Below are 57,065 nucleotides of genomic sequence, written 5' to 3' on the forward strand. Positions count from 1 at the left end.
TTCCGCAAGGGCAGACTGAAGCGGTCAGCCAGGCGCTGATCGCCCGTCTCGAAAAAGTGGTGGTTGGCGACCCGGCGCAGGAAGGGGTCAAAATGGGGGCGCTGGTCAACGCCGAACAGCGTGCCGATGTGCAGGAAAAAGTCGATCTGTTGGTGTCTGCGGGCTGCCAGATCCGTCTCGGCGGCAAAGCCGATCTACACGCTGCGGGCGCGTTCTTCCCGCCGACGTTGCTCTTCTGTCCGCAGCCTGACGAGACCCCTGCCGTTCACGCGACGGAAGCCTTTGGTCCGGTCGCCACGCTGATGCCGTATCGTGACGCGGACCACGCCATGACTCTGGCGCGCGCCGGTGAAGGCAGCCTTGCCGGAACGCTGGTAACGGCGAATGCAAATATCGCCCGCCAGTTTATTTCCGGCGCGGCGCGGGCGCACGGGCGAATCCAGATCCTTAACAACGAGTCAGCGAAAGAGTCTACCGGCCACGGCTCTCCGCTGCCGCAGCTGGTTCACGGCGGGCCGGGGCGAGCGGGCGGCGGTGAAGAGCTGGGCGGGCTGCGTGCGGTGAAGCACTATCTGCAACGCACCGCGATTCAGGGCAGTCCGTCGATGCTCGCCGCCGTCAGCCAGCAGTGGGTGCGCGGTGCACAGGTACAGGAAGATCGCGTACACCCGTTCCGCAAATACTTCGAAGAGCTGCAGCCGGGCGACAGCCTGCTGACCCCGCGCCGCACCATGACCGAAACGGACATCGTCAATTTTGCCTGTTTGAGCGGCGATCATTTCTACGCCCACATGGACAAAATTGGCGCGGCGGAGTCTATCTTCGGCGAGCGCGTGGTACACGGTTACTTTGTGATTTCTGCGGCGGCGGGTCTGTTCGTTGATGCGGGCGTCGGGCCGGTCATCGCCAACTACGGTATGGAAAATCTGCGCTTTATCGAGCCGGTCAAACCGGGCGATACCATTCAGGTGCGTCTGACCTGTAAGCGCAAAACCCTGAAGAAACAGCGCACCGCAGACGAAAAACCGACCGGCGTGGTGGAATGGGCCGTGGAGATCTTTAACCAGCACCAGCAGCCTGTCGCGCTTTACTCCATTCTGACCCTCGTGGCTCGCCAGCAGGGCGATTTCACCGACTGATGTGTCTTTTTACCGGGAAGGCCCCTTCCCGGTTTTTAATTTGGCAAGAGTGACAAATAACCTGGCAGGTGCAGGCAAACACTTTGCGCCCGCGCCTGTCAGGATAACGCTGCACAACACCAATAACACAATAATGATGAGGTCAACGATGGGAAGCCCTTCTTCTTTTTCTGCCCGTAAGACGGCACTGGCCGTGGCTGTCGCGTTGTTATGCGCCTGGCAATCTCCCGTGTTCGCCCATGGCGGCGAAGCGCATATGGTTCCGATGGATAAAACCCTGGCCGATTTTGGCGCCGATGTGCAATGGGACGATTACGCCCAGATGTTTACCATTGCCAAAGACGGTGCCTTTGTGAAGGTCAAACCGGGCGCGAATACCGCCATCGTCAACGGCAAGCCGCTTAAACTGCAGGTGCCGGTGGTGATGAAAGACAACAAGGCGTTCATCTCCGACACCTTCATCAACGATGTTTTCCAGTCGGGACTTGATCAGACCTTCCAGGTGGAAAAACGCCCGCATCCGCTCAACGCACTGACCGCAGACGAAATTAAACAGGCCGTCGAGATCGTGAAAACTGCGGCGGAGTTCAAACCCAATACCCGCTTCACCCAGATTGCGCTGGCCGAACCCGACAAAGCCAAAGTGTGGGATTTTGTCCTGAACGGCACGGCTGTCGATGCTCCGCGTCAGGCGAATGTCACCATGCTGGATGGCAAACACGTCATTGAGAGCGTGGTTGATCTGAAGGACAAAAAAGTCCTGAGCTGGACGCCGGTCAACGACGCCCACGGCATGGTGCTGCTGGATGATTTCACCGCCGTACAGCAGATCATCATGAGCAGCCCGGAATATGCGCAAGCGCTGAAAAAACACGGCGTGGACGACCCACAGAAAGTGATCGGTACCCCGCTGACCGTCGGCTATTTTGACGGTAAAGACGGTCTGAAACAGGAAGAGCGCCTGCTGAAAGTGGTCAGCTATCTCGACACTGGCGACGGTAACTACTGGGCGCACCCGATTGAAAACCTGGTGGCGGTGGTCGACCTCGAGCAGAAAAAAATCCTTAAAATTGAAGAAGGCCCGGTGGTGCCGGTGCCAATGAATCCGCGTCCGTATGATGGTCGTGACCGTATCGCCACCGTCAAAAAACCGCTGGAGATTGTCGAGCCAGAGGGCAAGAACTACACCATTACGGGCGATATGATCCACTGGCAGAACTGGGACTTCCACCTGAGTCTCGACTCCCGCGTCGGGCCTGTCATCTCGACTGTGACCTATAACGACAACGGCAAAAAACGCCAGGTGATGTATCAGGGCTCGCTCGGCGGGATGATTGTCCCTTATGGCGACCCGGACGTGGGCTGGTACTTCAAAGCCTATCTCGATTCCGGTGATTACGGCATGGGCACCCTGACCTCGCCGCTGGTGCGTGGCAAAGATGCGCCGTCGAACGCGGTGATGCTAAACGAAACCATTCCGGATTACACCGGCACGCCGATGGAGATCCCCCGCGCGATTGCCGTGTTTGAACGCTACGCCGGGCCGGAGTATAAGCATCAGGAGATGGGCAAACCGAACGTCAGCACCGAGCGCCGTGAACTGGTGGTGCGCTGGATCAGTACCGTCGGTAACTACGACTATATCTTTGACTGGATCTTCCACGAAAACGGCACCATTGGCATCGATGCAGGCGCAACGGGTATCGAAGCGGTAAAAGGTGTGCAGGCTAAAACCATGCATGACCCGAGCGCCAAAGACGATACCAAATATGGCACCCTGATCGACCACAACATCGTCGGAACTACCCACCAGCACATCTACAACTTCCGTCTGGATATGGACGTGGATGGCACCAACAACCGTCTGGTGGCGATGGACCCGGAGGTGAAACCGAACACCGCCGGTGGCCCGCGCACCAGCACCATGCAGGTGAATCAGTACAATATTGATACGGAGCAGCAGGCGGCGCAGAAGTTCGACCCTGGCACCATTCGACTCCTGAGCAACACCAGCAAAGAGAACCGCATGGGCAACCCGGTCTCGTACCAGATTATCCCTTACGCGGGCGGCACTCACCCGGTCGCGAGCGGCGCGAAATTCGCGCCAGACGAGTGGATCTACCATCGCCTGAGCTTTATGGATAAGCAGCTGTGGGTCACGCGCTATCATGCGAATGAGCGCTATCCGGAAGGCAAATTCCCGAACCGTTCGATTCACGACAGCGGTCTGGGGCAGTACAGCAAAGATAACGAATCCATCGATAATCAGGACGATGTGGTGTGGATGACCACCGGCACCACGCACGTGGCGCGCGCCGAGGAGTGGCCGATCATGCCGACCGAGTGGGTTCATACCCTGCTCAAACCGTGGAACTTCTTCGACGAGACACCCACGCTCGGCAAGAAGAAAGACGAGAAGTAGCAAATCTGGCCGGGCAAATGCCCGGCTTTTTTTTAATGAGATACCATTGCCCCCGCAAATTCGATCCCGTGCACTGCAGGTGATACGGGTAGCTTCGACGTTATATCGGCTGCAAAATGGTGGGCGAAATCGACAGGTACGGTGAGGGTTTTGTGAGTGGCGGCATCGCCTGGACGACAATAAAGATGTATGTGAACTGCAGCCCTCTCACCCAGAGGCTGAGGGCTTTACGTTTGTAGGTCGGGCAGCGTTGCCGCCACCCGACAAGGGCAATTAATACCGCACACACACCGACTTCGTTTCACACCAGCCATCCAGCCAGTCAGGACCAAAATCGCGGCCTGTGCCGGACTGTTTCATGCCGCCAAACGGCAGGTTGGCGTCGATCAGCGTATGACTGTTCACCCACACGGTTCCCGCCTGTAAACGGTCCGTGTACTCCAGCGCTTTGCTGATATTTTGCGTCCAGACGCTGGCCGTCAGGCCATACTCCGTGTCGTTTGCCAGCTGGAGTGCCTCTTCCCCATCGGCCACTCGCACCAGATTTACCACCGGGCCAAACACCTCTTCGCGGGTCAGGCGCAGGCTGGCATCGGGGTTTACCACCAGCGTTGGCGCAACGTAATAGCCCTGTTTATCCGGGCCGCTGTTGCCGGTAATCAGCTCGGCATGGCTGAGCTGCGCCTCGTTGAGGAAGGTTTGCACTTTGTCGCAATGGGCGCGGGAGACCAGCGGGTTGATGTGTGCCGTGGGCGACATGCCTGGCCCGACGCTCAGGGATTTCACCGCCTGCTCAAAGTGGCTCACCAGCGTATCAAACAGCGGTGCTTCAATGTAAATGCGCGAGCTGGCAGCACACACCTGCCCCTGGTTGAGGAAGCTGCCGGTCATGAGTCCTTCCACCACCCACGCCGGGTCGGCATCTTTCAGCACGATAGCCGGGTTTTTGCCGCCCAGCTCCAGGGTCACACCCGTTAAGGAATCGGCGGCGGTGCGTGCGATCTGCTTGCCGGTGGCCGTTGAGCCGGTAAAACTCACTTTGGCGATATGGGGATGCGAGGTTAAAGCCGCACCGCACACGGCACCGCTGCCGGTAACGACATTAAATACGCCATCGGGAACGCCCGCCTCGCTTGCCAGTTCAGCCACGCGCAGCAGTGTCAGTGGCGTGGTTTCCGACGGTTTGATCACGATGGAGCAGCCCGCAGCCAGCGCAGGCATCACCTTCCACATGCCAATCATCAGCGGGAAGTTCCAGGGCACAATTCCGGCCACCACGCCGACCGGCTCTTTACGGGTCCACGCCTGATAGCGCGCCCCTTGCGGCAGCGGAATGGAGAGATCGAGCGTTTTACCCGCAATTTTGGTGGTCAGCCCGGCGGTGTAGCGCATCCAGTTCAGGGTGCAGCCCACTTCAAACGCGCGGGAGATGTTAATCGATTTGCCCTGCTCCAGGGTTTCGAGCTGCGCCAGCTCTTCCGTATGCTGCTCCACCAGATCGGCAAAACGCAGCAAAATGCGCTCGCGCTCGGCAGGCAGTTTCCCGGCCCAGCTGCGGGAGACAAAGGCGCGCCAGCCGGACATCACCGCGCGATCCACATCGTCCACACTTGCATCTGCCGTCGAGGCAATCACTTCACCCGTCGCCGGATTGAATATGTTCAGGCGCTTTTCACTTTCAGAGGCAGACGGGCGGCCCTCGATCCACAGGCCATGATGACGGTCTAAAAACTGTTGCACGCTTTGCAGGACGGCGGTCTGTGACTCAGACATACGTTGCTCCTTCATTATTATTCGCAGGGTGTCATCGCAGTCTAAGATGGGTTTGCAAAACGCGCTTTTATCTCTGTGACATTCGTTTTGCCACCTGTGACAGCCCCCGCAAATCATGATAATTCCGGCTTATAACACTGTTATCAGCGAGTGTTCTTTCCTATAGTCAGCCCTGACCTCTGACAAAATGCAACACAAATGCAACAATGCAAAAACATTGACAGTGCAGCGAGATGAAAGATGGCGTGTGCAAGTGAGCAGGAAAAATATCAGCAGTGGCTGGCGCAAATTAACCAGGTGTGTGGCAGCTTTGCCGCGCGCCCGTTGCCAGGTCAGTTCATCGGTGAACTGGAAACCAGCTATGCCAGAAGCCTGAAGCTCAGCACCGTCACCGCCGCAGGCGTTAACCTGTTTCGCACCCGTCAGGAGATCAAAACCAGCAACGACGCCTGGTTTTACACCGTGTTTCAACTCGAAGGTCAGGCTACGCTGGAGCAGGATGATAAGCAGATTGTGATCGACGCGGGCGACATTACGCTGATTGACGCCTCACGCCCCTGCTCGATCTACTGGCACGACAAATCGCGCCAGATTTCACTGTTACTGCCGCGCCAGATTCTGGAACAGCAGTGCCGTTTCCAGGAGGTGAGCTGCGCCCATAAGCTGTCGCGCACGCTGCCCACCGTGCAGCTGAGCTATCGGCTGTTGCAGGAGAGTATGGATAATGCGCAGCTGAGCGATATGGAGAGCGAAGCGGCGCTGGAAGCGATGGTGTGTCTGCTGCGCCCGGCGTTTCAGCAGCGTGAATCTGCGCCGCCGCGTAAAGAGCGCCAGTTCCAGAATGTGCTGTCGCTGATCGATTCCCATATTCAGTCGGAAGCACTGCGACCGGAGTGGATTGCTACCGAGAGCGGGATGTCAGTGCGCAGCCTGTATCGCATGTTTGCCGATAAAGGGCTGGTGGTGGCGCAGTACATCAAAAACCGGCGGCTGGACCTGTGCGCGCAGGTGCTACGCGCCACAGGCGATGATGAAAAACTGGCGGGCATTGGCTATAGCTGGGGCTTTGCCGACCATAGCCATTTTTCTACGGCCTTCAAGCAGCGCTTTGGCGTGTCGCCTGGCGAGTATCGCAAGCGCTACCGCTGATCACTTCTTCAGCCACTTTCCGTTGATACCCTTCACGTATTCGCCCGGCTGCGCGCGGGCCACCAGCTTTTGCCCGGCCATTTTCGCCACTTCATCCACCGGAATATTGTTGCTGTCCGCCAGTTTTTGGTAGCTTTCGGTACGCGCCGCGTTGATCTCGTTCACCAGCGCCAGCGTTTGTTTATCCTGACGCAGCGGCGCGATGTAGCCGCTGAGCGTCTCGCCCACCAGCCCCTGCGCGCGCGCTTCGTTTAAGGTGATCGCCTGCGCCTGAACGCTCATGCCCAGCGCCAGCAGACCGATTGCAAGAAGTCGTTTCATGGCATCCTCAGAACAGATCGCTGCGCGATTTCAGCAGGGTTTCGACGTCTTTATCCACTTTGATGTGGATTTCATGTTCGATTTTGACGTTCATATTGATGGTGATCGGCTCTTTCGGTGCCGCCACTTCGATTCGGGGCGTACAGCCTGATAGCATTGCGACCATGACCACGCCGAGCGCGCCTGTCAGCTTTTTCATTGTTGTTCCTCACATTCCTTGCCTGCCTGACAGCGGGCATCCGGTAACGCCGCGTGTTGCTCAAGCCATGCCTGTAAATTATCCCCATAGCGCAGGCTGCGCCACAGGGTAAAAAGATTCTCTTCGTGAGTGTAATTGAGGTTCACGGTGTTGCTTTTACCGTCGACGCGGCTGGTGCCGCTGATCGCCGCCTGCATGGTCAACACACCCAGATTATCTACATTGATTTTCGTCCACGAGCGAGAAATTTCCATATAGCGAAGCCAGTTAATCGCCACGCCCGCCGCCATGTTGTCTTTGACGATGGCGTCTGCCGTGTCTTTATCCAGACGCAGCGTCATCGGGCCGGGGTTAGTCAGCCAGCCGTCTTTGATGATCCATTTCTCGTTTTCCAGCCAAAAAGGCAGCGCCCCGCTCACCGGGCCGGACAGGGTAAACTGTTTCGGATTGACGGCACTGATAAGTTCGCTTGAGGAGATATTCTGCACCCGTAGCAGCGCCGGATCGTGCTGCGGCATCCGCAGCTGCTGCAGGGTGATTTTTCCGCCCAGCACGTCGGTGCTGACGTTGGTCAGCAGCAGCGGGTGAGATTCACTCCACGGGTAATCGCCCTGCAAATCGGCGGTAATATTGCGTGCGGTGACCTGGTTTATCACTTCGGCGATGCGCAGCGTGACCGGGCCGCGCGTGCCCAGAGACCAGGTGCCTTCGCTGAAGCGGAACGGCAGTACAAAATCGACACCGTTGATCTGGTTGTCGGGCATCCAGACGCTGCCGCTTTTCACCACGCCATGACCACCCGCTTCGAATCCTTGCCCGGCGGCCGCCGAAAACGCCACCTGAGCGTACAGCTCGCCGTCGCGCAGATTCATTTTCCAGTCGGGCGGCACCAGCGGCTGGAAGACCGTCAGGGACTGTTTTGGCCACCAGGCCTGACCGCGCAGACGCTCCCCGTCCCAGCGACCGTTCAGCTGGACCGGGCCAATCGCCCCGGCGTGCAGATCGCCTTTAAACTGGAAGAACGTCGGATCGGTGCCATCGACGCTGAACTTGAGGGTCGACGGCGGTAACACGCTGCCGCCGGAGAACGATGTCTGCTCCGCATCCAGGGAGAGCGCGCCGCTAAAATGCGGATTGTTTTCGCCACGCAGCCAGCGCACCGGCTGATCCAGCACCAGACGCGGCTTACTCACCAGCATGGTGCCGTACTGCAGTTTATCGAAACCGGTAGAGAGCGCCGTCAGTTCGATGGCACTGTCGCGCCACTCGCCCTTCCCGGCCACATCCCAGCGGGCATTCATCGGCGTGAAGTGCCCATCGCCCCAGTAGCGCCACTGCCACAGGCCGCTGTCCGGCAGGAAGTCATTGGCCTGTCCGTCGAGATGCAGCACGAAATCGCCCATGTCGTTTTCATGGGCTTTCAGAATCGCCTGCAGACGGCCATCCACCCCTTTTTGCGAGAGTTTAACGCCCGCCAGCGGCCAGCGAATTTCGTCGATATTGAGCGAGTCGATAAGCCGACCGCGCGAACGCAGCAGCGCGCCCGGCTCAAAGACGAGCTGCGGATCGGCGAGGCTGCCCGTCAGTTGGGCTGGCAGAATCGCGTACAGAATCAGGTCGCCCTGCTTGGCTTCGCCCGTCACCTGCAGCGGCATGGCGCTGTTTTCCATGCTCAGTTTGCCCGGTCCGAGGCTCAGCACGGCGTTACCTTTCCCGGCATCGCCCTGAGTCAGCACGTTCAGACGACCGCTAAAGGTGGCGTTTTCCAGCCCCTGCTGCCAGTTGTCAACTTTCACGCCCACGCGCCCGCTCAGGGGCAGCCCCTCGAGATCCCAGTGCCAGCGTCCGTCGCTGACTATTAGCTGTTCAGCAGTGAGCTGCCACGGCAAATCCAGCAGTGGATCGGGGTTATCGCGGGCGGTCAGCACCAGCTGACCACGGTTCTCTTCCCAGTCGAGATCAGCGTCTACCGGTGATGACAGTGGCGGCACCGTCAGAGTGGCCTCCGCATGGCCTTTCACCGGCACGCCGTCCGGCACCAGCGGCAGGGTAAATTCCCCCGCCAGCCTGATCGGCTGCGGGTAATCCGGCAGATGGACTTCAAACTCGCTGATGGTCAGGTTTTGCCCGCGAAGTTTGCCGCGCACCTTGACCTGTTCGCCCTGGTAGGTCACGTCCTGAACGGAGGGGGTTAAAGAGATGTCGAGTTTGCCCTGCCACTGCTGCCACGGAGAGAGCGTTAAGCGATCTATCGTCAGCCAGGTGTTCGGCAGCATCGACTGCCATTCGGCAAGGGTTTTGGGCGCGGTGTTAGCCTGTTCCGCCTGCGGCAGTTTGCTCAGGCAGGCGGTATTGAGATCGAGTGCGCCGATATCCAGTTTCCAGCGGCTGGGGTGCGACAGCGTGGCGTTTTCCACGCGAGCGATTTCGCAGTCCTCTACCAGATAGCGAAGATCGGGGATAATAATTTGATTGCGGGTCAGACGCGGGCTTTTCTCGAAAGCAATGCGCGTCCCGACAGGGAGCCAGATCCCGGCAAGGGTTGGCACCCACTGGGCGAGCGTCATCAGCAGCGTCAGCGGCAGAAGAATGAACAACAGCAATAGCGCAATTGCGGCTTTGTATTTACCCCTCATGGGCAGTTAATATCCTGATTTAGCGAAAAAATAAGCCGACAGTGCCCGTCATTGTGGCATGTTTAGCCAGTCAGTTGAAGTCAACGCCATTTTTAAGGATAGTTGCTCTAGAATTATTCATAGAACTTATTGAATTCAATAATATTTTATAAATTGTAAGATTATTTTAATCATGCTAACGTGATGGTAAAATCACTGGAGAAAGTCTTATGAAACTCGCGGTATATAGCACAAAACAGTACGATAAAAAGTATCTGCAACATGTTAACGAGACTTACGGATTCGAACTCGAATTTTTTGACTTTCTGCTGACTGAAAAAACCGCCAAAACGGCGAACGGATGCGAAGCGGTGTGTATTTTCGTCAACGACGATGGCAGCCGTCCGGTGCTGGAAGAACTGAAAAAGCACGGCGTGAAGTTTATCGCGCTGCGCTGCGCGGGCTTTAACAACGTCGATCTGGATGCGGCGAAAGAGCTGGGGTTAAAAGTGGTGCGCGTGCCGGCCTACTCCCCGGAAGCTGTGGCTGAACATGCCATCGGTATGATGATGTCTCTGAACCGACGTATTCATCGTGCTTATCAGCGCACCCGTGATGCCAACTTCTCTCTCGAAGGTCTGACGGGCTTTACCATGTACGGTAAAACCGCAGGCGTCATCGGCACCGGTAAAATCGGCGTAGCGACGCTGCGTATTCTGAAAGGTTTCGGGATGCGTCTGCTGGCGTTCGATCCGTATCCAAGTGCTGCCGCGCTGGAGCTGGGCGTGGAGTATGTCGATCTGCCGACACTGCTCTCTCAGTCGGACGTGATCTCCCTGCACTGTCCGCTGACCCCTGAGAACTATCACCTGCTCAATCAGAGCGCGTTTGACCAGATGAAAGACGGGGTGATGATTATCAACACCAGCCGTGGCGGTCTGATCGACTCTCAGGCGGCGATTGAAGCCCTCAAAACGCAGAAAATTGGCGCGCTGGGGATGGACGTTTATGAGAACGAACGCGATCTGTTCTTCGAAGACAAGTCTAACGATGTCATCCAGGACGACGTGTTCCGCCGTCTCTCCGCCTGCCACAACGTGCTGTTTACCGGCCACCAGGCGTTCCTGACCGCCGAAGCGCTGATCAGCATTTCAGAAACCACGCTGGGTAACCTGAAACAGCTGGAAAACGGCGAAGACTGTCCGAACGAAGTGGCCTGATGTTCCAGGCCGGGTGGCGTTGACGCGTACCCGGCCTCTATAAATCCCGCAGCATAAACACCGCCAAATAGATGTGCGAATCAGGTTCTTCTTAGTCTCTCAGTCAGTAATAGATTTACTCATATTGATACCCGTCACCCCAAATCCGCTGGCTTCATAAATATGCTGAGCGCGAGCATTGTCCCCTGCCACACGCAATTTGATCTCTTTAATACCCTCAATCCGTAAATACGCTTCGAAAGCAGCCAGAGACTGTTTACCCAATCCCATCCCCTGGCAGGGAGTGAGAATATGGAAATCATAGATAAAAGCCGTACGCATGGCCCGGTCGGGTTTGTACCAGAGATAACCGACATGGGCCGACTGCGCGATAATACACAACAGCACCTGGCCTGCGGTATTTACACCCTCGGGAAGCAATGCCGATAATTCCTGTTTCGCTCTTGCCAGAGAATCCGGTTGCGATACGCGATAGTTTGATTCGATTTCATTGGCATAATCCTGAACAAAATATTCAAGATAAGCGGGATATTCATCTTCCGTCATTGCGCGGAACGTAATCACTTTTAACCTCTCAGGCCTAACCTTTTGATAGATAGCATAATAGTGATAAGCCTATCGCCTTCACTCGTCAATGGAATTCACTGTTAACTACTGGTTTGGGTGAGCTGGTTACGTAACTGCGTATTGATGACCTGCACCGGGTACGGTGGGGATAATGTGTAAGGTTCTGGAGATGCTTTGAGCAAAAAACAGACGATGCTATCTTTGTCATTCTCTGAGCGTTGATAAGGTATCGACTGATATGGATTTGAAACTGTCTGGCGGATGTTTGTGCGGGTTTATCAGATTCACAGCGATTAACCCAGTTTCCACTCATTCCTGCTCCTGTGATATTTGCCAGAAGCATTCAGGTTGTCAGACCGCAGTATGGCTTGAATTCCACTCGGCGAATGTTGAATGGACGGGTGAAGGAGGCACACCTTCTTTATATCGCTCATCTAAAACCTCATCCAGAGCATTCTGCGCCAGGTGTGGCAGTTCAGTAGGTGCGATTGATGACGCGCCGGTGACGGCTTTACTCAGCGGTGTTTTTGACCACAATGAAGCCGTCATTTTTTCGCCCTACTCCCACTCTTTTCAGGATATGAAACCTGACTGGTGGAGAAAAATCATGCCCGATACCGCTGAATAAAAAAGGACGTTTTGGGCAGTTTCTCAATATTTATCTTTGTTATTCTAAGCATTCGTTCTGCCTGAAGATGCGGACCGCTGAAGCAGCGCGAGGTCCGCTGTGAGCGAGAAGCGGACCTTAAGTGCAAAAGAACAGCAAGGGCCGCCTTTGTTATTAATACTGCCTTATCTACAATTGCTGAGTTACCCAGCTACCATTTTCAGCGAAAAATACCGTCGCATCGGCTCCATTTACTAGGGATATTTGAGGAGGCATGTGACCAATATCAACATCATAAAGTACGGGCACGGCAACATTCTCAAAAGCGGATTTAAGGGCATCCAGATAATTATGTTTAGTCGGGTCGCTTACGTCGGGTGCAGCACTTCTGCCTATAAGAACACCATTTAAGTTATCAAACCAACCCTGTAATCGTAAGCTAAATAATGCGCGTGTTAATTCACAGGGAGCCATTTCCACATTTTCAAAATAGAGGATTATTCCTTGAGGGCTATTGTTCGCCTTGAACAAGGGTACATTCCCGAATGGCGTACCTGCTAACCTGGATATTATTTCGAGGCAGCCGCCGATCAGTTTCCCGCTAAATGTGAGAGAAGATGTAAAACTATCAAGGCGTTTCCACTGTGTTTTTTGGGTCAGATTGAAACCTTCGTCTGACGCTGTTCCCCATTGATTTTCATCAGTTTGAAATGCTTTTGAAGAGTACTGTTTGATTACAGTTCCCCGATTCGATTCCAGAATTTCCCATACAGCCTGAGTGGTGGCATCTAACTTTTGAGCGCCAAGATCCATCAGGTTTGGCCCATGCAAAGTAGCCCAGCCCGAAATCGTAGTCAGTGGGAATTGAAGTGTACTAAGATCTGAAAAGCCCACAAACCATTTTGGTTTAGACCGGGATAAAAGATCAAAATCAATCAAATCAAGCAATTCCATCGCCAGATCACCGCCCCAAGGTGGCATAACAGCTTTTATATCTGGGTCAGTAAGATAAGACATTAATTCTTCAACGCGAGAAAATTTAGTGGCGCTTTTATTTTTGTGCTGCGAGCGTAAGCAGCTCCCTTCGCGGACTTGGTAACCTCTTTTCTTTAGGTTTTTTATGGCGAGTTCCAATCTGGGATGCAGATGTTCAGGTACGCCAGAAGATGGAGCTGTTATACCAATAACATCTCCTGGAGCCAGCCTGGGTGGAAAGAGGACACTCATGGATAAATCCTTTTCAGAACATGTAGAATTCCATAATCCATAAATAAAGCCAGGATGTAAAATCAACAGGTGAACACTCCGCTTGTTTTTTCTATGAACCTTAGAAAGGTCCGCTCCTGGCACGAAGCGGACCAGGTAACTGAAGTGAAGGTCCGCTGTGAGCGAAAATCAGACGCTGGGCTAATTGTGTTTGACGCTGGTAGCTGCAAAATCGAGTTCGCTGAGGGTGTACCTATTCAAACCTGAACACTTGTGCGATTTGCCTGGCCTGTATATTCTCATTTTAGGCCCGTGCTGCCTGCCGCTCGCTTCCTGTATGGAAATGGTGAAAGCATGTTTGTCCTTAACCTCAATGATTTAACCACTCTTGACGGTCGGGATTTGGTAATGCGGGCACCATTGTTTCCTGACGACAGGAGAAATTATGTTATCAGTAGAGCAAGCCAAGCAAATGTCTGCGAAGTTAAAAAACTCTCTAGAAATGCGTGATCATAAAATTTCTTATTCCGCCGCACTCGAAACTGTTTCACACCAATTAGGCTACAGGGACTGGAACACTGCATCGGCTGCGTTAACCCCACAGGTTCCTCAGCCTCAAATACATTTCATCAAGACTATACCCATTTTACGAATGTTCGATGAGCGCAAAGCGCGAGAGTTCTATCTCGATTTTCTTTCATTCTGTGTTGAATTTGAACATCGGTTCGAGCCCGGCTTACCTTTGTATCTGGGCATTGAACGCGAGGGTTTGCAGTTGCACCTTTCTGAACACCACGGTGACGCCAGTCCGGGAGCAACGATATTTATACCTGTGCAGAATATTGAGTTGTTCAGAGACCAGCTTCACGGAAAAAAATATGGCTATGGTCGCCCGGAAATCGTGAAGCAAGACTGGGGAGATGTTCTGGAAGTTTACGATCCTTTTGGAAATCGGCTCCGGTTCTGTCAAAGCTGATTTATTTTTCCCGATACGGAGGGTATTGCCACAGGCAATACCCTTTTTTCATACGCACACAATGTCCGCTCCTGGCACACAGCAGACGAAGGCGGTGGCACTGAAGGTCCGCTACGAGCGAAGAGCGGACGATGAAGTGAGCCATTTATGTCCATCACATCTGCGGCGACGTAGAATCGGATGTGTCGCCACAAAACCAAAGCACCTACCGAGCAGGTGCTTTGGTCTGAATAAAATGAATCAAACTCTACCGAGCAGAATATTCAACATGCGTCTCAAAGGTTCGGCCGCGCCCCACAATAGCTGATCGCCTACCGTTAAAACCGAATAGATAGGGTCATTGTTTAGCGACATTTTCTTATAACGGCCAATTCCTACTTTAAGCGAACCGCTGATAGAGGCAGGAGTCAATTTATTGACACTCTCCACCTTATTATTGGGCACATAATTAACCCAGGGATGGGAATGCGCCACTAACTCCGCAAATTCTGTTTCGCTGACTTCACGCTTGAGCTTCAGCGTGATTGCAGCACTGTGGCAGCGGATCACACCGACCCGTATGCACAAACCATTTACCGGGATCGTACCGGGAGCAAGGCCCAGGATTTTGTTCGTTTCTGCCTCACCTTTCCATTCTTCACGGCTGTTGCCATCGCCTAAATCACTATCAATCCATGGAATGATGCTACCCATTAAAGGCGCACCGAAGTTCTGAATCGGCATGTCAGCGCTTTTAATCAATTCACTGACTTTATTGACTAACGGAAGTACTGAACCTGAAGATGCCAGTTCATCGGCGGACAAATGGCTGCTGATATACGCGCTTTGCGTGATCAATTCCCGTACATACTGAGCACCGGCACCCGATGCGGACTGATAGGTCATCACGCTCATCCATTCAATGAGATCTGCTTTTATCAGCCCGGCTAGCCCCATCAGACTCAGAGTGATCGAACAGTTGCCACCAATAAACAGCTTAATTCCCTCATTGACGGCACGATCGATATGGGGGCGATTCACGGGATCGAGAATAATGCAGGCTCTTTCATCCATCCGCAGCGCTGAGGCCGCATCAATCCAGTAGCCCTCCCAGCCATGGGCAATCAATGCAGGATAAACCACTTTAGTATAGTCCCCACCCTGGCAGGTTATGATGATGTCCATTTCGGCCAGGGCACTAATGGAATTAGCATCTTTGAGTATATAGCTCACGTCACCAATGACCGGACCGGTGGTACCCGCACTGGACGTGCTGTAAAAATGCGCAGAAATATCGTCAAAGTCGTTCTCTTCGACCATGCGCTGGAGCAAAACAGACCCTACCATTCCTCGCCAACCTACAATGCCAACTTGCTTCATTTGCCTGACCTTAATAACGTTATAAAAATGTTAATTATTTTCGAAGCACGTTATATATCATCCCTAAATAAAGGTCATTACGAAGTGCATTAGATACTGTCATTATTAAAATGTTTCATATGGCATCAGCGATTTTTATCCCTTACACAGATAAAAATCAATCATATCTATTTAATATACATAAGAAATAATGCCAAGACTGATACTGAAAGGCCTAAGCAATCAAGAATGGTATACGCACAGTTAAAGTTTGATGGGTGTCTCTCAGATGTCTGCTCCTGGCACACAGCAGCCGTTTTGACCGAACCTCGTCATAAGAAGGGAGTTATGCAAATTTTGCCGACGATAGTGATGTGATTTGCAAACGGTCGCTATGTTTTGCGAGATGACAAAACCTAGCAGGAATGGCTGGAACCGCATTGTGCGCTGTCACACTGTGGCGTTAAAACTGCGTGACACCCGCCGTCCATTGAAAAACCGTCGCCTAGGAGGATTTGACGGTGTGATATCAGATTTAAATCTGCGCCATACCGCCGTCAACAAACAGCTCTACAGCATTGATAAAACTGGCGGCATCAGATGCCAGAAACGCAACGGCTTTGCCGACTTCCGCTGGCTCACCAATCCGGCCCAACGGAACCTGCGCCGCCAGCGCATCAAAGAGGCCCTGACGCTGCTCTTCAGCAACCAGCCCCTCTAATCCAGGCGTTTTGACCGGTCCCGGACTCACGACATTCACCCGAATACCCCGCCCCTGCAAGTCCAGCGCCCATGAGCGAGCAAAGTTTCTCACTGCGGCTTTACTGGCGCTATACACGCTAAAGTTAGCCGTCCCTTTTACCGAAACGGTGGAAGCGGTGAGGATAATGGATGAACCGGCACCAAGCAGTGGCAGTGCTTTCTGGACGGTGAATAGTACTCCACGAACATTGGTCCCGAAAATCCGGTCATAATGTTCTTCCGTTATTTCACCCAGCGCCAGCATATCTCCGCCACCGGCGTTAGCAAACAGAATGTCCAGACGCCCCGACTCTTCTGCAATTTGTGCGTAAACATTATCCAGATCGCTAAGACGGGAGATATCGGCCCGAATCCCCTTAGCCGACGGGCCGATCAACGCTATGGCCGCATCCAGTTCCTGCTGACGACGTCCGGTGATGTAGACTTTTGCCCCCTGCGCCGCCAGTTCCTGAGCACTGGCAAGACCGATTCCTGTGCTGCCGCCCGTGACCAGGGCAATTTTGTCTGAAAGTGGTTTACTCATTATTCATATCCTCGGTTGTGGGTTCGAATGGGCCGTCATTCAGCCTGTGAACTCACTCTAGCTGCAGAGAAATTATTGATAAATTAGCAAAAGTAGAAAACACTCTTTCTACAGGTGAATAATCAACTCCCTCACGGAGAAACAGAACGTGGATCAGTTAATGGCTATGCGTGCGTTTACGCGGGTGGTGGAAACGGGCAGTTTTACGCGGGCAGCGGATTCACTGAATCTGCCGAATGCCACATTAAGTAAGCTGGTTAAATCACTGGAGGCCCATCTCGGCGTGCGTCTTTTACATCGAACGACCCGGCGCGTCGTCGCAACACCAGAGGGTCAGGACTATTATGAAAAAGCCTCGCGGGTACTCATTGAAATTGAGGAGATAGACACGTCGTTTAGCGCCTTGCAAAGCAGACCTAAAGGGTATCTGCGTATTGATGTCGGCGGCTCTACCGCACGTGAAGTCCTGATCCCGGCGTTACCGGATTTTTTGCAGCGCTATCCGGAAATCAAAATCGATTTAGGCGTTTCCGACAGGCCGGTGGATCTTATTAGCGGAAATGTCGATTGTGTAATTCGCGGTGGCGCGCTCAATGACTCCTCGTTGATCGCCCGCCACATTGGTGATGCCCCGATGGTGACCTGCGCTACGCCGGGATACCTGAAAGCCGCTGGTGTACCTGCTTATCCGGAAGAATTAAGAAATGGACATAAGCTGGTGAGCTATTTGTCTCCGCTGACGGGCAGAGCCTTTCCTTTTCGCTTTATCGTAGAAGGTGAAGAGCGGGAGATGAAGACGCAGCATCACATCGGGGTTAACGAAAGTAATGCGCATTTGGCTGCGGCCTTGGCGGGAATGGGAATCATCCAGACCTTTTGCTATGCGGCGAAAGATGAACTGAACAACGGCACACTGGTTGAGATCCTACAAAAATGGCGCCCCGCGAGTTATCCTTTTTATGTCGTCTATCCCCAGAACAGGCACATGACGCACCGGTTACGCGTGTTTATTGACTGGCTAACCGAGGTATTCCCAGCGGCACTACGCAGTTACCGGTAATCACACCTCTAACGATCCTGAAGGGCGCAAAAGATTCACCGATTCATCTTCTCTTGACCCCTTCTCTAATGTCTGCCCTTAGGGTGATCCGCGCTGAGCGAGGAGCGGAAGCTAAATTTTTGTCGGAATATGCCAGCCGCGAACGTCATCAATCAGGAAACATATCCTTTGAAATCTTCAATTCCCGGTGCTAAAACATGAAGAGCCGTTTTTAAGATTTGTTGTGTTTACTGATTCTCAACTCATAAGAGAATGCCGGAAAATGATTAAGCCAGCTCAGCCAGCGACAACCGTTACCACCACCGAAACCTTCGGCGGCGTGTGCGCATCTGTGACTGGCTCCTGACAAAACAGATTCTGACTCCCCGCCAAACCGGACGGGGAAGAAAATCTCTCCGTTCATGATTTACTGAATGGAGATACACCATGATTTCATCTGAAAATGCACTTTTAGTTATCGATATGCAGCAGGGGCTTTTCCGTGGCCCCTCGTCACCCCATCTCGCAGACTCGGTTTTGTCAAACATTTGCCTGCTTTTACAAAAAGCCAGGCAAGCGCAAGTGCCAGTCTTTTTTGCCCGTCACACCGGTCCTGACGATTCCCCCTTCTCTGAGCAAAGTCCCTTCACACAGCTGATACCCGAAATGAGTGTGAATGCTGAGCAAGATGTCGTTTTTATTAAAAAGTACCCCAGCTGTTTCCGGGATACGAGCCTGCAGCTTCAGCTCGGCAAGCGGGGAATAAAACAACTTGTCATCGCTGGGATGAAAACAGAATTCTGTGTGGACACTACCTGCCGTGCAGCGCCGGAGTTGGGATTCAGGACTGTGCTGATTTCAGATGCGCACACGACAATGGATAACAGCTACCTGTCAGCTAATGAAATCATCAACCATCACAACGCCACCCTTGCTGGCCCGTTTGTGACGCTCGCGACAGCAGCGGACTGGAACTTTTAATCTGAGAAATGAGATAAGACTGAGAGCCGCCCGCCAGGCGGCTGAAGTGCAAAAAGTCCGCTCCTGGCACAAAGCGAACTCCTATTTGGCTCAGACGAGAGTGCCAACGCAGAGTAGTTCTTGTGTCATTCACCCTGCCGCGCCCGGTAAATTTACGGCTCACTATAAAATCCGTCATCTACATTGCTAACGGATTTATAACGTTAAAAATCCGGAAGGGGCAAAATTATCTACTATCCTTAGTTCGTGGAATGCATTCCCAGTCTGATTTTTAAGTTTTCGTTTTTTAAGGTTTTACAGCTTTCCCTTTTATCTATGGCATTACCAGGCTCCTCAAGAGCCTTAATGTTGAAGGTGATAATGTTTCCTGTTTTTTCAATCAGTTCCTGGTTCCGAACGCAAAGATTAATCAAAGGACAACAGCTATGACTCACATTCACGAACACGCCTCCGTTAACACAACGTATCCTGATACGCGCCTGCCCGTGCCCGCCGCGAGCAGTAGCGCCGTCTCATGGGGCGCCATCTTTGCCGGTGCCGCAGCCGCAGCATCTCTCTCTTTGATATTACTTATATTGGGCGCAGGCCTGGGGCTTACGTCCGTGTCGCCATGGGAAAGCCGTGGGCTTGACGCGGGTACGGTGGGGATCGCGGCCATCGCCTGGCTGACGTTCACGCAAATTGTTGCGTCGGGTATGGGCGGCTATTTAGCCGGACGACTGCGCTCGAAGTGGGTCGATACCCACACCGATGAAGTTTACTTTCGCGACACTGCACACGGATTTTTAGCCTGGGCTGTGGCAGCGCTGGTCTCCGCAGCACTGTTAACGAGCACGATGAGTGCCATCGTTGGCGGGGGCGCTAAAGTGGTGGGTACCGTTGCCGGAGGTGCTGCGGTGGCCACGGCGACTGGCGCAGCGAGTATGGCGAACGGATCCTCGGCTGTAGAGGGTTCGTCAATGAACTATTTTGTTAACTCTCTGTTCAGGGCGAATAATCCTGGCACACCAGCAAACGGTGCAGCCGATCCCGCCTCTCCTGCCGCAGCGCCTGCTCCTGCAGCGCCCTCTCAGCAACACGTTTCTCCAGCACAGCTAGGTGAAGTGACCGGCATATTTGCCAATAGCATAACCACCGGCGCTTTACCTCAGGAAGATCGTCAGTATGTCGCCCAGCTGATTGCGCAAAACACGGGTATCACTCAGCAAGAGGCTGAGCAGCGGGTACAGAGCACCTATGACAAAGCCCAGGCTAAATTAAAAGAAGCGAAGGAGAAAGCGCAGCAAGCTGCTGATACCGCGCGCAAAACCACGAGCTATCTCATGCTGTGGACATTTATTTCTCTGCTGGCCGGTGCCTTTGTCGCCAGCCTGTGTGCGACCTTCGGTGGCCGTCAACGTGATTTATAATCTTTAATTAAGCGAGAGGTCTACAATGCGCTCATTATTACTGTTCTTCTTAGGCGTTCCTATTCCCATCATTATTCTGATTGCGCTGTTTTTCCATTAATGCGCTGGAGTAACAGACTGGCTGTTTAATCAGTCATATCAGAATTATTGCCTGTAAAACATAAATGCCCGTAAGGGCATTTATGTTTTCGACTTTCCCTGATACTTAGATTTTAAGTGCCGCAACGATGGCGGCCTCCATTTTCTCCGGAGTGGAGATGGGCGCAAAACGCTTGAGCGGCTTGCCGTCGCGCCCGATCAGGAACTTCGTGAAGTTCCACTTGATTCGCCCACCCAGCACGCCGGGCAAGGCTTCTTTTAGGTAACGAAAAACCGGGTGCGCCGCGTCGCCGTTGACTTCCACTTTCTCGAACATCGGGAAACTCACCCCGTAGTTGATGCGGCAGGTCTGGGTAATTTCTTCAGCGCCGCCAGGCTCCTGCTTACCAAACTGGTTGCAGGGAAAACCAAGCACCACCAGCCCCTGATCCGCGTACTTTTTGTAGAGCATTTCCAGGCCGGCGTACTGTGGCGTGAAGCCACAATGGCTGGCAGTGTTTACCACCAGAACCAGCTTACCCGCATAGTTGGCCATTGAGATGAACTGGCCTTGCAGGCTGGTGGCATTAAGTTGATGAAAAGTCGTCATGCGAAAACCTTATTCACTCAATCCACGATTCAGGAGCATCGCTTCAATCTTCGGATCGTGCCCACGCCACTGGCGATAAAGTTCAGCTAAATCAGTGCTGTTTCCGCGCGACAAAATCGCTTCACGGAATTTCTGCCCGTTTTCACGCGTTAATCCGCCCTCCTCGACAAACCACTGATAGCCGTCGTCTGCCAGCATTTGTGTCCAAAGATAGGCGTAATATCCTGCCGCATAACCGCCGCCAAAAATATGGGCAAAATAGCTGCTGCGATAGCGCGGCGGCACGGCGGGCAGATCCAGCCCCTCTTTTTTCAGCGCGGCGGTTTCAAACGCCTCAACATCGCAGACCGTTTCCTGCGCCCCGATGCCGTGCCAGTTCATGTCCAGCAGCGCCGCGCTCAGCAGCTCGGTCATGTCGTAGCCTTTGTTGAACTGCGTCGCGCTGAGCATTTTCTCGCGCAAGGCGTCCGGCATCGGCTCGCCGGTCTGATAGTGACGGGCATAGTTCGCAAACACCTGCGGATGGCTGGCCCAGTGTTCGTTAATTTGTGAAGGGAATTCCACAAAATCGCGCGGCGTGTTGGTGCCGGATAGTGTGGCAAAGCGCTGATCGGCAAACAGACCGTGCAGCGTGTGACCGAACTCGTGGAACAACGTGATCACATCATCCCAGGAGAGCAGCGCCACCTGGCCAGCGGCCGGTTTCTGGTAATTACAGACGTTGTAAATCACCGGGCGTGCGGAGAATTCATGGGATTGCTCAACGAAATTGCCCATCCACGCCCCGCCGCCTTTGGAATCACGTGCGAAGAAATCGCCGTAAAACAGTGCCATCCCTTCGCCGGTATGGTCGAAGATCTCCCACACGCGGACGTCCGGGTGATAGACAGGAATATCGAAACGTTCGACAAAACGGATGCCAAACAGCTGGCTGGCCGCCCAGAACACGCCATCGCGCAGGGCATTATCAAGAGCGAAATAGGGTTTAATCTGCGATTCATCGAGGGCGTATTTTTCAAGGCGCACGCGCTCCGCGTAATAGGCCCAGTCCCAGGCCTGCACGCTAAAATCCCCCTGCTCGCCATCGATCACTTTCTGGATGTCTGCCTGCTCACGCTCGGCGCGCGCTCTCGCGGCTGGGACGATCCCGCGCATAAACTTCAGCGCTGCGTCAGGCGTTTTCGCCATCTGATTGGCAATGCTCCAGCTGGCATAACTCTCGAACCCCAGCAGTTGCGCGCGGCGTGCGCGCAGTTGTGCCAGGCGCAGCACAATCTCACGGGTGTCGTTTTCATCGCCTTTTTGCGTGCGCGTCCAGCCCGCACTGAACAGTTTTTCCCGCGTCTTACGGTCGTGTAGCGCCGCAAGCGCCGGTTGTTGGGTGGTGTTGAGCAACGGAATCAGCCAGCAGTGAGCCAGCCCTTTCTCCGCAGCGGCACGCGCGGCCGTCGCGATCTCCTCGCCACTCAGCCCCTCAAGCAGGTGAACATCATCCACCACCAGCCCACCGGCTTTATCCGCCGCCAGAAGATGCTGATTAAATTGGCTGGTGAGGGACGCGGCCTCGGTATTCAGCGCTTTTAACTCGGCTTTTTGCTCGTCGGTTAGCTGCGCACCGGCCAAAATAAAGTGCTGATACGTCTCTTCCACCAGGCGACGGGACTCGGCATCCAGCGACGCGGCCCCTTCCCGCACCGCCGCGACGCGTGAAAATAGCGTGTTATTCAGCCAGATATCATTAGCCAGTCCGGCCAGTTCGGTGGAAAAGGCTTCGTCCAGTTCCTGTAAAAAATCATTGGTATGCGCCGAGGTCATCGCGAAAAAGACGCTGCTGACGCGGGAAAGCATCGCGCCGCTTTTTTCCAGCGCCAGAATGGTGTTGGTGAAATCGGGTGCGGCGGTGTTAGCAATGATGGCATCAATATCTGCGCGCTTCTGGCGCATCGCCTCATCAAATGCCGGGCGGTAGTGGCTGTCTTCGATTACGTCGAATCGAGGTGCCTGGTAAGGCAATACGCTGACTTCAAAAAATGGATTGGAAACCGACATCGTTGACTCCTGGGCACATAATTATCCTCCCAGAGTAGGACAGGCAGCAGTGAGCTGCAATCCCCATTAACAGCAGACTGATTGCTGCAAGATATTCTGTTTCCGGGATCATTAAGAAACCCAGTAAGACCCGGTTTTGAATTCCAGGCGATATAAATGTATCGCTGATATTTACTGATGACGTGACCTTTGTTGACGGAAAAGTCGATCATTTAGCGATACAAAAGTTGCCTTAACGGTGTGCCAGATGCCGTGCTATGGTTGTACAACACAAAAAGCGTTGAGGAACAGTGAGATGATCGTATTAGTTACCGGGGCAACGGCGGGTTTTGGTGAAAGCATCACGCGTCGCTTCGTCGCCAACGGGCATAAAGTGATTGCAACAGGCCGTCGTCAGGAGCGTTTACAGGAGCTGAAAGACGAGCTTGGCGATAGCATTCTGACGGCGCAGCTGGACGTGCGTAATCGCGCCGCCATTGAAGAGATGCTTGCGAACCTGCCTGCCGAATGGCGTGCCATTGATATTCTGGTGAACAACGCCGGTCTGGCGCTGGGTCTGGAGCCTGCGCACAAAGCCAGCGTAGAAGACTGGGAAAACATGATCGACACCAACAATAAAGGTCTGGTGTACATGACCCGCGCGGTGCTGCCTGGCATGGTCGAGCGCAACCGTGGGCATGTGATCAATATCGGCTCTACCGCCGGGAGCTGGCCTTACGCGGGCGGAAACGTGTACGGCGCAACCAAAGCCTTTGTACGTCAGTTCAGCCTGAACCTGCGCACCGACCTGCACGGTACGGCTATCCGCGTGACGGATATCGAGCCAGGTCTGGTGGGCGGCACGGAATTTTCCAACGTGCGTTTCAAAGGTGATGATGCGAAAGCCGGCAAAACCTATGAGAACACCGAAGCCCTGACGCCGGAAGATGTGACCGAAACCGTCTGGTGGGTCGCGACGTTGCCAAAACACGTCAACATCAATACCGTCGAAATGATGCCTGTTAGCCAGAGTTTTGCAGGTTTAAGCGTGCATCGCGGCTGATACTTCCCTGCCCGGCCTGCGGGTCGGGTATGGGATGCGCGGCAAAAGAATGGTAGTATTGAAGCGTTAACTCTCTGAGAAACCACATCCAATGGCCGCCGAATCGCAACTTAATCCTACCCAACCTGTTAATCAGCAAATCTACCGCATTTTGCGACGTGATATCGTCCATTGCCTGATTCCGCCTGGCACTCCGCTCTCTGAAAAAGAGGTATCGGTACGCTTTGACGTGTCCCGCCAGCCGGTTCGCGAAGCTTTTATTAAGCTTGCGGAAAACGGGTTGATTCAGATTCGCCCGCAGCGCGGCAGCTACGTCAATAAGATCTCCCTCTCGCAGGTGCGCAACGGCTGTTTCGTCCGTCAGGCGATAGAGTGCGCGGTTGTGCGTCGGGCGGCGTCGCTGGTCGACGAGCATCAGTGCTATCTTCTGGAACAAAACCTCCACCAGCAGCGCATTGCAATTGAACGCACACAGATCAATGATTTTTTCCAGCTTGACGATGAGTTTCACCAGAAGCTGGCGCAAATTGCCGACTGTCAGCTGGCGTGGGATACCATTGAAAATATTAAAGCGACGATGGACCGCGTGCGCTATATGAGTCTCGATCACGTCTCCCCGCCGGAAATGCTGCTGCGTCAGCATCACGATATTTTTGCCGCGCTGGAAAAACGCGACGGTGACGCCATCGTCAAAGCGATGACCGTGCATTTGCAGGAAATTGGCGAGTCGGTTCAGCTTATTCGCCAGGAAAACAGCGACTGGTTTACGGAAGATTAATGATAACCGCATCCCGCGTAAATTCCGGGATGCGGTTCAGGATTTAGCGTACCACTAATACCGGTATTTTGGCGTAGCGAATAACAGATTCCGCGTTCGAGCCAAGCAGATGGCTGGATAAACCGGGCGTCTTAGAGCCGATAACAATCACCTCATAATCATCTTTATTGCTCATACTGATGATCTCATCGCGAACATTGCCAAAACGTACTTCGGTGTGAATATTCTCCGGCGCGATATCAAACAAACGTTTTAATTCATTCATCTTTTTCTCTGACTCGCTGACCATATAAGCCTCAAATTTTTTGATGTCAGAGTTAAAGCCGCGCAGCAACGAGCGGCTGCTGATGGGCAGGATGTTCAGCAGCGTGATGGTGGCGTTATCCGCCTTCGCCAGGAACTCGGCGTGGCGTACCGCTTTATCGCTCAGATTCATTTCAAATACGTCCACAGGCATCAATATTTTCTTGTACATAAGCCCTTCCTTATTCAAATAAAAATAATTACTTATCTGTCTTCAGAGTGACATGCCTATTTGAAACGAAGGATAAACCATTCACTGAGGGAACTATCAATAAACGAAAACAATTGTCCGTTTTGTCAATTTACGTCTGAGCGGGGCTATGCGGATAAAATGCAGACAAAAAAGTGTGACCTTGATCAAAAACAAAAAAATGTTGCCGCAAGAGGCGTATTTATATTCTCCCGTCAGCGGCTGGAACTGTATATCGCCGTGATGTGTTGAGAAGAGGAGAAATAACCATGATGACTTACGACCGCAACCGCAACGCTATTACCACTGGTAGCCGTGTAATGATTAACGGCACTGGCCATATTGGGGTAATCCGCGCAATTCACGCCGAGGGGCTGGATGCGACCCAGGTACGCCGCAATAAAACGGTAGAAGTGGAAGGTTGTGAAGGCAAGTTCGAACCGATTGAACTGATTCGTCTGGGAATGCACTAACAGGTGCAATGACATGCCGCCGCACGCGGCGGCATGAGTCGAGATTATTTCTGAGAGACAGTCTGCGCCACGGTTGCTTTAGCGCCCTGCTCCAGCAACATTTTATATGCGTGCATTACCGCATCCACAAAACGTGCTTCCAGCGGCAGTTCATTGCCGAAAATCGCCTCAATTCCCAGCAGCGCCTTCACGCGGCTTTCGCCTTCGACACTGCCCTTCACCGCAGCCTGAATCGTTGTCAGCAAGGGATCGCAGACTTCAATCGTGTCTCCACTTTCATCCACACCACCGACATAACGCATCCAGCCTGCCACGCCCAGCGCCAGCAGCGGGAAGCTCTGCTGATGCGCCAGATGCCAGCGCACGGAATCGAGCATACGCTGCGGTAACTTCTGACTGCCGTCCATCGCGATTTGCCAGGTGCGGTGACGTAGCGCCGGGTTACTGTAGCGCGCAATCAGCAGGTCAGCGTAGCGCGCCAGGTCGACCCCTTTGACCTTCAGAGTTGGTGCCTGTTCGTTGAGCATCAGCGCATGGGCTGCACGGCGATAGTTCTCGTCTTCCATACAGTCGTTGATGTGCTGGTAGCCCGCCAGATAGCCGAGATAGGCAAGGAAAGAGTGGCTGCCGTTGAGCATACGCAGTTTCATCTCTTCGAACGGAATCACATCAGCCACCAGCTCTGCGCCTGCTTTTTCCCACTCAGGGCGCCCGGCGACAAAGTTGTCTTCAATTACCCATTGGCGGAAAGGTTCACAGGCCACGCCAGCCGGATCGCGAACGCCGGTAATCTGCTCGATTTTATCCAGCGTCTCTGCCGTCACGGCCGGAACAATGCGATCGACCATCGTCGACGGGAACGTCACGTTCGCTTCAATCCAGTCTGCCAGCTCAGCGTTAACGGCACGCGCATACGCACAGGTGACGTTACGCATCACATGGCCGTTTTCCGGCATATTGTCGCAGGACATCACGCTGAACGCCGGTAAGCCCGCAGCTTTGCGGCGTGCCAGCGCTTCGACCACCACGCCCGGCGCGGATTTTGGCTGCTGCGGGTTTTGCAGATCGGCGGCAATCAGCGGGTGATCGAGCATCAGTTGCCCGGTCGCAGGCGCGTGGCAGTAGCCTTTTTCGGTGATAGTGAGTGAAACAATCGCCACCTGCGGCTCGCACATGGCGGCCAGCACGGTTTCCAGACTATCTACCTGCGCGTGAAGGGCGTTTTTCACCACGCCGACGACGCGAGCGGTCCAGGCATCGGCGGACATTTCCGCCACGGTGTAGAGATTATCCTGGGCTTTGAGATCGGCAATCTGCTGTTCGCCGCCAATCAGATTGACTTCGGTGTAGCCCCAGTCGCTATGGTGCTCAGCCGCCAGGATATCGGTGTAAACGGCCTGATGGGCGCGGTGAAACGCACCGAAACCCAGGTGCACGATACGTGGTACCAGTATGTTACGGTCATAAGCAGGAAGTGTCGCTTTGGCATTCAACAATTTATTATTCATGAGGAGGCTCATTTAGGTGAGAGGTCGTCGAATCTGAGGAGGTAGACCATCTCACGCAATTGGTATGACATCTTTGATTTTCATCAACTACCATACAAGAAGAGAAGAAAAGGCGGGATCACGCTCCCGCCCCATCAGGTTACTGATTCACCGTATGCCCGAGAGGCACTGCCGAACCCGATTTTTCGGCGGCATCTTCCGCGAGGCTCAGATCGCGGTCGCGCACTTCCGGCATCAGGAAAGCAGACACCAGCCCAATCAGGGAGTAGACCACCATCATCGCCACAATCGGCCACCATGAGCCGGTCATGTTGCAGAAAATCCCCGCCAGCACCGGGCCAAAACCGACCGCCACCAGACCACCGGCCTCTTTTGAAATCGCCATCCGCGTGAAACGGTTACACGAGCCAAACATCTCCGCCATGGTGATGTTTTCCAGCGCAAACAACCCCAGCACTGCAAAGTTATGGATGATGATGATCGACAGCATGATCACCCCTGGGTTGTAGCTTTTATCGACGATAATCGACAGCATCGGGTACGCCAGAATAATGGCGGAAATATTGAGCAGAATGTACGGCAGACGACGCCCGACCTTATCGGAGAGCCAGCCCAGCAGCGGGATCGTGATAAACCCGAGAATGGAGCTGATCATCAGCGCGTCGGTCGGAATGCTTTTATTGAACAGCAGCGTCTGCACCAGATAGCCCGCGAGGAACGTCTGAATCAGACCGGAGTTTCCCGCCTGACCAAAGCGCAGGCCGGTTGCCAGCCAAAAGGATTTGCTTTTAAACATCGCCCCCAGAGAGGTCTCTTCTGCCGTCACCACTGGGCTGCTCTCATCGTTGACCTTCTCAAACACCGGGCTTTCTTTGAGGTTCATTCGCAGCCAGATGGCGAAGATCATCACCACGACGCTGGCGAGGAAAGGTACGCGCCAGCCCCAGGCGACCAGCTCTTCACGGTCAAGGGCAAAGAACATTACCGCCCATATCGCCGTGGCGCTTAAGGTCCCGCAGTTGGTCCCCATTGCGACTAGCGATGAGATAATCCCGCGTTTCCCTTTCGGCGCGTATTCCGCAAGCATTGTCCCCGCACCCGAAATTTCCGCCCCGGCACCCAGCCCCTGGATAATACGCAGCGTCACCAGCAGAACCGGTGCAAAAATCCCGATCTGCGCGTAGGTTGGCAGAACGCCAATCAGCGTGGTACAGATCCCCATCATGGTGATGGTGATAAACAGCACCTTTTTACGCCCGATCCGGTCGCCCATTTTGCCGAAGATAAACGCCCCGACGATGCGCGCAATATAGCCCGCGCCGTAGGTCCCCATCGCCAGAATCAACGCCATCGCAGCGGACTGCTCCGGGAAGAATATTTCATGAAAGACCAGCGCCGCACCCAGCGAATAGAGCTGGAAATCCATGAATTCCAGCGCGGTGCCAAGCCAGCCGGACACCGCCGCTTTCACCAGATCCGACGTCGTTCTTTGAGGTTGTGTCTGAGTCATAATGGCTATCTCTGAATGTAGGTAAGATGCGTACCACTTAACCGCGTGTGTTGTTATTGGCCGAACGTCAGCAAGACTTTGCAGCACTGCCGCTGGTCTTTCTCAAACAGTTCGATGGCGTCTGTCACGTGGTGATAGTCAAAAGTGTGGGTAATCAGTTTTTCCGGGTCGATCAGCCCCTTTTCCAGCCAGTCGATGACCACCGGGAATTTGTTGGCATTCAGGCGAGATGAGAATATCGACAGCTCTTTGCCGGTAATACCCTGCTGAGTTACCTGGCTCGGGTCGCTGGAGAAGCCCATCAGCACGATGCGACCGCCCGGTGACGCGAGGGTAACCGCCTCCTGCAATATCGTCGGATGGCAGGCGGCATCGATGATTAACGTCGGTTTTATCCCCTTCTCATCCAGCGCCGCCTGCAGAGACTGTTCCGCGTTGTTGAACACCCAGTCCGCGCCGCTGCGTTTAGCCATTTCAAGCCGTTCATCGATGCGATCGACGACGATCACCTGTTTCACGTTATAGACGCCTTTGAGCGCCTGAACGGTCACGAGTCCCATCGGACCGGCACCGTAAATCAGCGCAATGTCCTTGTCCGTCGGCTGAGCGTGACCGGTGACGTTGGCCGCAATGGTGAAAGGCTCCACCATTACCGCGTGGCGATCGGAAATCGTATCCGGGATGGTCCATGCATTTTTCGCCGGAACCACGGCATATTCGCTAAACCCGCCGTCACGATGCACACCCAAAACCACCAGCGACGTGCAGACATTCGGTTTGCCGACTGAGCAAGGCCAACACTCTCCGCAGCTGATCACCGGGTCCACGGATACGCGCTGCCCGAGACGCGCTTTTTCCACGCCCTCTCCGACTGCGTCAATCACGCCAAAGAATTCGTGGCCAATGACACGCGGGTATTTCGCAAACGGGTTGTGACCGCGATAAATATGGCTGTCGGAGCCGCAAATCCCGGCTAAGGTGATTTTGACGCGGACTTCGCCCGGTGCCGGAACGGGCAACGGACGCTCTTCGATCAACAGCTCATTCGGTTTTTGAATAACGATGCTTTTCATGGTTGCTCCTGATCGATCCCTTTCTTACATAACGCGTTGTTAATAAGAAATTAATCAATCCTGTGTTTGACAATAAAGAGATAACACATCGCCCCAACAAAGGTGACGCAGGCCGCGACAACCAGGGCGAGATTAAAGGAATGCGTTTTATCGACGATCCAGCCGGTCACGACCGGCGCGAACGAGGCAAAAACAAAGCTGCCGAAGTTCTGGATGGCGGCAACGGAGGCGACTTTGCTTTCAGCGACCATCACCTGTACCAGGCCCCACGCGGAGGTTCCGGCAAAGTGGACGCAAAACAGGGCTAACGAAATAAAGGTGACGGCTTCCGCCGGGGACGACGATTGCACCACCAGCAGAGTGCCTAAAGCCGACAGGATCAATCCCACCACAATCGCCGTTTTGCGCGTTTTGGCGAGGTCATAGCCTTTTTTGGCAAGTGCATCGATCACCAGTCCGTTGACCCACATCCCGACGGCTGCCGCCAGGAACGGGATCGCCGAAACCCAGCCGGTCTTTGCCAGGCTAAAGCCCTGCTGGGCCTGCAGATAGCCGGGCAGCCAGGCGATATACAACCAGCCGGTGTAGTTCACGCCAGAGAACCCTAAAATCATTCCCCAGGTGGTGCGGCGTTTGAACAACGCACTCCATTCGCTAAAACGTAACGTTGGGCGCGGTTTTACCGGCGCGGAAAGGTATTCGCGTTCTTCCGGGTGGAAAGCGAACTGCGCGCGGTTGCGATACCAGGCGTACCAGCAAACGCCGACTATCACCCCCAGCAGACCAATGATCACGAACATGGCCCGCCAGCCCCACAGGATTTGCATTGTCACCAGGATCGGTGGCGCAATGGCCTGCCCCAGAACCGTTGAGGAGTTAAAAATCCCCAGCGCGGTCCCCCGCTCTTTTTGAACATACCAGTCGGTGATGGATTTCACCCCGGCAGGCATAAAGGGCGCTTCGCCAATCCCTAAGCCAATGCGCAGCAGGATAAAATGGCTAAAGGAGTTCACCATGCCGGTGAGGGCCTGCATCAATGACCAGAAGATTACGCCTGCGCCCAACACCAGTCGTGGCCCGTAGCGATCGAGCAATATGCCGGAAGGCAGTTGCGCCAGTCCGTACGAAAGTGAAAATGCGGAAAGCAAAAAGCCAAATTCTGTTGCCGACAGCCCCATGTCACCGCGAATGGCTTCACCGGCCACGCTCAGTGAGGAGCGGTCCAGAAAATTGACAATCCCTGCCAGGAATAACAGCACCAGAGTGAGGGTCTGGATTTTTTTAATCCGCGCAGGCTTGGTTAAACTTTCTGTATTGATAGTTTCAGTTGTCATACGGACTCCCGATCTCAATTTACCAGTTCCACAAGGTGCCATCTTCCAGGCGGGCGACCGGCAGATACGCCGGGTCGTACGGATATTTCGCGGCCAGTTTTTCATCAAACTCAATGCCGAGACCCGGCTTATCGCCCGGATGCATATAGCCGTTATCGAAGCTCCAGCTGTGCGGGAAGACCTCCAACATTTGCTCGGAATAGCCCATGTACTCCTGAACGCCAAAGTTCGGCACCCACAGGTCGAAATGCAGCGCGGCGGCGTGGCAAATCGGCGACAGATCGGACGGGCCGTGCGAGCCGGTGCGCACCTGATAAAGCGAGGCGAAATCGGCAATCCGGCGCATCCCGGTGATCCCGCCCGCGTGGGTAATGGTGGTGCGGATGTAATCGATCAGCTGCTCTTCGATTAGCTGTTTGCAGTCCCAGATACTGTTGAACACCTCCCCGACGGCAATCGGTGTGACCGTGTGCTGGCGGATGAGGCGGAAGCACTCCTGGTTTTCGGCGGGCGTCGGATCTTCCATCCAGAACATGCGGTATTGTTCGATGCTCTTGCCAAAACGGGCCGCCTCGATGGGGGTCAGGCGGTGATGCATGTCATGCAGAAGATGTTCGTTAAAGCCGAACTGGTTACGCACGGCGTCGAACAGTTTAGGGGTGAAATCGAGGTATTTTTCCGTGGACCACAGCTGCTCTTCAGGCCAGTCGCCCTTGGTCGCCGGTTCGTAGGCCAGCCCTTTCCCTTTCGCCATGCCGTAGGTGGTTTTCATGCCCGGAACGCCGCACTGCACGCGGATCGCCTTGAAACCCATCTCTTTGTGACGCGCGTAATCTTCCAGCACATCATCGATGGTGTGCCCGGTAGTGTGGCAATAAACCATGACACCTTCGCGCGATGCACCGCCCAGCAGCTGATACAGAGGCATACCGGCGGCTTTGGCTTTGATATCCCACAGGGCCATATCGACAGCGGAAATCGCCGACATGGTGACTGGCCCGCGCCGCCAGTAGGCGCCTTTATAGAAGAACTGCCAGATATCTTCGATGCGGTGCGCATCGCGGCCAATCAGCTGCGGACAAAGGTGATCTTTCAGATAGGAGGCAACAGAAAGCTCGCGTCCATTTAAGGTGGCATCACCCAGGCCGACGATCCCGTCGTCCGTGGTGATTTTAAGGGTGACAAAATTACGACCCGGGCAGGTGACAAAGACTTCGGCCCCGACAATTTTCATGATCCAGTTCCTTACATCGCTCAGTGTGATGCAAGGAACTTACTTAATTACGCAACTACCATACAAGTATAGTGATCAAAAAATCTTCCACAGATCACAAAACAAAGGCGCTTATGCGCGCCCCCAGCCTGCCACGATGATCAACATCCCACACAGTGCAATCAGCGCGCCAGCCCAGTCGTAGGCGCTGAGCTTCACGCCATCGACCACCCGCAGCCAGACAAGCGCCGTGCAGACATAAACACCGCCGTACGCGGCGTACACGCGCCCGCTGGCCGCCGGATGTAACGTCAGTAGCCAGACAAACAGCGCCAGCGCGATCCCCGCCGGAAGTAACAGCAATACCGATGCCCCACGTTTCAGCCACAGGTACGGCAGGAAGCAGCCGAGGATTTCGCACAGCGCGGTCGCAAAGAAAAGTAAGGTTGTTTTAATCATTTTGACGAGTGAGTGAGAATAGGTTTAACCATGATACGCGATAATGGCGCGACCATTACCCTGCCTGCCGCGTGGGTATGCCACCTATTCAGATTGGTGTAGAATTGACCCTGGGTAAACCCACTACAAGGAACATGCAATGAGTACATTACGCAAACGCTTCTGTCTGGCGGCCATGCTCTCCCTGACGGCGTTCGCCTTTACGGCCCCCGCCTCCGCCAACACCAGCAAACTGATCATTGAGTCGGGTGACAGCGCGCAGAGCCGTCAGAATGCCGCAATGGATAAAGAACAATGGAATGACACCCGCAGCCTTCGCCAGAAAGTTAACAAACGCGTTGAAAAAGAGTGGGACAAAGATGATGTCGCTTTTGATATGCGTGATAAATGCCAGCAAAGCGCGAACGTGAATGCTTACTGGGAACCGAATACCCTGCGCTGCCTGGATCGTCGTACCGGTCGTTCGGTCGCGCCTTAATTTCGACAGCCAGAAAGGATGATTATGGCCAGCCCGTTAACGGTAAAACTCAGACCGCTGGAGCGCGAGGATTTGCGCTTCGTTCACCAGCTCGATAATAACGCCAGCGTCATGCGTTACTGGTTCGAAGAGCCTTACGAAGCATTTGTTGAGCTGTCGGATCTGTACGATAAACATATTCACGACCAGAGCGAGCGCCGTTTCGTTGTCGAGTGCGACGGAGAAAAAGCCGGTCTGGTCGAACTGGTTGAGATTAACCACGTCCACCGCCGGGCGGAGTTTCAGATCATTATTTCGCCGGAATACCAGGGGAAAGGCCTTGCCACCCGGGCGGCGAAACTGGCGATGGATTACGGATTTACGGTGCTCAACCTGTATAAGCTGTATCTGATCGTCGATAAAGAGAATGAAAAAGCCATCCATATTTACCGTAAACTCGGGTTTATGGTTGAAGGCGAACTGATTCATGAGTTCTTTATCAACGGCGAGTACCGCAACACCATTCGCATGTGTATTTTCCAGGATCGCTACCTGGCAGAACACAGAGCTACCGGAAGCCAGCTTCTGAAACCCACCGCACAGTGACGCGTTTTTACGCCGGGTAGCGGCTTCGCCCCACCCGGCTTAAACGCCTGCCAGTCAGTAATATTCAATACTGTTTTTAATGGTGTACTTGTGCGCCACCGCCGGTTTCACGCTGTCATCCACAATATGTAACTCGCAACTTACCGGGTTATTGTGGCGATCGTAATCACAGCTCTGTTTCACCGACCCTAGCGGTTTGTCGTTAAGCAGGCTGACGGCAGAGTAATCGAGCTTTTTGCGCTTATCGTTCGACGGGGTGGCCGACACCGACAGATGCTGATCGCCAGATACCGTGGTTTTACCCAGCGGATAGCCGTCAGCGTCGTAGCGGTACTTCACTTCCATTGCCTTCCCGTGTGCCGTGACGATAAATCCGTTATCGTCTGTATCCCATGTCACGCCCGCCGAGGGCAGCTCAGCCAGCTGGCATTTTCCCTGCAGCTTGATTTTTTGCTGCTGGGTTTCTGCATCCAGATAAAAATTGGCGTCCAGCACCAGCGCCACGCCGGTGTTCGCGTCCAGATCGTGCAACTCCAGGGTATCGAAACACCCCTCCTGCGAGAGCGATCCTGTGACGCGTTTACTCACTTCCCCTTTCTCATTGAACAGCGTCTGGGTGAAGTCTTTTACCGGCCCGCGCAGGGGATCAAAATCAAATTCGTTCGAAAAGCTGGCCATCTCCGGCGTAAACGACAGCGGCGCGGAGGCGTTATCACACCCCGCCAGCACGCCTGTCAGCGCAATCATTACTGCTAGTTTCTTCACATTCTCACCGATGCGTGAACATTATTACCTCACATATTAGCAAATACAGAGGGTTACTTTTTAGCGAAACACAGCAGCAATGATGACATTTGTGAGCCCGGCGACGCGTCAGGCCGGTACCGCCTCCACAATGGATAAATAGGATGGTGTGTGGATCACCCGGTTTATCTTCAGCCCGGCGTGACCTAACAAGTCTGCATACTCTTTCTCCGTACGAGCACGTCCGCCGTCGAAACCCGACAGCAAGAGAAGATCAATTTCATACCTTCCCTGCTCGTTATCTTGCTCTTTAATCAGCGGCTCCAGAATTAATAAGCGGGAACTGGCTTTCATCGCTTTACGACAGGTATGTAATATCTGGCTGGCTTTTTCGTCTGGCCAGTCCATCAAAATATATTTCAGCATATAAATATCAGCTACCGGGCAGGCTTCGAAAAAACTCCCTGCAATGGTTTCCCAGCGAGATGTATTGCCTAATAAATGCAAACTGTTTTCGCTAACTACGTTGTCGCGATCAAATAAAATACCGTGCAGAGTGGGATTACGCCGCAAAACCGTCAATAAAAGATTCCCCAGCCCACCGGCTATATCAACGACCGTGGCATTTTCTGGGAAATGATAATTATCTACCAGCATGTCGTTTTCGACGCTCGACATCGAGGCCATCCCGGCATGAAAACCGTCGTCGCCTGACGGTGTTTTTTTCGTCCCCCAGTACTCATAAAACGGCATGCCAAATAATTCGTTAAAGACCGGCCTGCCTTTTACGATATCCGTCATCTCCCCGGCGGGCTGCCAGAGGGTTTTATCCGTTAACATCAGCACGGCTTCGCGCAAGGAGTACGGGGTGTCAGACCGCAAAAACTGTGCGGCGGGGGTCAGGGTAAACAGACCATCGTCAGTCTGGCTAAACACCTCGCGAGAGGCCAGGGTTCGCATGACCCGATACAGATAGCCGGCATCGACATTCAGCTCCTGCGCGAGCTGCTCTGCGGTTTTATCTTCGTCTTTAAGATGATCCGCAACCCGTAGTAACGCAGCGGTACGCAGGGCAGCCTGCCAGACAAATCCCATGCACTGCTCTAACACATACATTCCATCCTGACGCTCTTTTTTCGTCAAACTTTTTTGGCTTAACATTTTATTTCTCCTGTTCCGTAATATTTAAAAGTACAGAATTAAAATGAAACGTCAGCCAATAAGCCTAACGGGCATAATTAAATAAGCCACTCGCTCAATTTTATTTTCATTGCCGACGCTGGAAATTAAAATCCACATTCAAAATAAATAATGTACAGGAATATGGCCAACGAATGGATTTATTAGAAGGCTACTCATCGCTCGCTTAAATAATCACATCGCGCACTTAACCAGAATTAAATTCACTCTCGGATTTTTCAGAAAATTTCGCGGCAATACAACTATTTACATTATGCCTGCTAAAATAAGACTCACACACAGAGAGAAGGAGCCACACATGAAACGGTTACCCTGGATTACCGCGCTGCTGTTAGCAGGCATTTCCCCTGCTGTTCTGGCCGCCCCCGACTCGTGCGAGCGCGTGAAAAGTGATATTCAGCAACGCATTATCAATAACGGCGTGCCTGAATCCGGTTTTAGCCTGAACATTGTGCCAAACGATCAGGCCGACCAGGCGGATGCGCAGGTGGTGGGACATTGCGCGAACGATACCTTTAAAATTCTCTACACCCGTACCGGCAGCAGCAGCGCACCTGCGGGTGGCGCGGGGACGCAAGACAATGCGCCGAACGAACCGCAGTAATTTATCTGCGGGAATTCCCTTAGCTTGATAAGGATTAATGTTTATTACCCCTGAATAGGTAAAACTCACTCCATCATTACCCGGTGCTTATCGCGGGTAAAACCCTACGCAATGACAAAGATGGAGTGAGTCATGTCCGATATCGAACATCACGGCGGGATCAGCCGTCGAACTCTCGTTAAATCCACTGCAATTGGCTCTCTGGCGCTCGCTGCCGGAGGGATTTCACTACCCTTCGGCCTGAAAAGTGCCGCTGCTGCCGTACAACAGGCGGTACAGCCTGCCACGGATAAAGTGGTCTGGGGCGCCTGCTCAGTGAACTGTGGCAGCCGCTGCGCCCTGCGATTACACGTCCGCGACGACGAAGTTTACTGGGTCGAAACCGACAACACCGGCGAGGATATTTACGGCAATCATCAGGTGCGCGCCTGTTTGCGTGGCCGCTCGATCCGCCGCAGAATCAACCATCCCGACCGTCTTAACTACCCAATGAAGCGCGTCGGCAAGCGCGGTGAAGGCAAGTTTGAACGTATCACCTGGGATGAAGCCCTTGATACGATCACCCGCAGTCTGAAAGGCGTGGTGGAGAAATACGGCAACGAAGCCGTGTATATCAACTACTCCTCCGGCATCGTCGGCGGCAACATTACCCGCTCCTCGCCGTATGCCTCGCTGGTGGCGCGACTGATGAACTGCTACGGCGGATTTCTCAGCCACTACGGCACCTACAGCACCGCGCAAATCGCCTGCGCCATGCCTTACACCTACGGCTCCAATGACGGCAACAGCACCTCGGATATCGAAAACACCAAACTGGTGGTGATGTTTGGCAACAATCCGGCGGAAACACGTATGAGCGGCGGCGGGATCACCTATTTTCTGGAACAGGCGCGTGAACGCTCAAATGCGCGCATGATCGTCATCGATCCGCGCTACACCGATACCGCCGCAGGACGCGAAGATGAGTGGATTCCAATCCGCCCAGGCACCGACGCCGCGCTGGTCGCGGGTATTGCCTGGGTGTTAATCGACGAAAACCTGGTCGATCAGCCCTTCCTCGACACCTATTGCGTCGGCTACGACGAAAAAACGCTGCCCGCCGATGCGCCCGCAAACGGCCACTACAAAGCCTATATTCTCGGCCAGGGCGAAGACGGTACGGCCAAAACGCCGCAATGGGCGTCACGCATCACCGGTATTCCCGCTGACAGAATCATCAAACTCGCCCGGGAAATCGGTAGCACAAAACCGGCGTATATTTGCCAGGGATGGGGACCACAGCGTCAGGCCAACGGCGAGCTGACATCCCGCGCCATCGCCATGCTACCGATTTTGACCGGCAATGTGGGGATCAACGGCGGTAACAGCGGTGCCCGTGAATCCACCTACACCATCACCATTGAGCGGATGCCGCTCCCGGATAACCCGGTCAAAACCCAGATCTCCTGCTTCAGCTGGACCGATGCCATTGTGCGTGGCCCGGAGATGACCGCCACCCGCGACGGTGTGCGCGGCAAAGATAAGCTGGATGTGCCGATTAAATTCATCTGGAACTATGCCGGTAACACCATCACCAACCAGCATTCCGATATCAACAAAACCCACGATATTTTGCAGGACGAAAGCCTGTGCGAAACCATTGTGGTGATCGACAACTTTATGACCTCGTCGGCGAAATACGCCGATATTCTGCTGCCCGATCTGATGACCGTCGAACAGGAAGATATTATTCCTAACGACTACGCGGGTAACATGGGCTATCTGATTTTCCTCCAGCCCGTCACCGCGCCGAAATTTGAACGTAAACCGATCTACTGGATCATGAGCGAAGTGGCGAAGCGCCTGGGACCGGATGTCTATCAGCAGTTCACCGAAGGGCGTACACAGGAGGAGTGGTTAAAACTGCTGTACGCGAAAATGCTTGAGAAAGATCCACAGCTGCCCTCCTACGACGCCCTCAAAGAGATGGGCATTTACAAGCGCAAAGATCCGAACGGCCACTTTGTGGCGTACAAGCAATTCCGTGACGACCCGCAGGCCAATCCGCTGAAAACGCCGTCGGGCAAAATTGAGATCTACTCGAGCCAGCTGGCGAAAATTGCCAGCAGCTGGGAGCTGGAAAAAGACGAAACCATCAGTCCGCTGCCGATATACGCCTCAACATTTGACGGCTGGGACGCACCGGAGCGCAGCAAGTTCCCGCTGCAGTTGTTTGGTTTCCACTTTAAGGCACGCACCCACTCCAGCTACGGCAATATTGATATCTTACAGGCCGCCTGCCGTCAGGAAGTGTGGCTTAACCCGGTCGATGCCGATCAGCGTGGCATTAAAAATGGCGATCTGGTGCGGGTGTTTAACGCCCGTGGCGAGGTGCGTATTCCGGTAAAAGTGACGCCGCGCATCATGCCTGGCGTCAGCGCGATGGGCCAGGGCGCATGGCACGATGCAAATATGAGCGGTGATCGTGTCGACCACGGTTCGTGCATCAACACCCTGACCACACACCGCCCGTCGCCGCTGGCGAAAGGCAACCCGCAGCACACCAACCTGGTGCAGATCGAGAAGGTTTAAAGGAACGTTGTTATGAATGAAGTGTTACCGCGCGAATCTTTCGCACTGAGTGCCCGGGTGTTGGGAGCCTTGTTTTATTTCTCACCCGACAGCGAGCAGGCCGTTCCGCTGGTGTCAGCGCTGACCACCAGCGACTGGCACCTGGACTGGCCGCTGACGCAGGACGATTTACGGCCCATCGCTGAGACCTTGCGCACCACTGCCGACGAGCCGCTGGCGGATGCCTGGCAGCGTCTGTTCATCGGCCCGTGGGCGTTGCCTGCGCCGCCATGGGGTTCCGTGTGGCTCGATCGTGAATCGGTGCTGTTTGGCGATTCGACGCTGGCCCTGCGCCAGTGGATGCGGGAAAACGCCATCGCTTTCGAGGTACAGCAAAACGAGCCGGAAGACCATTTCGGCACGCTGCTGATGCTGGCCGCCTGGCTTGCCGAAAATGGACGCGACGCCGAGCGCGATCAACTCCTGGCATGGCATTTGCTGCCGTGGAGCCAGCGCTTTTTGACGGTATTCATTGAAGAAGCCGGTCATCCGTTTTACGTCGGCCTTGCTCAGCTTGCCCGCCAGACGCTGGCCAGCTGGCAATCCTCCCTGTTGATCCCGGTCGCCGACAAACCGTTGTATCGCTAATCGTCTCTTCGCACGGCACTTACCTGCCGTGCGAAACCCCTCGTTTGTGACGGTGTCACTTCTTAAGTTTTACCTTTAGGACTATTCTGCCCGCATCCCCTGAGGCCTTACTCCATAAGGCGTAACACCCTGTTTACATTGCCATCTTCCCTGAACTGATTTTCTCTGCCGCTGGAACCCTTCCCAATCGCTTGCTATAGGTCATGTACCCCTGCCGAAACATGGCATAACAACAGGCAATCAATGGGTTGCTATAACGCATGCGCACAGGGAGACACACCGCAATGCACTCATCATTACTGACACGTACGCTGCTTTTCATCGGCGCGATTATTGCAGTTCTCGCTCTCCTCGCCTGGGGAATTGGGCTGGATACGATCAAAGCGCGCCAGGTTGACCTGCTCTATCTCGGTCAACAGCACCTGATTTTAGTTTTCTCTTCCATGTTCTTTGCCCTGTTAGTCGGGATCCCGAGCGGAATATTACTGAGCCGCCCGGCCGCGCGTGGCACCGCCGAATACGTGATGCAAATCTTTAACGTCGGCAACACCCTGCCACCGCTGGCGGTTCTGGCCCTGGCGATGGTGGTACTCGGTATCGGTGACAAACCGGCGATTATCGCCCTGTTCCTGGCGTCGCTGCTGCCGATTGTGCGTAACACCTATGCCGGATTGTGCTCGGTTCCCGCCTCACTGCTCGAAGCCGCTAACGGTATCGGGATGACCAAATGGCAACGTCTGCGTCAGGTGGAGATCCCTAACGCCTGGCCGGTAATGCTCTCCGGCATTCGCATCGCCACGGCGATCAATGTCGGTACCGCACCGCTGGCCTTCCTGATCGGTGCCAGCAGCTACGGCGAGCTGATTTTCCCTGGCATCTATCTGAACGATTTCCCGACCCTGATTCTGGGTGCGGCGGCCACGGCGCTCTTCGCGCTGATTCTGGATACGCTTTTGGCTGCACTGGGCCGTCTGATGAGCCCACATATCGCACGATAACAATAACAAGGAGCAAGTATGAGACTGTCTTCACGCCTGGCGGCCCTGTTTACCGCCGCGCTGTTGGTCAGCCAGGCCCAGGCCGCACCGCTGATTCTGGCGACCAAGAGCTTTACCGAGCAGCATATTTTATCTGCCATGACCGTACAGTATCTGCAAAAGAAAGGGTTTCAGGTTCAGCCGCAAACCAATATCGCGACGGTCATTTCCCGGAATGCGATGATCAACAAGCAGATTGATATGACGTGGGAGTACACCGGGACGTCGCTGATTATCTTTAACCACATCAATAAACGCATGTCGCCGCAGGAGTCCTACGACACGGTGAAACGCCTGGACGCGAAACACGGTCTGGTGTGGCTTAAACCGGCGGATATGAACAACACCTACGCGTTCGCCATGCAACGTAAACGCGCCGAAGCCGAGCACATCAACACGATGTCCGAGATGGTGGCCAAAATTGAGCAGATCCGCAAAACCGATCCGGACAACAACTGGCTGCTGGGCTTAGACCTGGAATTCGCCGGGCGTAGCGATGGCATGAAGCCGCTGCAGGAAGCCTATCAGATGGAACTGGACCGTCCGCAAATTCGCCAGATGGACCCTGGCCTTGTGTATAACGCCGTGCGCGACGGTTTTGTCGATGCGGGCCTGATCTACACCACTGACGGGCGCGTGAAAGGCTTCGATTTGAAAGTGCTGGAAGATGATAAAGGCTTCTTCCCGAGCTATGCGGTCACACCGGTGGTGCGCAAAGACACCCTCGCGGCCAACCCTGGTCTGGAAGAGGCGCTTAACACCCTCTCCGGCCAGCTTAATAACGACGTTATCACCGAGCTGAATAAAAAGGTTGATATCGACCATCAGTCACCGCAGCAGGTCGCCCGTGATTTCCTGCGTAGCAAGCAGCTGCTGTAAGGAGGCGCTATGGAGACCATTCACTACATTATTGATAACTGGGATTATTTATTAACCCTCACCTTTCAGCACCTGTGGCTGGTGGCATTAGCCGTCGGACTGGCGATTGTGACCGGCGTGCCGCTGGGCATTTTAATCGTGCGCCATAAATGGCTGGCGACGCCGGTGCTGGGCATCGCGACCATCGTTCTGACCATTCCGTCGATTGCCCTTTTCGGCCTGATGATTCCGCTCTTTTCGCTGATCGGTCAGGGTATTGGCGCCCTGCCCGCCGTTACCGCTGTGTTCCTCTACTCGCTGCTGCCGATTGTGCGTAACACCCACACCGCGCTCGACAGCCTGCCGCCCGGTCTGCGTGAAGCCGGACGCGGAATCGGCATGACCTTCTGGCAGCGCCTGCGCTGGGTGGAGATCCCGATGGCCCTCCCGGTGATTTTCGGCGGTATTCGTACTGCCGTGGTGATGAATATCGGCGTCATGGCTATCGCCGCCGTGATTGGCGCGGGTGGTCTGGGGCTGCTGTTGCTGAACGGTATCGGTGGAAGCGACATTCGCATGTTGATTGCCGGTGCCTTAATGATTTGTCTTTTAGCTATTGTGCTCGACTGGCTGCTCCATCGCCTGCAGATCGTGCTGACTCCGAAGGGGATTCGATAATGATAAAACTGGAAAACCTCACCAAACAATTTTCACAGAAAAATGGCCAGACCTTTAAGGCCGTCGACAACGTTAACCTGAACGTTCCTGAAGGGGAAATGTGTGTCCTGCTGGGGCCGTCAGGATGTGGTAAAACCACCACGCTGAAGATGATTAACCGCCTGATTACCCCAAGCAGCGGCACTATTCTGATTAACGGCGAAAATACTAACGAGATGGATACCGTCACCCTGCGTCGCAATATCGGTTACGTGATCCAGCAGATTGGTCTGTTCCCGAACATGACCATCGAAGAGAACATCACCGTGGTGCCGCGCATGCTGGGCTGGGATAAGGCACGCAGCAAAGCGCGTGCTGAAGAGCTGATGGATATGGTGGCGATGGACCCGCATAAATTCCTCAACCGCTACCCGCGCGAAATGTCTGGCGGCCAGCAGCAGCGTATCGGCGTGATTCGCGCCCTGGCGGCGGATCCTCCGGTACTGCTGATGGATGAACCTTTCGGCGCGGTAGACCCGATCAACCGTGAGGTGATCCAGAACCAGTTCCTGGAGATGCAGCGCAAACTGAAAAAGACGGTGATGCTGGTCAGCCACGATATTGACGAAGCGCTGAAGCTCGGTGACCGTATCGCCGTGTTCCGTCAGGGCCGTATCGTGCAGTGCGCCAGCCCCGATGAACTGCTGGCAAAACCGGCGAATGAATTTGTTGGCTCTTTCGTCGGCCAGGACCGCACCCTGAAACGCCTGCTGCTGGTATCGGCGGGTGACGTTACGGATCAACAGCCGACGATCACCGTGCGCGAATCCACCCCCCTGCCGGAGGCGTTTGCTACCATGGATGACAACGACATCCGCGCCATCACCGTGGTGGATGGCAACGGCAAACCGCTGGGCTTTGTGAAGCGCCGCGAAGCGCGTCACGCCACTGGCTCTTGCGCAGACATGCTGCATCCGTTCCGTATGACGGGCAAAGCGGAAGACAACCTGCGCGTTGTTCTGTCGCGTCTGTATGAGAGCAACACCAGCTGGATGCCGATTGTGGATGAAGAGGGTCGTTATAACGGTGAGATTTCGCAGGATTATATCGCGGAGTATCTGAGTTCAGGGCGAACCCGTCGCGCGCTGAATATTCACAGCGACACGTAAAATACTGCGGAAAGTAGCCGGGCAGTCAGGACTGCTGCCCGGTTTCGACGTTACGCGACGACCTTCTCAACGGAGAAGGTGCTGTCCAGCATCGACAGATCGATGTAATGCGCCAGATCGCGCTGCTCAGCGCGCGGCAGATACGGCAGTTCACCCACCAGCGGTCCCTGCAGTTTTTTGCTCAACACGTCGATGATTTCGGCGTAATGGGCAAGACCCGGGTTGATGCGGTTAGCGACCCAGCCAATCAGCGGCAAACCATCGTTAGCAATGGCCTGCGCGGTCAGCAACGCGTGGTTAATGCACCCTTCCTGAATACCGACAACCATCAGCACCGGCAATTGTTCCTGCACCACCCACTCCGATAACGGACGCAGATCGTTCATCAGGCTGCGCCAGCCGCCGGTGCCTTCGATCACCACGTGATCGACGCTATCGCTGAGGTTCGCCAGCCCGTTGGACAACAGGGAATAATTGATAAGACCGCTGTGTGCGACGCTACTTTCGTCTTCACTCAGCGCGATCGGGTTGATGGCCTGATAAGGCAGCTCAAGGCTTGAGACACTTTGTAGCACCAGCGCATCTTTATTGCGTAGTCCTTCTGGCGTCTCTTTACTTCCTTTCGCGACCGGTTTATACCCTGCCACACTCTTACCGCCTGCCGCCAAGGCCTGCAGCAAAGCGCGGGACACCACCGTCTTACCGACAGAAGTATCAGTACCCGTTACAAAGAAACGCTTAAGCATCACTCACTCCACCTTTTGGGCATATGCTTTGAAAATATAAACTAAGTAAATAATTCAGTGGAGTGAGTCTAAGGTATGCGCCGTCGGTCCAGATTGAGATAGCGCAATTTTTATGAGATCAGCGAAAAAGAGTTATCCCTGCAGCAGGCGGATCAATAGCGAACCGTTATACATGGCATCTTTCACCAGCGCGGCCCCGGCCATGGTGCCTTGATTGGAAAACTGCGTGCTCTCGACCACCATATTTTTACTGTAGGCCGGGAGGGATTGCTGACGAATGCAGTCAGAAATCGCCGGGAACAGGATCTCGGCGGCCTGATTCAGGGGCGAGCCAATCAGGATTTTTTGCGGATTAAAGAGATTCACCATAATCGCCAGAATACGCCCGACGTTATTGCCCACACCGGTAATGATGTCTTTCGCCAGCAGATCGCCCTGCCGCGCCGCGCCGCACAAAGACTCGACGGTCAGCGGCTGGCCGTGCAGCGACGAACTCATCGACTGGCTAAGACGCAGCTGCGCCAGCTCCATCACGCTTTCGACGCTGGCAATGGTTTCGAGGCAGCCGTGGTTGCCGCAGTAGCAACGCTTGCCGTAGGGATCGACCTGCGTGTGACCAATTTCCACCAGGCTGCTGCTCCCGGCATGTAACAGGCGGCCATCGGTAATCACGCCCGCCCCAACGTTGTGGTCAATCACCACCTGAATCACGTCACGCGCGCCGCGAGAGGCACCAAACAGCGCCTCGGCCATCGTCCAGGCGCTGATGTCATGCTGAATGTAGACCGGTACGCCGGTGTGATTCTCTAGCACTTCACCCAGCGGCATGTCTTTGACGTCGTCATAAAACGGCATGCGATGGACGATTCCATTTTCCGTATCAATAATTCCCGGCAGGGTGATCGCAATGGACGTCAACCGCTCCAGCTTTTGCTGATGGCGAATAAAAAACTGATCGATATGGGCAATGATGCGTTCAAGCAGGGTTTGCTCTGACTGGAGCGGCAGTTCCAGACGGTCCTCGACCACCAGCTTGCTGCTCAGATCGCGCAGGGCAAGAATCACTTCCGCGCGGCTGATGCGAATCGACAGGTAGTGCCAGGCTTCGGTTTCCACCACCAGCCCCACCGCCGGACGGCCACGGCTGCCCGGCTCCTGGATTTCCGTCTCCTGAACCAGATGCGCTTCCAGCATTTCACGCACTATTTTGGTAATACTGGCTGGCGCCAACTGCGCCAGTCGGGAAAGATCGATACGCGAGACCGGGCCAAGCTGATCAATCAGGCGATACACCGCACCCGCATTGGTCTGCTTAATTTGATCAATATGTCCTGGCTGACTATCAGCAACCACCTCTTACATCCTTATTTTCGCGCTTCGAAATAAACTTTGGGCTATGGTGAAGCACTTCGCAGGCAATCGTCAAATTTAAACTTAGCCATGTGATTTGCCGCACATTTTTCGCCCTTTTTCAGGCCATTATTGGCCGCTTTGAGGCTGCAATCAGCTGGTTTTTGAAACGCTGTGCCGCATGGCTCTGTTCATGGTGTTTTGGCCACACCAGCCACATCTCAGAGACGGCATCCTCTTCAGCGATCGCCACCCAGCGCATTTCGCTAAGCTGCACGCGTTTAAATGACGCCGGAAGAATCGATACCCCCAGCCCCGCCGCGACTAAACCGATTATCGTCATCGCCTCGCCCACCTCCTGGGTGATCACCGGCGCCTGCCCGTAGCGGCGCATCAGGCCCAGAATGTCGTCGTATAAGCCAGTCCCGACGTGAGGGTCGAAAAAGACAAAGGGTTCCTGCGCCAGCTGGGCAAGCGTTACTGAGTCCAGTTCGGCCAGCGGGTGATCGCGAGGAATCATCGCCAGCAGCGGCTCGCGCAGGATCACTTCCCAGGCCAGAGTATCGGGCAGATGGGTGTTGCGCATCAGCCCCAGATCCAGCGAACCTTCATTCAACGGGACAATCTGCTCCCGCGTATTGATCTCGCGCGTCTGAATGTGCACATCGGGATAATGGCGGCGAAACGACGACAGGGTATCCGACACCGCGCTGATAAACGGCGCCGACGAGGTAAATCCGATGCGCAGTTCGCCCGTTTCGCCCAGATGCAGACGTTCGGCGCGCGCGGCAGCGTCATCGACCAGACTCAGTATTTGTCGGCTGTCGGCCAGAAACTGCCTTCCCGCCTCCGTCAGGCTGACGCTGCGGTTGGTACGGGCCAGCAAACGTGCGCCAACCTGTTGCTCAAGGATTTGGATCTGCTGGCTCAGAGGCGGCTGGGAGATGTTCAGCCGCGCGGCCGCCCGGCCAAAATGGAGTTCTTCAGCAACGGCGATAAAGTAGCGTAAATGGCGCAGCTCGATATTCATATGTTTAACGTATCATTTGAGATTATTAATATATTAGACAGAATATTTACAATTTCCTACTCTGATCTTGTGGTCATACCCGTCACCAGAAATCACGGGGATGTTTAAGCAAGGAATGAGTGTGAGTCGTACATCTACCGTTGATATCGCCCCGGCAAGCGACATTGATGATTTACCCGCAGCACCCGCGCCGAACCAGTTTATCAAACGTGGTACTTCCCAATTTATGCGCGTCACGCTGGCGCTGTTTTCCGCCGGTCTCGCGACTTTCGCCCTGCTGTACTGCGTGCAGCCGATCCTGCCGGTTCTCTCTCATGAGTTTGGCGTCTCGCCCGCCAGCAGCAGTATTTCCCTGTCGATCTCAACCGGGATGCTGGCGGTCGGGTTGCTGTTTACCGGCCCGCTTTCGGACGCCATCGGACGCAAACCGGTGATGGTGACCGCGCTGCTGCTCGCGTCGGTGTGTACCCTGCTTTCGACAATGATGACCAGCTGGCACGGGATTCTGGTGATGCGCGCTCTGATTGGGCTGTCCCTGAGCGGCGTGGCGGCGGTCGGAATGACCTATCTCAGCGAAGAGATCCACCCGAGTTTTGTCGCCTTCTCGATGGGGTTGTACATAAGCGGGAATTCGATTGGCGGCATGAGCGGACGTCTGCTGAGCGGGGTGTTCACGGATCTGTTTAACTGGCGTATCGCGCTTGCGGTGATTGGCTGCTTTGCCCTGGCATCAGCGCTGATGTTCTGGCGTATCCTGCCGGCGTCACGCCATTTTCGCCCTACTTCCCTGCGGCCAAAAACGCTGTTTATCAACTTTCGCCTGCACTGGCGCGACCAGGGTCTGCCGCGTCTGTTCCTGATGGGCTTCCTGCTGATGGGGTCGTTTGTCACCCTGTTTAACTATATCGGTTATCGCCTGATGCTCTCGCCATGGCATCTTAGCCAGGCCTTTGTCGGCCTGCTCTCCGTGGCCTATCTCACCGGCACCTGGAGCTCGCCGAAAGCAGGCGCAATGACCGCACGCTTCGGTCGAGGGCCGGTGATGCTGGTTTCAACAGGGGTAATGCTCGCGGGTCTGCTGCTCACACTGCTCTCTCCCCTGTGGATCATTTTCGCCGGAATGCTGCTCTTCTCCGCTGGTTTCTTCGCCGCGCACTCCGTCGCCAGCAGCTGGATCGGCCCGCGCGCCCGTCGCGCCAAAGGCCAGGCGTCATCCCTGTATCTGTTTAGTTACTACCTGGGCTCCAGCATCGCCGGGACTCTCGGCGGTGTGTTCTGGCACAACTATGGCTGGAATGGTGTCGGAGGATTTATTGCGTTGATGCTGTGCGCCGCGCTGCTGGTCGGGACGAGCCTGCATAAACGTCTGCACTGACGGTTATGCTTCAAACGAGCGCGAAATGGGAAAGCTGAAACACCGCCGCCATCGCTGAGACATTCACAATCACACTGACGATGAACCTGGTTTTGAATGGCTGCTTTTGCGTTTTATGGCGGAAGAGTTGTTGGCCCGCCATCGCGCCGGGCCATCCTCCCACAAGGCCAAACACCAGCAACGTGGATTCCGGCACTCTACGCCAGCCCTTGCGCGCCGCCGTTTTATCCACGCCATAGATCACCAGCGTAAGCACATTGGCGAGCAGGAGCCAGCTGACAATGGGATGGGCGGTAAACGTGCTTCCGATCGCGGAAACGATGAGGAGCAAGTAACAGAAGCGATTGAGATTCATAGGCGCGGTCACGGTCGTCATAACGGTAAGTTGTGCGGCATTATACGGGGTCGCGCTGTCAGGGCGAAACGGATGTCATAAACCTGGAGCGGGCTGTTTAGCATCTTCTATAAAAGCCACGTCAATCCTTACACCCGGCATCATTTCTTCAAGACCGTCTGTCAACATCTTCCCGGCTTCATGAAGCTTCTCCAGTGGCATCTGCGGCAGACTCTCCAGGATGAACCACATTTGCTGCGCGTCCACACTGAGGCGGGTTCTTATCCCCTGTCGCCAGTTCCAGCGGCGGCAGGTCACTCCGGCATCATCGCACCAGATAACTTCTCCCTGCGAAGGGTATTCAACTGCGGGTTCCCCCTCTTTTACGGTATCAAAAGGTTCTGTGCCTTTTGCCACAACCAGCCGTGGCGCCCCCTGATAGGCAGCGATATTTTCTCCCCCAACCGGAACGGCATACTTCAGACTGACGGCGTTATAGAGATCCACGACTGGATCAAGAGCGGGCATTGCGCCGTCGCGAAGAACGCGTTTACGCAGCGCATCAGCTGAGCACGGCGTGCGTTTTGGCCTGGCACCAAATCCCTGAAACACTTCTGCCCACGCGGCCAAATGCGCTTCAGCCCAGGCAGGGGTTCCAGCCAGAACGGCTTCGCAGGCTTCTTTCAGAGCGGTTTCACCAACGCGCGGGTTACGTACCGGGGCGGCCTGTACACAGATACTCAGGGCCCGGAAACCGGGGGCGATACCATAAACCTCAGGGGCAATTGACGGAGAGACAATGAACACGTGATAATCCTGTAATGACCAATTTATTCCATGATAATGACCAATGACCAAAAAAGTCAATTTAATGACCGATGCAAATGCGATTGTGAATACCGTTAACGAAGCCGTATCGCAGCGGATTAAGCTGTACCGTAAGCAAAAGAAAATATCACTCGATGAGCTGTCCCGCCGGGCGGGCGTCAGTAAGGGCGCTCTGGTTGAAATTGAGGGGTGCAGGGCAAATCCCAGCATCGCCCTGCTATGCCGCCTGGCTGCTGCGATGGGCGTTTCTGTAGCGGATTTTGTTGATGTCAGTTCCAAACCGACCGTGCATCTCATCGCTGAAGATGAGATCCCTGAGCTTTGGAATGGTGAAAAAGGCGGAAGAGCACGACTGCTCGCAGGTTCTGGCGGCCCCGATATGACAGAGCTATGGATGTGGGAAATGCAGCCGGGGGAAAAATTTGCTTCACCCGGTCACCCGCAGGGAACGCTTGAACTGTTTTATGTACAACAGGGGACGCTTACGCTTAGCGTACAGGAGCACCTGTATTCGGTGAATACCGGCTGTTCAGCAACGGCCAGAACTGACGTCCCGCATTTCTATGAGAACCGGGGTGAAAGTTCACTCACATTCATCATGACAGTAAATGAAAAAGCATCCTGAGTGCTGCTCTGAGCACAGAGCAGACTTTACTGTTCCGCGTCTAAACTTTCTTCGGCTCCGGGGTTCCCTGATGAAAAACTAACTTCCATTGCCCATTATCAGAACGCGCCCAGCACGATGAACAAAGGGAAACGCGACTACCATCCGGATGAAACGTCCTGTAATGCAAGATGGCGAAATCCTCGCGAATGCTGATGAGCCGAAAGTCGTTGCTGAGAATGGCCGGGATACATTCTTCACCCATCAGAGACGCTATCGTCTCCTCACGAGTCACCAGGACGCCCGAGCGCGTAATTTCCTTGAACTCAGGATGAAGTATGTGCTCAAGCCATTCAAGGTCGTTCCGTTTGATTCCATGAAGAGTGCATTCAAGTGCTTTCAGTTTTTCCAGCAGCATGGCGTTCATCCTCATTGAAATTCCTGTCACCTGGTATTAAAGCAGCCAGAGATAACCAGGGCGATAACCTGATATCAGCAATCTGATAGTGCTCGTTGTTAAACATTTTTCAACCACTGACATCATTCTAACTTATTTATTAAGCACTTAGTCCAGTTATAGTTAACTCTCGCTAATACCAATGCTCCCGAAACGTCGCCGAAATCAACCGCCTGATGCCGGACAAAAAACTCGCGCAGTTGCGTGGGTAAAAACGCTGCGTTATATCGCAACAGCGTGCTGTGCCAGAACGGTGCGGGCAAAGGGCTGCCCGTATGGCGCAGCAGCAGCTCATCTTTCCATTGGGAATTTAAAACGCTCTCGCAGAATGACTGGCGCAGGGCAATGGCGGGATCATCGGGGATACCTGCCAGCAGCAATTGACTGGGCAGTGCCACCAGCCTTAGATGCCGGATCACAATGTGCTTTCCCTGATATTCACGCCAGATATCGGTCAACTGCCCTGTTTTTTCCGGCAGCGGCTCATTCTCTTCATACAGCGGCAGAGTCAGGGGCAGAAAGGTAAAATGGACGCTACTGACAGGGAGAACATCGGCCAGTCGATCGCCCTCCGTGCGTTGCTCCAGTTCGCGAATGAGGCATACCACAGGCTCAGGCAGTGATGGTTGTATGCCCGTTGCAAGCGCCAGTTTGTCAGGATCGTAGTAACGCTGTTTCCTGATTTCCCCGATAGCGGGGTTTTCCCGCCAGAGCGCGAGGGTTTTCTCATTCGTCGCGCTGTACGCATTTTGCAAACGGGTGGCGTTCATAGCAGATCTGCCAGGTCGAGAGGGTTGAGTTCCCTTCACTGTACCCTCCTCTCTTCAGGCCGTCACAGGATCTAACAGAGAGGTGCCATAGGAATTATCGATTGTACACAGCCAACGCTCCCCCGCTTCCTGCCTGAAAACATAGGTCGCACGACGTGTGGTTTCGACCGTTCCCCCTTTGCCATCAGGGAAGCGAAGTACAGTTTCCATAATAACGAGCGCATTGCCGCCCCCTTCGATAACCTGCATCTCTCCCTGCTCAACAATAAGTTGATCCTGAAAATAATCAGAGATGGCAATAAACGCTTTGCGGATATTCTCTTTACCTGTGACGGTTAATCCCGGTTTCACCACCAGAGCAGCATCTTCAGCGTAATTCTCCATCAGAGAATCAAAGTCTTTAGCGGAAATTGCTCTGTCACAAGATTCAATAATCTGACGTAACGGATGTGAGTGCATAATGATTATCCTGTAAAGTATCCCAACTGTATTACCCGGTAACTCAGTGTAGATGTATAGCTACTATATTTTATGAGTTGTTGAGATTAACACGTTATTTCAGGAGGCTTTGTGCGCACTCGCCCGTCATCCCGGTTGATCGTTCTTTCGCCTGAGAAAAGTTTCAGCAGGCCCGCAGATAGTTTTCAGAAACTTCAAAATGAAGCTGTCGGCTGGTAAATAGTCGAGAAACGTAATCTATTCCGATTTTTTTGATTTGACCATCATGTAGGAACTGTTTAGCTGCCTGAGATGTGAGTCTGCCCGGTTGAGCAGATCTCTTGAAAGAGGTTGGTCTTTCGGGGACGTCTGGATTTGCCGAATCAACTCTTCAACCGGCACGGCATTATTGAACGCCTGTGATATTGAGAACACAGCCGTTTTAAGCTCGCTAACCGTCATGTACTTTCCCTTCTTTTCATCTAGCTGATTTAGTCGATTCTGAAGTCTGTTGAGCTCACTAATCCCCTGGTTCCACCCATTGATGCTGGCTTCAGGCAAAGCGTTGGCTTTCAACTTTGACTGCCAGTCTGCCGATATCTTCTCCGCCAGTTTGGAGTTGGGGTAAAGATGACGCGTTTGTTCGACCAACTGCTCCCCGTAATGCAACGGCCAGTACGGTGGAAGCATGCTGAGTTCGTTCAGGCGAGAGGTTATTTTTTTTGCATAGGTATCACTGGTTACAAGCCACGACGGGTCTTCCTGACGTAGTTGCTCGACAACCGTAAGAGGCATACTGGTTGGTAAGGCTGCGAGAGAGTTGTTCAATGCATCTTCTGCGGGGTGACTCAATAATATCGGAATGAAATTAAATGCGACTATGCTCAGTAGGCCAGCAGTTAAAATACCGCCGAAGTAAGCCACTAATGGAGTGATTCTGGTGGCTGATTTTTTGGTTACTTCAACTTCAATCGTTGGTTCAGAATTAACTACATATACCCAGCGCTGACTATTCGGTCTTTCCGCCCTCACCGGCAGCACTACGTCTGTTAGATTGTTCTCTATCTGGTTTGGGAGGGCATCGCTATTTTCCAGCCTGACGGTGGCGTTTTGTAGCGTTTGACGGAGAGTATCAATCCCGCTTGCATTGAGAAGCTCAAGCCGTTGCAAGGTTTCGCCTGTTGAGCTTAACAGTCTTATAGACTGATACAGGGAGGGTAAATCCGCCCTCTGGAGTGAAAAGGTCCGGAATAGCTGCTGAAGACGTTTACTCAGGCTACTGAGTATTTCTATTCGGGCATGTGCAGAAGCGGGCCACAGTGTTGACCATTGATAGCGAATCATGGCATCCAGAATCGCCATACCCTCATTGAAACCCTGTAATCCCGCCTGTTGTGCCCTTGCCAGGGTATACCACGCCGCCGTTTGAAGTTCGACACCATTAGTATCGAAAAGATTTAACGCCAGTTTTTCAACATGCCCCCAGTCCACATCCGGACGGGCTGGATGGGACAGTTTTGCGAATTCATCTCGCAATGCTGAGTAATCGGGCAATGTACGGGGATCGCTCCCGGTCTTAAGGTGGCGTTCGCTTGTGTGGGACATTGTGAAATCCGTATCGAAAGAGGATATGAGTGGTTTAGATAAACTGGTGGTTTTCAAGATACTGCTGCTGTTTAAGATGTCTGAGCATGACTTTCCCTTCGGGCATGAACTCAGTGCCATAACGAACAAGTCCGATACCTTTTAGTTCCGCATCAATGGCGTAGCGCACCTCTCCTGGCACTTCCTGTTCGAGTAAGGTGACATTGAGGGACTGCAACCTGGGTTCATACTTGAGCAGGACACCGGCCAGCGTATCGATCAGCTCGTGGGCTGTCCCGGGCATGCCTTGCAGAATTTTGGTCATATCCGGCAAACCATAATCTGGTAGATGGGATATGGTACCGGCACGTGAATTAAATATCCGTTGGATGTTATCAAGCACGGATAAAATGACCTGGTCTTCTTCGTTTACAACTTCAAGGGGAAGATCCCCTGTAAAGTTGCCGGTAAGAATTTCGTATAAAGATGGGGATTTTCTGTCTGGCATTTTGACCTCAGGAATCTGTTGCAGATTTTTTAAAGAAGTGGAAGACCTTGAGCTTTTCTCCATGTTTTGATTGTAATGAAAATTACTTTAGGGGAAATATCCTCACCCTCTTTTCAATAATAATTAAGGTCGTTACCCCTTAGGTCATGCACAAACCCTTCGAACTTTGATACCAAAGCGTGATGTTTCACTTCTGAACTTGAGTTGATTTTCACAATATTGGTTACGAATTAGATAAAATCGTTTTCTGAATAATCTCTAAATTTTCTATGTTAGCGTGTCATTGAACGGCCTCTACAATGTTAATTAATTTGTTAGAGAGAGTTGCTGGAAAGATTTCCAATGAAAGGCGTCTCTTTTCCGTCAAAAGCGCTGACCCGTTATCTATTACATTACTCCTTTACCGGCACAAGGCTGAGCCAGCCATTGGCAAGCTCGATAATGCGGGGGGGTCGGGTTCATGCTCGTCACGAGAGAACACTCGATCAAAGATGATAAAACTCACCTTAATGACGATTAGGCCTCAGGTTTCTCCATAGAACGTATGACCAGGAAGTCCTGAGAAATACCGCCTCCCTTTTCAATAGTTTGTCTATCGTGAACAAACCAGGCATACATCTCAGGCGGAGCAGTATCCTGAGGTAAAGGTTGAGGTAAGCCATGGTAAGCAGCGCGAGCATATTCGATAAATCTTCTCGCCCGTCTTAAAGCCGGGCCATAGACATCCGGCACTATCTGAAGGCGTTTATCATTCGGATTAGTTTCCATGCTATTTCTCATTCCTAAAGCTGCATCATGGACATCGTCCAGCCAGCCCCAGTTTTTATGCAACACATCAAGTTCATTCTGAAACTGACCGGCCTGACCACGAGCCTGAGGAGTGATGCCGACTAAACCTGCTGATGCACCCGCCGACGTTAAAACATTCCCACGCTGTTTTTCATACTTTAGGCATTCACAGCGATACTGATAATATTGCCGCCCCAGCCACTCTATATAGCTGTCCAGATGACGGTTTTGGGCACTAACAGTAACCTCTTTAAAGGGCATAGCCTGTTGGTAAACCTTTGTCCATTGTGCAACTGACTTATGGTTGATACTGTCCTGCATAATGAAATAGCTGGCAACATCAGTATCAGCTTGATCAAGCGTTTCTAGATCTGGGAAGGGAACCCCTGCCATAGTCGCTGCCCGGTACATCCGGTGGAGGGCCACACGACAAAGTTCAGCGCTCGGTTTTTGTTCGTTAGGTTTCAGCCCACCGCCCACATCCTCAGCACAACCTGGCAATAACTCTTCACGATGCTTATCACTGCTCCCGCCTAGGCAATAAAGACTGCGCCACGGTCGGTTTTCATGAGCAGCTACCAGGTGCAAAGCATTTTTAACCGTTTCTGGTAGGGCCGAATCTTGATCAACAGATTTATCGCCCAGCAAGACACTAACGCCACTTACTGGTCCACCCAATGTACCAACAAACCAGTCCACGCCATTATTATTACTGGCGGGCGTATGCCGGGCGCAATCAAATAAGCCAGTAAAAATAATCTCTACAGGGATATCTTGAAAAGTATATTTTTCACCCTGCTTCTGAAAAACATCCTCTATTAACGTATCAATGAATTTACGAGAAAGAGTTGCACCGACATCATAGCCATAGAATGAAATCGAAATCAGTTTGATAGGCACCGCACTGTTTGTTTTTGCCCGTTCAAAGAAACGCTCGAAGCGTAATTTAGCCGAATTTAGCCGGGTATCAACACCGGTAACAAGCATATCTGCGATAACGGGATTATCACGCAGCAGGGGAGTAGCTTCTGTGATCACCTTTTTTAATGCATTTTTCGCCGTTTCAATAGCCAAATCCTTCCACTCGGTTGGACTTATCAGCTTCTTTCCTGAGTCTTTTAAGATTTCCCACCAGTCGCCACCTTTTAGGAGATCCACACCAGCATCTTTCGCCATATCTCCTGGTTGCGCTTTCAAATCATCGATAGCAGAATTTTGTGCGCCATCCATTATGTTGTGAATTCTTTCTGCCAATTCTTCATCAAATGGTGTGCCAAGGCCTGATAAATAAAACTTATTATGAGTACTCTGTGGCGTATCTTGCTTCTGCTCCGGGAAAGCTCTGAATAGCCTGGCTACGTTACTAAGGCGTTGTTCCGGTGCGTCCTGATCAATATTTCGATGAATACCATCAAAAAAGAAACCGACATGCCAGATACGCGAGCAATTCCCTAATCCGGCATCATCAGCCTGCTGCGCACGGCTGGCAGCAGCTATGATACTTTCGATATCCATCAGTTATTCTCCTTTTTAGCTGTCGCATCGGCAGTATCAGGTCTTTTTTCATAAGGCGACCAGGCATTATCACTCCAGCCCAGTAACACTTTATCGCCTGGCAAAAAGTGAACATGTAAATCGTTCTCCCCCCACTTTCTCTCCGGCAATGGCATGACAACCCGGCGAGTTTCTTTACGAATACCAGCATCGTATTGAGCACGCGTTGTACTTAGTGTCCAGATAACTTCCGCTGTTTTCCCACTAATACTGCCGCAGCAGGTGGCACCACCACCGCCATGAGCAAATGCATTTGATCCAGCCACCCCATTTACACTAAACCCCAGAATTGGCCTGTCGATTTCGCTGTGAATAATTAAAGTAACACCTCCGGTCGGCGGTCCCCAGATGGATGCCCAGATTAACCAACCGCCATATGCCAGTATCATCGCCACCAGACTACCCCAGATCCATTTTCCCCAGCGAGCATATCCACGATTCACAGCATGATTAATTTTGTCGTAGGTTTTAAAAAATCCCATTATTTATATTTCTCTAATCCGCAAGTTAATTAGTATTATTTGGACGTTTTTCATAAGGAGACCAGGCATTATCACTCCAGCCCAGTAACACTTTATCGCCGGGCAAAAAGTGAACATGCAAATCATTCTCTCCCCATTTTCTCTTTGGTAATGGCATGACGACTCGACGTGTTTCCAGGCGCATACCTCTAATGTATTGATCATGGGTTATATCAAGAGTCCAGATAACCTCGGCAGTCTTCCCCGAAATGCTGCCACAGCATGTAGCTGCTCCTCCTCCTCCTGAATACGGATTATTTTTATATGCCGAAGCATTTGGCCCAGCCACCCCATTGACACTGAACCCCAGAATTGGTCTGTCGATTTCGCTGTGAATAATTAAAGTCACACCTCCGGTCGGCGGTCCCCAGATGGATGCCCAGATTAACCAACCACCATATGCCAGTATCATCGCCATCAGACTACCCCAGATCCATTTCCCCCAACGGGTATATCCACGATTCACGGCATCATTAATTTTGTCGTAGGTTTTAAAAAATCCCATTTTTATATTTCTCTAATCCGAAAGTTAATTATTATTTTTTGGGCGTTTTTCATAAGGAGACCAGGCATTATCACTCCAGCCCAGTAACACTTTATCGCCGGGCAAAAAGTGGACATGCAAATCATTCTCTCCCCATTTTCTCTCCGGTAGTGGCATAACGACTCGACGTGTTTCCAGGCGCATACCTCTAATGTACTGATCGTGGGTTATATCAAGAGTCCAGATAACCTCAGCAGTCTTCCCCGAAATGCTGCCGCAACACGTTGTTTTACCGGC

The 57,065-nt window shown here is 53.5% G+C and carries 56 protein-coding genes and 1 pseudogene (2 of these 57 cut by a window edge); 23 read left to right on the forward strand and 34 right to left on the reverse strand.

Annotated elements, in window-relative coordinates:
- Positions 1-1,139: the 3' portion of a phenylacetic acid degradation bifunctional protein PaaZ gene (gene paaZ / locus F153LOC_RS02985; RefSeq protein WP_102103665.1), read on the forward strand. It extends 907 nt beyond the left edge of the window; 1,139 of the gene's 2,046 nt are visible here — the last part of the coding sequence; the start codon falls outside the window, past its left edge; the stop codon is at positions 1,137-1,139.
- A gap of 148 nt (positions 1,140-1,287) precedes the next feature.
- Positions 1,288-3,561: a primary-amine oxidase gene (gene tynA / locus F153LOC_RS02990; protein WP_102103664.1), complete on the forward strand. Its 2,274-nt coding sequence runs from the start codon at positions 1,288-1,290 to the stop codon at positions 3,559-3,561.
- Between the two features lie 273 nt (positions 3,562-3,834).
- On the opposite strand, the gene F153LOC_RS02995 is transcribed toward tynA, so the two are convergent.
- Positions 3,835-5,334: an aldehyde dehydrogenase family protein gene (locus tag F153LOC_RS02995; protein WP_102103663.1), complete on the reverse strand. Its 1,500-nt coding sequence runs from the start codon at positions 5,332-5,334 to the stop codon at positions 3,835-3,837.
- Between the two features lie 240 nt (positions 5,335-5,574).
- On the opposite strand from F153LOC_RS02995, the gene feaR reads away from it, so the two are divergent.
- The gene (gene feaR, locus F153LOC_RS03000) at positions 5,575-6,483 is read left to right on the forward strand and encodes a transcriptional regulator FeaR (RefSeq protein ID WP_102103662.1); all 909 of its coding nucleotides are present in this window, start codon (positions 5,575-5,577) and stop codon (positions 6,481-6,483) included.
- On the opposite strand, the gene F153LOC_RS03005 is transcribed toward feaR, so the two are convergent.
- From F153LOC_RS03005 to F153LOC_RS03015, 3 genes are read right to left on the reverse strand one after another with little or no spacing between them, the layout of a single operon-like run.
- On the reverse strand, positions 6,484-6,804 hold the full coding sequence (locus F153LOC_RS03005) for a YdbL family protein (protein ID WP_102103661.1): 321 nt from the start codon (positions 6,802-6,804) through the stop codon (positions 6,484-6,486).
- Positions 6,805-6,811: 7 nt separating this feature from the next.
- The gene (locus F153LOC_RS03010) at positions 6,812-7,003 is read right to left on the reverse strand and encodes a YnbE family lipoprotein (RefSeq protein WP_100780245.1); all 192 of its coding nucleotides are present in this window, start codon (positions 7,001-7,003) and stop codon (positions 6,812-6,814) included.
- The gene (locus F153LOC_RS03015; RefSeq protein ID WP_102103660.1) at positions 7,000-9,639 is read right to left on the reverse strand and encodes a YdbH family protein; all 2,640 of its coding nucleotides are present in this window, start codon (positions 9,637-9,639) and stop codon (positions 7,000-7,002) included. The genes F153LOC_RS03010 and F153LOC_RS03015 overlap by 4 nt, the downstream gene beginning before the upstream one ends.
- 209 nt (positions 9,640-9,848) lie before the next feature.
- On the opposite strand from F153LOC_RS03015, the gene F153LOC_RS03020 reads away from it, so the two are divergent.
- Positions 9,849-10,838: a 2-hydroxyacid dehydrogenase gene (locus F153LOC_RS03020; RefSeq protein WP_100780247.1), complete on the forward strand. Its 990-nt coding sequence runs from the start codon at positions 9,849-9,851 to the stop codon at positions 10,836-10,838.
- A 99-nt stretch (positions 10,839-10,937) separates the two neighbouring features.
- On the opposite strand, the gene F153LOC_RS03025 is transcribed toward F153LOC_RS03020, so the two are convergent.
- Positions 10,938-11,402 (reverse strand): N-acetyltransferase, encoded by a 465-nt coding sequence (locus F153LOC_RS03025; protein ID WP_102103659.1) that lies wholly within the window; start codon positions 11,400-11,402, stop codon positions 10,938-10,940.
- Positions 11,403-11,643: 241 nt separating this feature from the next.
- Between F153LOC_RS03025 and F153LOC_RS03030 the strand changes: the two genes are divergently transcribed.
- Complete coding sequence (locus F153LOC_RS03030) at positions 11,644-12,033, forward strand: GFA family protein (RefSeq protein ID WP_102103658.1); 390 nt, start codon at positions 11,644-11,646, stop codon at positions 12,031-12,033.
- Between the two features lie 168 nt (positions 12,034-12,201).
- On the opposite strand, the gene F153LOC_RS03035 is transcribed toward F153LOC_RS03030, so the two are convergent.
- Complete coding sequence (locus F153LOC_RS03035) at positions 12,202-13,239, reverse strand: S66 peptidase family protein (protein WP_102103657.1); 1,038 nt, start codon at positions 13,237-13,239, stop codon at positions 12,202-12,204.
- A gap of 424 nt (positions 13,240-13,663) precedes the next feature.
- On the opposite strand from F153LOC_RS03035, the gene F153LOC_RS03040 reads away from it, so the two are divergent.
- On the forward strand, positions 13,664-14,194 hold the full coding sequence (locus F153LOC_RS03040; protein WP_102103656.1) for a glyoxalase superfamily protein: 531 nt from the start codon (positions 13,664-13,666) through the stop codon (positions 14,192-14,194).
- Positions 14,195-14,434: 240 nt separating this feature from the next.
- Here F153LOC_RS03040 and asd read toward each other — a convergent pair whose 3' ends face one another.
- Together asd and F153LOC_RS03050 are read right to left on the reverse strand one after the other, a co-directional pair.
- The gene (asd, locus tag F153LOC_RS03045) at positions 14,435-15,553 is read right to left on the reverse strand and encodes an aspartate-semialdehyde dehydrogenase (protein ID WP_102103655.1); all 1,119 of its coding nucleotides are present in this window, start codon (positions 15,551-15,553) and stop codon (positions 14,435-14,437) included.
- 514 nt (positions 15,554-16,067) lie between these two features.
- Positions 16,068-16,817 (reverse strand): SDR family NAD(P)-dependent oxidoreductase, encoded by a 750-nt coding sequence (locus tag F153LOC_RS03050; protein WP_102103654.1) that lies wholly within the window; start codon positions 16,815-16,817, stop codon positions 16,068-16,070.
- 148 nt (positions 16,818-16,965) lie between these two features.
- Between F153LOC_RS03050 and F153LOC_RS03055 the strand changes: the two genes are divergently transcribed.
- From F153LOC_RS03055 to F153LOC_RS03065, 3 genes are all read left to right on the forward strand, one after another.
- Positions 16,966-17,877 carry a LysR family transcriptional regulator gene (locus F153LOC_RS03055; protein ID WP_102103653.1) on the forward strand — a complete coding sequence of 304 codons (912 nt, stop codon included), beginning with the start codon at positions 16,966-16,968 and terminating at the stop codon, positions 17,875-17,877.
- Positions 17,878-18,303: 426 nt separating this feature from the next.
- The gene (locus F153LOC_RS03060; protein ID WP_102103652.1) at positions 18,304-18,837 is read left to right on the forward strand and encodes a cysteine hydrolase family protein; all 534 of its coding nucleotides are present in this window, start codon (positions 18,304-18,306) and stop codon (positions 18,835-18,837) included.
- A 425-nt stretch (positions 18,838-19,262) separates the two neighbouring features.
- On the forward strand, positions 19,263-20,246 hold the full coding sequence (locus tag F153LOC_RS03065; protein ID WP_102103651.1) for a hypothetical protein: 984 nt from the start codon (positions 19,263-19,265) through the stop codon (positions 20,244-20,246).
- Between the two features lie 205 nt (positions 20,247-20,451).
- Here F153LOC_RS03065 and F153LOC_RS03070 read toward each other — a convergent pair whose 3' ends face one another.
- Positions 20,452-20,934, reverse strand: a complete 483-nt coding sequence (locus F153LOC_RS03070) for a glutathione peroxidase (protein ID WP_102103650.1) — start codon at positions 20,932-20,934, stop codon at positions 20,452-20,454.
- A 9-nt stretch (positions 20,935-20,943) separates the two neighbouring features.
- The gene (gene dcp / locus F153LOC_RS03075; protein WP_102103649.1) at positions 20,944-22,983 is read right to left on the reverse strand and encodes a peptidyl-dipeptidase Dcp; all 2,040 of its coding nucleotides are present in this window, start codon (positions 22,981-22,983) and stop codon (positions 20,944-20,946) included.
- Positions 22,984-23,278: 295 nt separating this feature from the next.
- On the opposite strand from dcp, the gene ydfG reads away from it, so the two are divergent.
- The gene (ydfG, locus tag F153LOC_RS03080; protein WP_102103648.1) at positions 23,279-24,025 is read left to right on the forward strand and encodes a bifunctional NADP-dependent 3-hydroxy acid dehydrogenase/3-hydroxypropionate dehydrogenase YdfG; all 747 of its coding nucleotides are present in this window, start codon (positions 23,279-23,281) and stop codon (positions 24,023-24,025) included.
- 91 nt (positions 24,026-24,116) lie between these two features.
- On the forward strand, positions 24,117-24,803 hold the full coding sequence (locus F153LOC_RS03085) for a GntR family transcriptional regulator (protein WP_100780265.1): 687 nt from the start codon (positions 24,117-24,119) through the stop codon (positions 24,801-24,803).
- Positions 24,804-24,846: 43 nt separating this feature from the next.
- Here F153LOC_RS03085 and F153LOC_RS03090 read toward each other — a convergent pair whose 3' ends face one another.
- Complete coding sequence (locus F153LOC_RS03090; protein WP_100780266.1) at positions 24,847-25,278, reverse strand: universal stress protein; 432 nt, start codon at positions 25,276-25,278, stop codon at positions 24,847-24,849.
- A gap of 287 nt (positions 25,279-25,565) precedes the next feature.
- Here F153LOC_RS03090 and ydfZ point away from each other — a divergent pair, with 287 nt between their 5' ends.
- The gene (gene ydfZ / locus F153LOC_RS03095; RefSeq protein ID WP_100780267.1) at positions 25,566-25,769 is read left to right on the forward strand and encodes a putative selenium delivery protein YdfZ; all 204 of its coding nucleotides are present in this window, start codon (positions 25,566-25,568) and stop codon (positions 25,767-25,769) included.
- Between the two features lie 44 nt (positions 25,770-25,813).
- Here the strand turns inward: ydfZ and F153LOC_RS03100 are convergent, their stop codons facing one another.
- The 6 genes from F153LOC_RS03100 to F153LOC_RS03125 all read right to left on the reverse strand — a co-directional run bounded on the left by F153LOC_RS03100 (position 25,814) and on the right by F153LOC_RS03125 (position 32,866).
- Positions 25,814-27,277, reverse strand: a complete 1,464-nt coding sequence (locus tag F153LOC_RS03100; protein ID WP_102103647.1) for a mannitol dehydrogenase family protein — start codon at positions 27,275-27,277, stop codon at positions 25,814-25,816.
- A gap of 139 nt (positions 27,278-27,416) precedes the next feature.
- Positions 27,417-28,787, reverse strand: a complete 1,371-nt coding sequence (locus tag F153LOC_RS03105; RefSeq protein ID WP_102103646.1) for an MFS transporter — start codon at positions 28,785-28,787, stop codon at positions 27,417-27,419.
- Between the two features lie 53 nt (positions 28,788-28,840).
- Entirely contained in the window at positions 28,841-29,860 is a 1,020-nt protein-coding gene (locus F153LOC_RS03110; protein WP_100780270.1) for a Zn-dependent oxidoreductase, read from the reverse strand.
- 50 nt (positions 29,861-29,910) lie between these two features.
- Entirely contained in the window at positions 29,911-31,194 is a 1,284-nt protein-coding gene (locus F153LOC_RS03115; RefSeq protein ID WP_102103645.1) for an MFS transporter, read from the reverse strand.
- Between the two features lie 19 nt (positions 31,195-31,213).
- The gene (gene rspA, locus F153LOC_RS03120) at positions 31,214-32,428 is read right to left on the reverse strand and encodes a starvation-sensing protein RspA (RefSeq protein ID WP_102103644.1); all 1,215 of its coding nucleotides are present in this window, start codon (positions 32,426-32,428) and stop codon (positions 31,214-31,216) included.
- Between the two features lie 111 nt (positions 32,429-32,539).
- Positions 32,540-32,866: a YnfA family protein gene (locus F153LOC_RS03125; RefSeq protein WP_100780273.1), complete on the reverse strand. Its 327-nt coding sequence runs from the start codon at positions 32,864-32,866 to the stop codon at positions 32,540-32,542.
- A 139-nt stretch (positions 32,867-33,005) separates the two neighbouring features.
- Between F153LOC_RS03125 and F153LOC_RS03130 the strand changes: the two genes are divergently transcribed.
- Entirely contained in the window at positions 33,006-33,344 is a 339-nt protein-coding gene (locus F153LOC_RS03130) for a DUF1283 family protein (RefSeq protein WP_100780274.1), read from the forward strand.
- A 24-nt stretch (positions 33,345-33,368) separates the two neighbouring features.
- Entirely contained in the window at positions 33,369-33,929 is a 561-nt protein-coding gene (gene speG, locus F153LOC_RS03135) for a spermidine N1-acetyltransferase (RefSeq protein ID WP_100780275.1), read from the forward strand.
- A gap of 54 nt (positions 33,930-33,983) precedes the next feature.
- On the opposite strand, the gene F153LOC_RS03140 is transcribed toward speG, so the two are convergent.
- Positions 33,984-34,694: a YnfC family lipoprotein gene (locus F153LOC_RS03140; protein ID WP_100780276.1), complete on the reverse strand. Its 711-nt coding sequence runs from the start codon at positions 34,692-34,694 to the stop codon at positions 33,984-33,986.
- Positions 34,695-34,802: 108 nt separating this feature from the next.
- Positions 34,803-35,834, reverse strand: coding sequence for a methyltransferase (locus F153LOC_RS03145; protein ID WP_102103643.1), 1,032 nt, complete (start codon positions 35,832-35,834; stop codon positions 34,803-34,805).
- Between the two features lie 337 nt (positions 35,835-36,171).
- On the opposite strand from F153LOC_RS03145, the gene F153LOC_RS03150 reads away from it, so the two are divergent.
- From F153LOC_RS03150 to osmV, 7 genes are all read left to right on the forward strand, one after another.
- Complete coding sequence (locus F153LOC_RS03150; protein ID WP_100780278.1) at positions 36,172-36,477, forward strand: DUF1161 domain-containing protein; 306 nt, start codon at positions 36,172-36,174, stop codon at positions 36,475-36,477.
- A gap of 132 nt (positions 36,478-36,609) precedes the next feature.
- A complete protein-coding gene (ynfE, locus tag F153LOC_RS03155) occupies positions 36,610-39,048 on the forward strand; it encodes a selenate/tellurate reductase subunit YnfE (protein ID WP_102103642.1) in 2,439 nt (812 codons plus the stop codon).
- 12 nt (positions 39,049-39,060) lie between these two features.
- Entirely contained in the window at positions 39,061-39,675 is a 615-nt protein-coding gene (gene dmsD, locus F153LOC_RS03160; RefSeq protein ID WP_102103641.1) for a Tat proofreading chaperone DmsD, read from the forward strand.
- Positions 39,676-39,959: 284 nt separating this feature from the next.
- Entirely contained in the window at positions 39,960-40,673 is a 714-nt protein-coding gene (gene osmY / locus F153LOC_RS03165; RefSeq protein ID WP_100780281.1) for an osmoprotectant ABC transporter permease OsmY, read from the forward strand.
- 18 nt (positions 40,674-40,691) lie between these two features.
- Positions 40,692-41,591, forward strand: a complete 900-nt coding sequence (gene osmX, locus F153LOC_RS03170; RefSeq protein WP_102103640.1) for an osmoprotectant ABC transporter substrate-binding protein OsmX — start codon at positions 40,692-40,694, stop codon at positions 41,589-41,591.
- Between the two features lie 9 nt (positions 41,592-41,600).
- Positions 41,601-42,248, forward strand: a complete 648-nt coding sequence (gene osmW, locus F153LOC_RS03175; RefSeq protein WP_102103639.1) for an osmoprotectant ABC transporter permease OsmW — start codon at positions 41,601-41,603, stop codon at positions 42,246-42,248.
- Positions 42,248-43,396: an osmoprotectant ABC transporter ATP-binding protein OsmV gene (osmV, locus tag F153LOC_RS03180; RefSeq protein WP_102103638.1), complete on the forward strand. Its 1,149-nt coding sequence runs from the start codon at positions 42,248-42,250 to the stop codon at positions 43,394-43,396. The genes osmW and osmV overlap by 1 nt, the downstream gene beginning before the upstream one ends.
- Before the next feature lie 50 nt (positions 43,397-43,446).
- On the opposite strand, the gene bioD is transcribed toward osmV, so the two are convergent.
- The 3 genes from bioD to F153LOC_RS03195 all read right to left on the reverse strand — a co-directional run bounded on the left by bioD (position 43,447) and on the right by F153LOC_RS03195 (position 46,522).
- Entirely contained in the window at positions 43,447-44,142 is a 696-nt protein-coding gene (gene bioD, locus F153LOC_RS03185; protein ID WP_102103637.1) for a dethiobiotin synthase, read from the reverse strand.
- Positions 44,143-44,274: 132 nt separating this feature from the next.
- Complete coding sequence (gene mlc, locus F153LOC_RS03190; protein ID WP_100780286.1) at positions 44,275-45,495, reverse strand: sugar metabolism global transcriptional regulator Mlc; 1,221 nt, start codon at positions 45,493-45,495, stop codon at positions 44,275-44,277.
- A 118-nt stretch (positions 45,496-45,613) separates the two neighbouring features.
- Complete coding sequence (locus tag F153LOC_RS03195; RefSeq protein WP_100780287.1) at positions 45,614-46,522, reverse strand: LysR family transcriptional regulator; 909 nt, start codon at positions 46,520-46,522, stop codon at positions 45,614-45,616.
- Positions 46,523-46,643: 121 nt separating this feature from the next.
- Here F153LOC_RS03195 and F153LOC_RS03200 point away from each other — a divergent pair, with 121 nt between their 5' ends.
- Entirely contained in the window at positions 46,644-47,897 is a 1,254-nt protein-coding gene (locus F153LOC_RS03200) for an MFS transporter (RefSeq protein WP_102103636.1), read from the forward strand.
- 10 nt (positions 47,898-47,907) lie between these two features.
- Here F153LOC_RS03200 and F153LOC_RS03205 read toward each other — a convergent pair whose 3' ends face one another.
- Together F153LOC_RS03205 and F153LOC_RS03210 are read right to left on the reverse strand one after the other, a co-directional pair.
- Positions 47,908-48,252, reverse strand: a complete 345-nt coding sequence (locus F153LOC_RS03205) for a DUF1294 domain-containing protein (RefSeq protein ID WP_102103856.1) — start codon at positions 48,250-48,252, stop codon at positions 47,908-47,910.
- Positions 48,253-48,327: 75 nt separating this feature from the next.
- On the reverse strand, positions 48,328-49,038 hold the full coding sequence (locus F153LOC_RS03210; RefSeq protein ID WP_102103635.1) for a B3/4 domain-containing protein: 711 nt from the start codon (positions 49,036-49,038) through the stop codon (positions 48,328-48,330).
- 43 nt (positions 49,039-49,081) lie between these two features.
- Between F153LOC_RS03210 and F153LOC_RS03215 the strand changes: the two genes are divergently transcribed.
- Positions 49,082-49,684: a helix-turn-helix domain-containing protein gene (locus F153LOC_RS03215; RefSeq protein WP_102103634.1), complete on the forward strand. Its 603-nt coding sequence runs from the start codon at positions 49,082-49,084 to the stop codon at positions 49,682-49,684.
- 40 nt (positions 49,685-49,724) lie between these two features.
- On the opposite strand, the gene F153LOC_RS03220 is transcribed toward F153LOC_RS03215, so the two are convergent.
- The 10 genes and pseudogenes from F153LOC_RS03220 to F153LOC_RS03260 all read right to left on the reverse strand — a co-directional run.
- On the reverse strand, positions 49,725-50,090 hold the full coding sequence (locus F153LOC_RS03220) for a DUF4440 domain-containing protein (RefSeq protein ID WP_369804781.1): 366 nt from the start codon (positions 50,088-50,090) through the stop codon (positions 49,725-49,727).
- 113 nt (positions 50,091-50,203) lie between these two features.
- Positions 50,204-50,890: a hypothetical protein gene (locus F153LOC_RS03225; protein WP_102103633.1), complete on the reverse strand. Its 687-nt coding sequence runs from the start codon at positions 50,888-50,890 to the stop codon at positions 50,204-50,206.
- A 54-nt stretch (positions 50,891-50,944) separates the two neighbouring features.
- Positions 50,945-51,349, reverse strand: a complete 405-nt coding sequence (locus tag F153LOC_RS03230) for a nuclear transport factor 2 family protein (RefSeq protein WP_102103632.1) — start codon at positions 51,347-51,349, stop codon at positions 50,945-50,947.
- A 237-nt stretch (positions 51,350-51,586) separates the two neighbouring features.
- The gene (locus F153LOC_RS03235; RefSeq protein ID WP_233213762.1) at positions 51,587-52,990 is read right to left on the reverse strand and encodes a VasL domain-containing protein; all 1,404 of its coding nucleotides are present in this window, start codon (positions 52,988-52,990) and stop codon (positions 51,587-51,589) included.
- Positions 52,968-53,420, reverse strand: coding sequence for a type VI secretion system baseplate subunit TssE (gene tssE, locus F153LOC_RS03240; RefSeq protein ID WP_102103630.1), 453 nt, complete (start codon positions 53,418-53,420; stop codon positions 52,968-52,970). Before tssE ends, F153LOC_RS03235 begins: the two co-directional genes overlap by 23 nt.
- Before the next feature lie 29 nt (positions 53,421-53,449).
- A pseudogene (locus F153LOC_RS21855) lies at positions 53,450-53,521 on the reverse strand (hypothetical protein); the annotation flags it as partial.
- A gap of 415 nt (positions 53,522-53,936) precedes the next feature.
- Positions 53,937-55,724, reverse strand: a complete 1,788-nt coding sequence (locus F153LOC_RS03245; protein WP_102103629.1) for a phospholipase effector Tle1 domain-containing protein — start codon at positions 55,722-55,724, stop codon at positions 53,937-53,939.
- Positions 55,724-56,245, reverse strand: a complete 522-nt coding sequence (locus F153LOC_RS03250) for a DUF3304 domain-containing protein (RefSeq protein ID WP_102103628.1) — start codon at positions 56,243-56,245, stop codon at positions 55,724-55,726. Before F153LOC_RS03250 ends, F153LOC_RS03245 begins: the two co-directional genes overlap by 1 nt.
- A 25-nt stretch (positions 56,246-56,270) precedes the next feature.
- Entirely contained in the window at positions 56,271-56,789 is a 519-nt protein-coding gene (locus F153LOC_RS03255; RefSeq protein WP_102103627.1) for a DUF3304 domain-containing protein, read from the reverse strand.
- A gap of 24 nt (positions 56,790-56,813) precedes the next feature.
- On the reverse strand, positions 56,814-57,065 hold the end of the coding sequence (locus F153LOC_RS03260) for a DUF3304 domain-containing protein (protein WP_102103626.1). 270 nt of this gene lie beyond the right edge of the window; only the last 252 of its 522 coding nucleotides appear in the window; its start codon lies beyond the right edge, outside the window; it ends in the stop codon at positions 56,814-56,816.

The sequence above is a fragment of the Lelliottia sp. F153 genome, from assembly GCF_002870005.1.
Classification (GTDB): domain Bacteria; phylum Pseudomonadota; class Gammaproteobacteria; order Enterobacterales; family Enterobacteriaceae; genus Enterobacter; species Enterobacter nimipressuralis.

What these genes read in the sequence shown, in the direction of transcription:
- tynA (WP_102103664.1), top strand. Translation starts at nt 1,288, where the DNA reads ATGGGAAGCCCTTCTTCTTTTTCTGCCCGTAAGACGGCACTGGCCGTG.
- F153LOC_RS02995 (WP_102103663.1), bottom strand. Translation starts at nt 5,334, where the DNA reads ATGTCTGAGTCACAGACCGCCGTCCTGCAAAGCGTGCAACAGTTTTTA.
- feaR (WP_102103662.1), top strand. Translation starts at nt 5,575, where the DNA reads ATGGCGTGTGCAAGTGAGCAGGAAAAATATCAGCAGTGGCTGGCGCAA.
- F153LOC_RS03005 (WP_102103661.1), bottom strand. Translation starts at nt 6,804, where the DNA reads ATGAAACGACTTCTTGCAATCGGTCTGCTGGCGCTGGGCATGAGCGTT.
- F153LOC_RS03010 (WP_100780245.1), bottom strand. Translation starts at nt 7,003, where the DNA reads ATGAAAAAGCTGACAGGCGCGCTCGGCGTGGTCATGGTCGCAATGCTA.
- F153LOC_RS03015 (WP_102103660.1), bottom strand. Translation starts at nt 9,639, where the DNA reads ATGAGGGGTAAATACAAAGCCGCAATTGCGCTATTGCTGTTGTTCATT.
- F153LOC_RS03020 (WP_100780247.1), top strand. Translation starts at nt 9,849, where the DNA reads ATGAAACTCGCGGTATATAGCACAAAACAGTACGATAAAAAGTATCTG.
- F153LOC_RS03030 (WP_102103658.1), top strand. Translation starts at nt 11,644, where the DNA reads ATGGATTTGAAACTGTCTGGCGGATGTTTGTGCGGGTTTATCAGATTC.
- F153LOC_RS03035 (WP_102103657.1), bottom strand. Translation starts at nt 13,239, where the DNA reads ATGAGTGTCCTCTTTCCACCCAGGCTGGCTCCAGGAGATGTTATTGGT.
- F153LOC_RS03040 (WP_102103656.1), top strand. Translation starts at nt 13,664, where the DNA reads ATGTTATCAGTAGAGCAAGCCAAGCAAATGTCTGCGAAGTTAAAAAAC.
- asd (WP_102103655.1), bottom strand. Translation starts at nt 15,553, where the DNA reads ATGAAGCAAGTTGGCATTGTAGGTTGGCGAGGAATGGTAGGGTCTGTT.
- F153LOC_RS03050 (WP_102103654.1), bottom strand. Translation starts at nt 16,817, where the DNA reads ATGAGTAAACCACTTTCAGACAAAATTGCCCTGGTCACGGGCGGCAGC.
- F153LOC_RS03060 (WP_102103652.1), top strand. Translation starts at nt 18,304, where the DNA reads ATGATTTCATCTGAAAATGCACTTTTAGTTATCGATATGCAGCAGGGG.
- F153LOC_RS03065 (WP_102103651.1), top strand. Translation starts at nt 19,263, where the DNA reads ATGACTCACATTCACGAACACGCCTCCGTTAACACAACGTATCCTGAT.
- F153LOC_RS03070 (WP_102103650.1), bottom strand. Translation starts at nt 20,934, where the DNA reads ATGACGACTTTTCATCAACTTAATGCCACCAGCCTGCAAGGCCAGTTC.
- dcp (WP_102103649.1), bottom strand. Translation starts at nt 22,983, where the DNA reads ATGTCGGTTTCCAATCCATTTTTTGAAGTCAGCGTATTGCCTTACCAG.
- ydfG (WP_102103648.1), top strand. Translation starts at nt 23,279, where the DNA reads ATGATCGTATTAGTTACCGGGGCAACGGCGGGTTTTGGTGAAAGCATC.
- F153LOC_RS03085 (WP_100780265.1), top strand. Translation starts at nt 24,117, where the DNA reads ATGGCCGCCGAATCGCAACTTAATCCTACCCAACCTGTTAATCAGCAA.
- F153LOC_RS03090 (WP_100780266.1), bottom strand. Translation starts at nt 25,278, where the DNA reads ATGTACAAGAAAATATTGATGCCTGTGGACGTATTTGAAATGAATCTG.
- ydfZ (WP_100780267.1), top strand. Translation starts at nt 25,566, where the DNA reads ATGATGACTTACGACCGCAACCGCAACGCTATTACCACTGGTAGCCGT.
- F153LOC_RS03100 (WP_102103647.1), bottom strand. Translation starts at nt 27,277, where the DNA reads ATGAATAATAAATTGTTGAATGCCAAAGCGACACTTCCTGCTTATGAC.
- F153LOC_RS03105 (WP_102103646.1), bottom strand. Translation starts at nt 28,787, where the DNA reads ATGACTCAGACACAACCTCAAAGAACGACGTCGGATCTGGTGAAAGCG.
- F153LOC_RS03110 (WP_100780270.1), bottom strand. Translation starts at nt 29,860, where the DNA reads ATGAAAAGCATCGTTATTCAAAAACCGAATGAGCTGTTGATCGAAGAG.
- F153LOC_RS03115 (WP_102103645.1), bottom strand. Translation starts at nt 31,194, where the DNA reads ATGACAACTGAAACTATCAATACAGAAAGTTTAACCAAGCCTGCGCGG.
- rspA (WP_102103644.1), bottom strand. Translation starts at nt 32,428, where the DNA reads ATGAAAATTGTCGGGGCCGAAGTCTTTGTCACCTGCCCGGGTCGTAAT.
- F153LOC_RS03125 (WP_100780273.1), bottom strand. Translation starts at nt 32,866, where the DNA reads ATGATTAAAACAACCTTACTTTTCTTTGCGACCGCGCTGTGCGAAATC.
- F153LOC_RS03130 (WP_100780274.1), top strand. Translation starts at nt 33,006, where the DNA reads ATGAGTACATTACGCAAACGCTTCTGTCTGGCGGCCATGCTCTCCCTG.
- speG (WP_100780275.1), top strand. Translation starts at nt 33,369, where the DNA reads ATGGCCAGCCCGTTAACGGTAAAACTCAGACCGCTGGAGCGCGAGGAT.
- F153LOC_RS03145 (WP_102103643.1), bottom strand. Translation starts at nt 35,834, where the DNA reads ATGTTAAGCCAAAAAAGTTTGACGAAAAAAGAGCGTCAGGATGGAATG.
- F153LOC_RS03150 (WP_100780278.1), top strand. Translation starts at nt 36,172, where the DNA reads ATGAAACGGTTACCCTGGATTACCGCGCTGCTGTTAGCAGGCATTTCC.
- ynfE (WP_102103642.1), top strand. Translation starts at nt 36,610, where the DNA reads ATGTCCGATATCGAACATCACGGCGGGATCAGCCGTCGAACTCTCGTT.
- dmsD (WP_102103641.1), top strand. Translation starts at nt 39,061, where the DNA reads ATGAATGAAGTGTTACCGCGCGAATCTTTCGCACTGAGTGCCCGGGTG.
- osmY (WP_100780281.1), top strand. Translation starts at nt 39,960, where the DNA reads ATGCACTCATCATTACTGACACGTACGCTGCTTTTCATCGGCGCGATT.
- osmX (WP_102103640.1), top strand. Translation starts at nt 40,692, where the DNA reads ATGAGACTGTCTTCACGCCTGGCGGCCCTGTTTACCGCCGCGCTGTTG.
- osmW (WP_102103639.1), top strand. Translation starts at nt 41,601, where the DNA reads ATGGAGACCATTCACTACATTATTGATAACTGGGATTATTTATTAACC.
- osmV (WP_102103638.1), top strand. Translation starts at nt 42,248, where the DNA reads ATGATAAAACTGGAAAACCTCACCAAACAATTTTCACAGAAAAATGGC.
- bioD (WP_102103637.1), bottom strand. Translation starts at nt 44,142, where the DNA reads ATGCTTAAGCGTTTCTTTGTAACGGGTACTGATACTTCTGTCGGTAAG.
- F153LOC_RS03195 (WP_100780287.1), bottom strand. Translation starts at nt 46,522, where the DNA reads ATGAATATCGAGCTGCGCCATTTACGCTACTTTATCGCCGTTGCTGAA.
- F153LOC_RS03205 (WP_102103856.1), bottom strand. Translation starts at nt 48,252, where the DNA reads ATGAATCTCAATCGCTTCTGTTACTTGCTCCTCATCGTTTCCGCGATC.
- F153LOC_RS03215 (WP_102103634.1), top strand. Translation starts at nt 49,082, where the DNA reads ATGACCAAAAAAGTCAATTTAATGACCGATGCAAATGCGATTGTGAAT.
- F153LOC_RS03220 (WP_369804781.1), bottom strand. Translation starts at nt 50,090, where the DNA reads ATGAACGCCATGCTGCTGGAAAAACTGAAAGCACTTGAATGCACTCTT.
- F153LOC_RS03225 (WP_102103633.1), bottom strand. Translation starts at nt 50,890, where the DNA reads ATGAACGCCACCCGTTTGCAAAATGCGTACAGCGCGACGAATGAGAAA.
- F153LOC_RS03230 (WP_102103632.1), bottom strand. Translation starts at nt 51,349, where the DNA reads ATGCACTCACATCCGTTACGTCAGATTATTGAATCTTGTGACAGAGCA.
- tssE (WP_102103630.1), bottom strand. Translation starts at nt 53,420, where the DNA reads ATGCCAGACAGAAAATCCCCATCTTTATACGAAATTCTTACCGGCAAC.
- F153LOC_RS03245 (WP_102103629.1), bottom strand. Translation starts at nt 55,724, where the DNA reads ATGGATATCGAAAGTATCATAGCTGCTGCCAGCCGTGCGCAGCAGGCT.
- F153LOC_RS03250 (WP_102103628.1), bottom strand. Translation starts at nt 56,245, where the DNA reads ATGGGATTTTTTAAAACCTACGACAAAATTAATCATGCTGTGAATCGT.
- F153LOC_RS03255 (WP_102103627.1), bottom strand. Translation starts at nt 56,789, where the DNA reads ATGGGATTTTTTAAAACCTACGACAAAATTAATGATGCCGTGAATCGT.